Origin of the sequence: uncultured Sphingomonas sp., from assembly GCF_913776855.1 — a bacterium.
Classification (GTDB): Bacteria; Pseudomonadota; Alphaproteobacteria; order Sphingomonadales; family Sphingomonadaceae; genus Sphingomonas.
Genome location: NZ_CAJYQD010000032.1, coordinates 1 through 56,162, shown reverse-complemented (window position 1 = coordinate 56,162; position 56,162 = coordinate 1). Strand labels below are relative to the sequence as shown.

Below are 56,162 nucleotides of genomic sequence, written 5' to 3'. Positions count from 1 at the left end.
ATCTCGACCTGGAACGGGATCACCCGCGTCAGCGTCAGCGGATCCTGCGCATAGAAGAAGGCGGGGGCAAAGGTCGCGAAATAGGTGCCGATGCTGATCGCGCCGAACAGCGCCAGCGCCGGAAACAGCGGCAGCCCCGGCCAATAATCCCGCCCGTCGCTCTTGCCCCATACCAGCAACAGCCCCGCACCCGCGACATAGGGCACCGCCGCCCATTTCACCCCGACCGCCAGCCCGAACAACGCCGCCGACAGCGCCAGCCTGACCGTCGGTCGCCCCCGCATCGACCACAGCAAGGCAGCGATGGCGAGGGTGGTGAACGCGCCGAGATACACCTCCAGCATCGCGGTGCGTGCCTCGATCAGCAGCGTCTGGTTCAGCATGGTCAGCGCTGCGCCGAACACCGCCACCTGCACCCGCCGGAACAGCAGCTGCAGGCACGCGAACACGCCCAGCACCGTCGCGGTCCCGGCCAGCGTGCCGAAGATGCGCCAACCCCATGGATCGTCGCCGAACACCGCGATGCCCGCCGCGATGCACATCTTTGCCACCAGCGGATGTTCGGTATTGGCGGGATAGGCGAGCGCCAGCAGCGTCCGCGCGGCGGGCACGTAATGCACCTCGTCGAACGACAGCTTCCCCGGCCGCCCGAGGCCCCACATAAACAGCAACTGCGCGAAACACGCGATCAACAGGGCGGTGGTCCACGGGCGATCGCGCAGGCGGGAGAGCATGGGGCGGGGTGTAGCGGAAGCGCGGAGGCGTGCCTATCCTCCCCGGCACGGGGAGGATTTGCCGTATCGCCCATCACTTGCCACAATCCGTGCATATTGCATCGCGACATGGCACTGATCGATACGTTCCTCGCCCGTACCGTCCGTCGCGGTACGCTCTCCCTAACCCATGCCGATGGCCGCACCGTCACCTTCGGCACCGCCGACCCGGCCTTTCCCGACGTCGCGATCCGCTTCACCCATCCCGGCGTCGCTGGCCGCATCGTCCGCCATCCCGCACTGGGCGCGGCGGAGGCGTTCATGGACGGGCAGCTCGTCATCGATCGCGGCGACATTCGCGATCTGGTCGAGCTGCTGACCGGCAATACCCCCTGGGGCCGGGGCAACTCGCTGGCGCCGTCGCTGCCGATCCGGTTGTTCGATGCGGTCCGCCACCGGATCGACCGGGTCAACATGGCCCGCCGGTCGAAGCGTAACGTGGCGCATCACTACGATTTGTCCGACCGGCTCTACGCGCTCTTCCTCGACATCGACCGGCAATATAGCTGCGCCTATTTCACCGATCCCGCCAACAGCCTCGAACAGGCGCAGGCTGACAAGAAGGCGCATATCGCCGCGAAGCTGGCGCTGCGTCCGGGGATGCGGGTTCTTGACATCGGCTGCGGCTGGGGTGGGATGGCGCTGTACCTGCACCGCAAGACCGGCGCGGAGGTGCTGGGCGTCACCTTGTCCGAAGAGCAGATCAAGGTCGCCCGCCGCCGTGCCGAGGAAGCGGGCGTTGCCGACAAGGTGAAGTTCGAACTGATCGACTATCGCCACGTCACCGGCCGGTTCGACCGGATCGTGTCGGTCGGCATGTTCGAACATGTCGGCCCGCCGCAATATGGCGCCTTCTTCCGCAAGTGCCGCGAACTGCTGACCGATGATGGCGTGATGCTGATGCACACCATCGGCCGGATGGGCGTGCCCGGCGTCACCGACACCTTCACCACCAAATACATCTTTCCCGGCGGCTACAACCCGGCGCTGTCCGAAATCGTGCGCGGCTACGAAGGAACCAAGCTGATCGCGACCGATATCGAGGTACTGCGCGTCCATTACGCGCTGACCATCGACCACTGGTACGACCGCACCGTCGCGGCGAAGGATGCCATCGTCGAGCTGTACGACGAGAAATTCTACCGCATGTGGACCTTCTATCTGGCCGGCGCGGCGGCGGCGTTCCGCCATGGCGGCATGGTCAACTACCAGGTCCAGCTCACCCGCAACCGCCTCGCCCTGCCGCTGACGCGGGATTATATGCTGGAGGAGGAGCGGCGGTTGCGGGGATAGGGCTTGCGCATATTCGACTGGCTGTTCGGGCGTTCGCCGCCATCGGTCGACCCCGATGGGTTCGGGCAGAGCCTGCGCGACGACCTGCGCTTCCGGCGGTACTTCCGCCGGGCGCGCCGCCGCGACGTCCGGTGGCGTGTGCCGACCGCCGCAGAGATCGCCGCGATCGAAGGGCACCCGATTCTCGGCCGGTTCGGCGACCATGTATACGTGGTGGCGGAGGTCGATGACGAACGCTGGATCGTGCGCGACCGCGACTGGTCCGGCTGGCCCGATCCGCCGGAATATGTCTTCTTCGCGCTGGCCGGCGACACGATCCGCGCGGCGACCGATTTCGATGGCTGGCCGCCGCGCTGGACCCTGCCGGACGACCTGCCCGATTACTCGATCGTCACCCCGACGACCTTCCAGTCGCCGCCTTCCTGATCGAGCGTCACCGTCTCGACCTTGTCGCCGCCGGTCGCGAAGCGGGTGCGGAATTTCAGCATTTCGACGCCGGCCGGCGGCACGGGGATCGTCTCCTGCCCCAGCAGCGTCCGCGACACGACCATGCCCAGCGGCGGGCGCACGCGCTGCGACACCTCGCTCCACACCGCTTCGCTGTTCAGCTTGCGAAACGCCGCGCCGAACCGGCCATAGCTGTCGCTCCAGCGCCCGGCATCGACCAGTTCGAGAAAGGTGCGCGCTGCGTCGGACGCAGGCGTGGCGGGTGCGGTGGCCGACGGGGGCGGCGCCTGGGTCGAACCGGGCATCAGGGTCAGGGCCAGCAGGCCAAGGGCGAAGGTCATCAGCATCACTCCGATCAGAACCGGCCACCGGCGACGCGCCGGTGTCGCGCCGTCGTCCGGCGCCGATCCCACATCGTTTGCCGCGCTCCGTGCGTCCTCCCCGGTTCTTTCGTCCCCCAGATTCTCGGGGGTCTCGGCGTCGAGCAACAGCCGCGCCGCCTCGCGGCTGCTCGACACCGCCAGCTTGCGCCGCGCATCGCGCAGCCGTTCGTTGATGGTATGGACCGACAGCCCCAGCGTGACCGCGACCGACTTCGCATCATGCCCACGCACGATCAGGCGCAGCGTCTGCTTTTCCTTTTCGGTCAGGGCGTCGAGGGCTGCTTTGGTCGGCAGGTTCATGGGGTTCGGCCTATGTCCGGGCCAGGGGAGCGGCTACCCCTAAAAATTTGGGACGGGTACGACGGCCCGTCAAACCCGAAGCGAACGTCGCCCCAGCGCAGGCTGGGGCCTCAAGCGGCTCCTGCCTCGTGCCATGACCGGGAGATCCCAGCCTTCGCTGGGATGACGCGTGGAGCCGACGTGACGACGGGGAGGGGGCGATCCACGCCCCCCGGCCGCTCAATCCTCGCCGAAACGATCCTCGACCAGCTGACACAGCTGTCCCACCACCGCCTCGGCGCCGTCACCGACCGCGCTGATCGTGATGTGGTCACCCTTGGCCGCGCCCAGCATCATCAGGCCCATGATCGACGTGCCGGTGACCCGCGATCCGTCCTTTTCGACACTGACCTCGATCGGAGCGGCGGCGGCCATGGTCACGAACTTGGCGCTGGCGCGCGCGTGCAGCCCGCGGCGGTTGGTGATCTGGACGGTGCGGGTGACGCTCACGCCGCCGCCTCGCCCAGCACTTCGCTGGCGACCGAGATGTACTTGCGCCCCGCCTCGCGCGCGGCGGCGACGGCTTCGGCGACCTTCATCGCCTTGCGCGCACCGCCCAGCCGGATCAGCATCGGCAGGTTGATGCCCGCGATCACCTCGATCCGGCCCGTTTCCATCAGCGAGATGGCAAGATTGCTGGGCGTGCCGCCGAACAGGTCGGTCAGCACGATCACGCCCTGTCCGGCATCGACATCGGCGATCGCCTTGGCGATGTCGGCGCGGCGTTCCTCCATATCGTCCTCGGGACCGATACACACCGTGCCGATCCGCTCCTGCGGACCCACGACATGCTCCATCGCCACGACGAACTCCTCGGCAAGACGTCCGTGCGTCACCAAAACCAGGCCGATCATGTTCGTCGTCGTTCCTACATCCGTCATGGCGCCTGCTTTGCGCCTTCCAGCGAATCCTGCGGCGCGGTGCCTAGGTCGCGATGGTGTATCGTGGGCGAAAATCCCTGGGTACGCAACCATGCGCCCATCCGTTCGGCGACATGGACCGACCGGTGCCGCCCGCCGGTACAGCCAAAGGCGATGGTGACATAGGATTTCCCCTCCGCGCGATAGCGGGGGAGGAGGGTCAGCAGCATCGTTTCGAACGACGCGATCGCCGCGTCATAGGCGGGGTCGGCCTGCACATAGGCGGCGACATCGGGGTCCAGCCCCGTTCCCGGCCGCAGCACCGGGTCCCAGTGCGGATTGCGCAGGAACCGCATGTCCAGCACGATATCGGCGTTGCGCGGCACCCCGCGCGAGAAGCCGAACGACAGCACCGACAGCACCGGCGCGCTGCTGTCCGGTTCGGCAAAGGTCTCGCGCGTCCATTGCGCCAGGTCGTTGCGGCTGAAATTGGTGGTATCGAGCAGCCGGTTGGCGAAGGCGCGCAGCGGCTCCAGCACCTCGCGTTCGCTCTCGATCCCGTCGGCGGCGGTGCGGTCGCTGGCCAGCGGGTGGCGTCGCCGCGTTTCGTTGTAGCGCCGCTCCAGCTCGGCCTGGCTGCTGTCGAGGAACAGGACGCTGACCCCGAACTCCGGCCGGGCGCGGATCGCGGCGACGATCTGTTCGGCGTCGAACCCGCGTGTCCGCGTTCCGATTCCGACGGCAAGCGGCCGGTCGGCATCGGCGGGCGTCGCGGCGATCAGCTGGCCGAGCAGGCGCAGCGGCAGATTGTCGACAATGTCCCAGCCGCTGTCCTCCAGCGTCTTGAGGACCGTCGATTTCCCCGCACCGGACATGCCGGTGACCAGCAGGATGTTGGCGTGCTGCATTATCGTGCGATCCTGTCGAGCATCAGGTGGATACGCGCCGGGGCGGAGGCCTCCAGCAGGGAAAGGGTATAGGCGGGCAGGGATATGCCGGCGACGACATGGGTCATGGGCTCGGGCATCCGTTCGGGCATTCCGGCCGCGACCCACAGGGCGACGGGCACGTCGGCGACGAAGGGGCGCTCGACGATGCCGATGCCGCGCACTTCGATCCGCCCGGCGATGGTCGCGGGCGGCGCGGCGTACAGCGCGCCGTCCCGCACGGTCAGCGCCGTATAGTCGTCGCTGACCAGCATCGCGCCGGCATCGATCAGCCGCAGCGTCAGGTCCGACTTGCCCGCCCCCGACGGCCCGGCGATCAGCACGGCGCGCCCGTCGATCGCCACGCACGACGCATGGACGGGTTGCGGCGGCTCGTCGCTCATGCGCCCGCCACCGGCAGCTGCACCACGAAGCGTGCGCCCTCGCGCTGGTCCCGGCGTGATTCTGCGGCGATCATACCGCCATGCCCTTCGACGATGGTCCGCGCGATGGCAAGGCCAAGGCCCGAATGTCGTCCGAAAGCCTCGTCGCCTGGTCGCACCGAATGGAACCGGCGGAACACCGCCTCGCGCTGTTCGGGGGGCACGCCGGGGCCATCGTCGACCACCTCGATCTCCACCAGGTCGCCGTCATTGCCGCCGGCGATCCGCACCGTGCCGCCGGGGGGAGAGAAGGAAATGGCGTTGTCGATCAGATTGGCGAACACCCGTTCCAGCCGCGCACCCTCGCCGCTGACCACCAGCGGTTCGTCGGGGTCGAAGCGCAGCACCACGTCGCGTTCGATCCCGCGATCGGTGCGATAGGCGACCAGCGCGGCGATCAGCGCGACCAGATCGACGCTTTCGAACTTCGCCCGCGCCAGCTGCGCATCCAGCCGCGATGCGTCGGAAATGTCGGTAATCAGCCGGTCGAGCCGATGCACATCGTCCTGCACGATCGCCAGCAACTGCGCCTGCAGATCGGGGTCCTTCACCGCGCCCAGCCCGTCGACCGCGGAGCGTAGCGAGGCGAGCGGGTTCTTCAGCTCGTGCGTGACGTCGGCGGCGAACGCCTCGGTCGCGTCGATCCGGCTGCGCAGCGTACTGGTCATGTCCGACAGCGCGCGGGCGAGCATCCCGATCTCGTCCCGGCGGCTGGGCAGGCGCGGCACCACCACCTCGCGCGCACGGCCCAGCCGCACCCGGATCGCGGCACGCGCCAGCATCCGCATCGGCCGGACGATGGTGCGCGCCAGGAACAGCGACAACAGCACCGACAGCAGCACCGCGACGCCCAGCACCAGGCTCAGGCGAAACCGCTCCGACCGGACGGTGGAGGTGATGTCGCGCGCGTTGACCGTCGCCATCAGCACCCGGTCCTCCGGCAGCGGCGCGGCGGCGGTGACGACCGGCGTCCGGTCCGGCGCCCGCCACACGGTGGCGGCGGTCGCCCCGGTCGTCCGCACCGTCACCACATCGGGCCAGCGCAGTCCGCGCCCCGGCGCGCGTTCGCGGTACAGCGGGTCGCGTTCGTTGCCGACCACCGTGTCGATCCCGGCGTCCAGCGCGCGCGCGGCATCCTGTTGCCAGCCGTCCTTGTCCGGATCGACCAGCTGGAAATTGCGTACGCCCAGCACCCGGCTGTCGGCGACCAGCCGCCCGCGCCGGTCATAGATGCGCAGGCGCAGCCCCGACTTGCGCGCGAAATTGACCATTTCGTCGGTGCGGTCGTCGGGTGCCATCAGCGACAGCGCCTCGGCGATCAGCCGCACCTCGCGCTCCGCCTGCGCCACCCGCCCGTCAACGATCCGCGCGCGATAACTGTCGAGATAGAAGAACCCGCCGGCCAGCAAGGCGAGCGCAAAGATGTTCACGAACAGGATGCGCGGCGTCAGCGACACCCGCCCCGACCAGCGGAGCGACAGCGCGCCTTCGTCGACCGGCAGGTCCTCGGGGATGTCAGCGGGGGGCATCAGCGGTTCCGCATCCACCAATACCGTACCCCGGCGAAGGCCGGGGTCCAGTTACGGCACTTCGCGCTTCCATCACGGACGTTTCCCAACTGGACCCCGGCCTTCGCCGGGGTACGATGCCGTTTGACGTACGCGTCGAACCAAAGGCCGACTGCCGCTGCCCACCCTATTCGTCCGCGAAGCGATACCCCGCGCCATACAGCGTCTCGATCGCGTCGAATTCCTTGTCGACCTGTCGGAACTTGCGGCGCAACCGCTTGATGTGGCTGTCGATCGTGCGGTCGTCGACATAGATGTCGTCCTGATAGGCGGCGTCCATCAACTGGTTGCGCGTCTTGACGATGCCGGGGCGGCTGGCAAGCGTTTCGAGGATCAGGAACTCGGTCACGGTCAGCGTGACGTTCTCGCCGTTCCACGTCACCTTGTGCCGCGCCGGGTCCATCGCGAGGCGTCCGCGCTCCAGCACCGCCTGGGGCGTACCCTCGGGACTGCCCGGCTCACCGGCCAGCGCCGGTTCGGCCCGGCGCAGGATGGCGCGGATGCGCGCGATCAGCAGCCGCTGCGAAAACGGCTTGGCGATATAGTCGTCGGCACCCATGGCAAGGCCCAGCGCCTCGTCCAGCTCGTCGTCCTTGCTGGTCAGGAAGATCACCGGCAGCCGGCTTTTTTCCCGCAACCGGCGCAGCAGTTCGAGGCCGTCCATCCGCGGCATCTTGATGTCCAGCACGGCCAGGTCGGGAGGGTTCTCGGCAAAGGCCTTCAGCGCCACTTCGCCATCCGAATAGACCCGCGTGACAAAGCCTTCGGTCTGCAACGCGATCGATACCGACGTCAGGATGTTGCGGTCATCATCGACCAGCGCGATCGTCGCGGTCATGGGCGGAAATCCGTGTGCATCACGCCTGACGGTTACGGGAAAGGGCGCCGCCGCTCAATGCCCTGTGCCGTAGCGGAGCGACAATCCTTTCGTGCCGGCGTTTCGTGCCGGGACGAATGTCCGGACCGGCATCCTGCTCATGCGTCTTCCGGCGGCGATCGCATATATCATATAATTAACTTGCTAACCCATTGGTCGTAATCGCAAAACACCATGGCTATAATGTTGTTTAACGTGTTTGACGCTTTGCCGTCACGCGCCTACAGCATCCCGAAATCGCGAGACGGGGGTACCGTCCGCGAGTCGGTACCCGAGGGAGAATGCAGCATGGCGATCGTCACGCCCGAACACGACCTGTCCGCAATGGGCATCGATACCGGTGCGGAAGTCCACTGGAACCTGCGCACGCCGCAGCTGGTCGAGCTGGCGGTCGCGCGCGGGGAAGGGCGGCTGGCCAAGGACGGCCCGCTGGTCGTCACCACCGGCCGCCATACGGGCCGCAGCCCGCAGGACAAGTTCATGGTCCGCGACGCAATTACCGAGGATACCGTGTGGTGGGGCAAGACCAACCGCGCGATGGACCCGGCGCATTTCGCCACGCTGAAGGCCGATTTCCTCGCCGAACTGGTCAACGAACCGAATTTGTTCGTGCAGGATCTGTTCGGCGGGTCGCAGCCCGAACACCGGGTAAAGGTGCGCGTCATCAACACGCTGGCGTGGCACAACCTGTTCATCCGCACGATGCTGGTCCGCCCCGAGAACGCCGATCTGGCGGGCTTCGTCCCCGACTTCACCATCATCGACCTGCCGAACTTCCGCGCCGATCCCGCGCGCCACGGCTGCCGCAGTGAAACCGTGATCGCGGTCAGCATGACCGAAAAGCTGATCCTGATCGGCGGCACGCAGTATGCGGGCGAAATGAAGAAGTCGGTGTTCGGCCTGCTGAACTTCCTGCTGCCCGAAACCGGCACCATGCCGATGCACTGTTCGGCCAATATCGGTCCGAAGGGCGATACGGCGGTGTTCTTCGGCCTGTCGGGCACCGGCAAGACGACGCTCAGCGCCGATGCCAGCCGTACGCTGATCGGCGACGACGAACATGGCTGGTCGGACACGGCGGTCTTCAATTTCGAAGGCGGCTGCTATGCCAAGATGATCCGCCTGTCGGCCGAGGCGGAGCCGGAAATCTTTGCCACGACCAAGCGGTTCGGCACCGTCCTCGAAAATGTGGTGATGGACCCGGATACGCGGGAACTGGATCTCGACGATCCCAGCCTCGCCGAAAATTCGCGTGCGGCCTATCCGATCGACGTGATCCCCAATGCCTCGGCCGACAATATGGGGCCGGTGCCCAGCAACGTCGTGATGCTGACCGCCGACGCCTTCGGCATCCTGCCGCCGATCGCGCGGCTGACCCCGGACCAGGCGATGTACCATTTCCTGTCGGGCTATACGTCGAAGGTGGCGGGGACCGAAATCGGCGTGACCGAACCGGAACCGGTCTTCTCGACCTGCTTCGGCGCACCGTTCATGCCGCGCCATCCGTCGGTCTATGGCAACCTGCTGAAGGAACGGATTGCCAAGGGCAATGTCGCGTGCTGGCTGGTCAATACCGGCTGGACCGGCGGGCAATATGGCGAAGGGCGCCGGATGCCGATCAAGGCGACGCGCGCGCTCCTCAACGCCGCGCTCGACGGATCGTTGAACGATGCCGCATTCCGCACCGATCCCTGGTTCGGGTTCCAGGTGCCGGTATCGGTGCCGGGCGTCGATGCCGCGATCCTCGACCCGCGCAGCACCTGGGCGGACGGCGCGGCCTATGACCGCACCGCCGCCAAGCTGGTCGACCTGTTCACCGCCAATTTCGCGCAGTTCGCCGATGCGGTCGATGCCGGGGTGCGCGACGCCGCCCCGCGGGTCGCCGAACCGGCCTGAGGTAGGAGAGGGAGCGCCCCCGCCACGTAGCGGGGGCGCCTTTCCTCAGGGACACGCAACGCCGCGCCTTGCGTTGTCCGGTCCATGTCCAGCCACCTCCACGCACCGCAATCCGCCCGCTTGACGCTCCACGCCGGCCGCAAGCTGCGCCTGAAGGCAGGCGTGTCGGTCACGCCGGCCGGGTTGCTGTCGATGGGCGCTCTGGTATCGTCTGTGCTGTTGTCCAGCGCGGCGATCGTTGTTGCCGCACGATTCCCCCTGCGGGATCGGGAGAAGCGCGATGTTCTATGATTCGAACGCCTGGCCCCCACCGCCCGACGGCTACGAACCGCCCCGACCGCCCGCGCGCCTGACCCGGCCGCAGGAGCGGGTGATGCTGGGCAGCATCGGCGTGTTCCTGCTGGTGATGTTCGTCGGCCCGCTGGCGGGCTCGTCGGTGATCGCCGGGATCATCGCGGTGTTTTCTTGAGCTAAACCGTCCCAACCTTCCCCCCGACCGGCCCGTTTGCTTCGAGCGGAGGTTCGAGCCTGTCGAGAACCGAAGTCGAGAAGGGGTTGCCCCGAACGCGGCGTTCTCGACAGACGCTTCTCGACAGGCTCGAAGCTGCTCGAACCAAACGGGTCTGGTTGGAAACGGAAAGGGATCGAAACCCCCTTCACCCCCGCACGAACATCCACCGATCCCCCTCGGCGCCCGCGAACCGATACCCGTCGCTATCGAACCCCTGCATCGCCGCCACATCGGTCACCCGGTGTTCGCACATCCACCGCGCCATCATCCCCCGCGCGCGTTTCGCGTGAAAGCTGACGAAGCGCGGCCCTTCAGGCCCATCCTCGCGGAAATCGACCTCGATCACGCGGACATCGCCCGGCAGCTGTCCCGCCACCGCGTGCCAATATTCCTGGCTGGCCAGGTTCAGCACCACGTCCGACCCGCTTCCCCGCACATCCTCCGCCAGCAGCCCGGCAATGCGGTCGCCCCAGAACGCATACAGGTCCTTCGCCCGCCCCGGCGCCCAGCGCGTGCCCATCTCCAGCCGGTACGGCCGGATCGCGTCCAGCGGCCTGAGCAGCCCGTACAGGCCCGACAGGATGCGGACATGATCCTGCGCGAAATCGAACTGCGCCGCCTCCAGCGACTTCGCGTCGAACCCGGCATAGACGTCGCCGGCGAACGCCAGCAGCGCCGGCCGCGCCTCGGCGTCCGCAAAGTCACGATACCGCGCGGCATTCAGTGCGGCCAGCTTGGGCGAAATCCGCATCAGGCTGGCCAGCTTCGCCGCGCCCAGCCGCGCCGCGCCGCGCGCGATCTGGCCGGATTCGTCGGGGAATCGTGGCGCGCTCCACGACAGGTCGGGGAGCGTGCTCGTGTAGTCGAGCGTCTTGGCGGGGGACAGGATCGCGATCATCGCGTGCCGCCTATCGGCCCGATGGGGACACGTCAAAGGGGGGGGGGGCGGTGCCGACTTCGATCACCCACGGGACCTGAACCGTTCAACGCGCGTTCAGCGCAGGTCCGGCAACGCATCGTTACGTGCGTGTGCTTGTGCGGACGCATGGTTCGACCTAGATGGGCCGCGCCTGCCGGGCGCTTACGTCCAGCACCAGTTTTCGGGAGAATTCACGGCATGACGTTCGTTTCCAAGGCTGCCCTGGCTGCCCTGCTCGGCATGGGTGCGACCCTGGCCGTCGCCGCGCCGGCCGATGCCCAGCGCAAGAAGAAGGACGAAGCGCCCGCCGCGCCGCAGATCCAGGTCGGCGAAGCGTTCCGCACCGCCGCGCTTGCCGCCGACGCCGCGATCAAGGCGAAGAACTTCGCCGTGGCCGATCAGCAGATCGCCGCGATGCAGGCAGCCGCCACCGCCGGCAACCAGGACGAGGCCTATTTCCTCGCCCAGCTGAAGGTGCAGAACGCGCAGGCGAAGAACGATCGCCCGGCACTCGCCGCCGCGATCGACGAACTGCTCGCCAGCCCCAAGCTGAAGCCCGAAGAGCGCGGCGGCCTGTATTACAACCGTGGCGTCCTCGCGCTCGACACCAAGCAGACCGATGTCGCGGTGCAGAATTTCGAACGCGCCAGGCAGGCCGGCTATAACGAGCCGGACCTCGAACTGCGCCTCGCCAGCATCGCCATCCAGAAGGGGCAGGTCGATCAGGGCCTCGCCAGCCTCGAAAAGGTGATGGCCGCGCGCAAGGCCGCCGGGCAGCCGGTGCCGCCGGGCTGGTACGACCTCGCCATTTCGCAGCTCTATCGCTCGAACCGTCCGGTCGAGGCCGGGCAGTGGGCGCGCCGCAAGCTGGCCGAATATCCGACGCAGGCGAACTGGCGCACCGTGCTGGCGCTGTTCCGCGACCGTGCCGACAACAAGGGCGCGACGCTCGGCAACCAGGCCCGTGTCGACATCCTGCGCCTGATGCGCGACACCAAGTCGCTGGCCGACCAGAACGACTATCGCGACTATGTGCAGACCACGCAGGACATCGGCCTGCCCTATGAAACCGTCGCAGTGATCGACGAAGGGCGCGCATCGGGCAAGATTCCGGCGTCGGCGACCGTCTTCAACTCGCTGAAGACCACGGCGCAGACCCAGATCAAGTCGGACGGTTCGGCCGCCGCGCTCGAAACCCGTGCGAAGTCCGGCCCGAACGGCCGCGCGGCGCTGGCTGCGGGCAATGTCTATCTGGCGACCGGCAACAATGCGAAGGCGGTCGAGCTGTACAATCTCGCGCTGCAAAAGGGCGGGATCGACGCCGACGAAGCCAACACCCGCATCGGCATCGCCCATGCCCGTGCCGGACAGGCGGCGGAAGCCAAGGCGGCGCTGGCCAAGGTGACCACCACCGGCCCGCGTGCCGAAATCGCCAGCTTCTGGACCTTCTACGTCGACAATCCCCGCATCGTCGCGTCGACCCCGGCGGTCGGCAACAACTGATCGGGTGACCGAACACGCGAAACGGCCCGGACCAGTGATGGTCCGGGCCGTTTCCGTTTGGGGGAAGGTCTTCTGGCAACCACTCCGTTCGGTTCGAGCAGCTTCGAGCTTGTCGAGAAGTGTCCGTCGAGAACGCCTGCCTAGCGGACCCCCGTTCTCGATACGCGCTCTCGACAAGCTCGATCGCTACTCGAACCAAACGGAGTGGTTGTGCAGGGGGGGCGGCAAGGCATGTTCCTTCCCGTCCCATTTACCCCCCCCGTTTGCTTCGAGCGCAGGTTCGAGCTTGTCGAGAACCGTAGTCGAGAAGGGGGCGCCCCGAACGGCGCGTCCTCGACAGGCTCCAGGCTGCCCGAACCGAACGGAGTGGCGTACAGAAAGGAAGAAGCAATCACTCCCCGGCGGAAACCGGAATCCCCGGCAGCGCCTTCGACGTTCTGACCGTCGGCGACGTCTTCACGCTCGCGACATTGGGCGCGGTAATCAGCTGCGTCGTCAACATCGACTGAAACGTCTCCAGGTCGGCCGCGACGATCTTCAGGATGAAGTCGATCTCGCCGTTCAGCATGTGGCATTCGCGGACCTCGGGGATCGTCGCGATATGCGCCTCGAACGCGGCGAGGTCGCTGCCCGCCTGGCTCTTCAGGCTGACCAGCGCGAACACCGTGATCGTAAAGCCCAGCAGTCGCGGGTCGAGCGCGGCATGATAGCCGCGGATCGCGCCGGCCTCCTCCAGCGCGCGGACACGCCGCAGACAGGGGGGCGCGGTCAACCCGACGCGCTCGGCCAGTTCGACGTTCGTCATCCGCCCGTCCTCCTGCAACAGGGCAAGGATTTGCCGGTCGATACGATCGAAAGCCATGGTAGAGTTCCGTGATAGGGTTCGAATGATCGCCCTGCCTACAGCATTATAAAATTACGCGGAAGCGCAATTGTCCCACATTGCGACGTACCGAAAATGGGCAGTTCCGTATTAACGATCGCGGGGTTAAGGGTCATGGGCACCCGGCAGTTACGCAGGTGCGAGTAGCGGGAATCCGGTGCGCTTCGACGATACCCTCGAAACGGTTTTGGCCTCCGACCTGACGGGGGAGGGCGCGCGTGCTTCGGCCTGGCGGCAGCTGGTCGACCTGATCGGGCGCGGTCGCGTCGATCCCGATCCCCGCGGGATCGCGCTGCTCCACGATCTGCAGGACGGCGTACCGCGTACCGTCCGCGTCGCCAGCGCCCGCGACCTCGAATATGCCCGCCCGCCGGCCGTGCTGGTCGGATTGTTCGCGACCGACGTGATCGAGGCGGCGGTGCCGGTGCTGCGCGGTGCGACGCTCTCGGTCGACGAATGGCTGGCGCTGCTCCCGCGTCTCGGATCGACCGCGCGCGGTATCGTCCGCAACCGCCGCGACCTCGACCCCGCCGTCCAGCGCGCGCTCGACAGCTTCGGCAGCACCGACCTGGTGCTGGGCGATGACAGCGTGTCGTCCGCCGACGGTCAGGCTCGCCCGCCGCAGCCGGACGATGCCCGCCCCGCAGAGGCGCCGATCTCCGCTGGTGTGACGGATATGGCCGAGGCCGTTGAAGCCGATGCCGAAGCAACCGCGCCGGATGCCTCCGCACCCGCCCCAATTCGTCACCCCAGCGAAGGCTGGGGTCTCCCGCCGCAGCCGGACGACGCCCATCCCGCAGGCACCCCAGCCCCCGCTGGGGTGACGCCTGAGGGAGAGGCGGCAGAGGCCATCACGCCACCGCCGGTCGCCGATCAGGCCGACCTGTTCGCCCCGGCCACCGACCCCGCCGGCCCGTTCCGGATCGTCGACGTCATGGCACGGATCGAAGCGTTCGAGCGGACGCAGGATGTCGCACCGCCCCCGCCCGCCGCGACCGGGGGACAGGACAACTTCCGCTTCGAAACCGACGCCGCCGGGCTGATCCGCTGGGTCGATGGTGTCAGCCGCGCGCCGCTGGTCGGCCTCTCGCTCGATTTCGGCGCGGCGCCTGGCACCGCCCGCTTCGACGGCGTGGCGGCAGGCGCGCTTCGCCAGCGCAGCCCGTTCCGCGACGCGCGCCTCGTGATCGGCGGCGACAGCGATGCGTCCGGCGAATGGTGCGTGTCGGGCGTGCCGGCGTTCGACCATGCCAGCGGCCGCTTCACCGGCTATCGCGGCACCGCGCGGCGCCCGCGTCGCGACGAACGCGCCGAACCCGTTGCCACGCGCGATGCCGGTGTCGCCCAGCTGCGTCAGCTGGTCCACGAACTGCGCACCCCGGCGGGCGCGATCGCCGGCTTTGCCGAGATGATCGAGGCGCAGCTGCTCGGCCCCGTGCCGCCGGTCTATCGCGACCGCGCCGGGGCGATCCTGAACCATTCGCGTGATCTGGTCGCGGTGATCGACGATCTCGACCTCGCCGCGCGGATCGATGGCGACGCGCTCGACCTGCGCGCCGACAGCGTGGTGCTGCGCCCGGTGCTGGACGTGATCGCCGCCGACCTCGCGTCGCTCTGCGACCTGCGCGGCACGTTGCTGGAGATCGAACCGACCGACCTGTCGGTCACCGGCGACCGGCGCGCGGTCGAACGGCTGCTCGCCCGCCTGCTCGCGACGCTGGTATCGGCGGGCGAGCCGGAGGAATCGATCTATGTCCGCATGGGGCTGGAGGGGGATGGCCATGTCGCGATCGTCCTCGACCGGCCGGCGGCGCTCGACGCATGGCCCGGCGACAGCGTGTTCGACGTGGACGATGACGAGGGCGACCAGTCGCTGCTCGGCACCGGCTTCGCCCTGCGCCTCGCCCGCAACCTCGCCAGCGAACTGGGCGGCACGCTCGTCTTCGGCACCGCCACGCTGACGCTGCGCTTGCCGGCGGCGGACGCGGTGGAGGTCGGGCAGGTCCAGCAGCGGTGACCCCGCCGTTTCGGCCCGCCGATGGCCGGCCGGTCGTCTGGCGCGACGGTTTCGGGACACGCTTCACCTTGCTTGTCGATACCGAAGAGGAATTCGACTGGCGCGCCCCGTTCCGCCACGACGGCTGGAGCGTCGCCACCACCGCCGCCCTGCCCGACGCCCATGCCCGGATGGCCGGCATGGGCGTGCGCAGCTGCTATCTGGTCGACTATCCGGTCGCGACCGATCCCGCCGCGATCGACGCGTTGCGCGCGGTCATGGCACAGGGTGACGCGACCATCGGCGCGCAGCTCCATCCCTGGGTCAATCCGCCCTTCGACGAAGCGCTGTCGAACCATAGCAGCTTCGCCGGCAATCTGCCCAAGGCGCTGGAGGCGGCCAAGCTCGACCGCCTGACCGACGCGCTGACCACGCTCGCCGGCACCCGCCCGACCGTCTATCGCGCCGGCCGCTACGGCCTCGGCCCCAACACCTTGATGCTGCTGGCGGCGCGCGGCTACCGCCTCGATAGCTCGATGCGCGCCCGCTATGATTATGGCGCACAGGGCGGGCCGGACTATCGCGCCGTCGCCAACCACGCCTTCCGCACCGGTCCCGATGGCGCCATCGTCGAACTGCCGCTGACCACCGTCTTCACCGGGCGGCTGCGGCGCGGCGGCGCGGCGCTCTACCGCGCCGCTGGTCGCATCCCCCGCGGACGCGGCATCCTCGCGCGCACCGGCCTGCTTCACCGCGTGGCGCTGACGCCCGAGGACATGCCGCTGCCCGACGTGCTGGAGGCGATCCGGGTGGCGGTGGGGGAGGGGACCCGCGTCCTCAACTTCGCCTATCATTCGCCCAGCCTCGTCCCCGGCCACACCCCGTACGTCCGCGACGCCGCCGACCTCGCCGCCTTCTGGGCGTGGTGGGACGGGGTGCTGGGCCTGCTCGCGCGGCTCGGCGTGGGTGCCGCGTCGAGCGACGACATCCTCGCCGCCGCCACCTGATCCTTTCGCGGTTCGCAAGCGTTGGGGCGGGCAGAAGGGAAACCCTGCCATGCTCACGCCCCAAGACGAACACTGGATGCGACAGGCGATCGCCATCGCCCGGACCAAGGGCGACGACCCGTCCTGCTCGCCGCTCGGGTCGATCATCGTGCTCGGCGACCGCGTCCTCTCCGCCGAGCCCAACCAGACGCAGGAACTCCCCGACGCCACGGCGCACGCCGAGATGATGGCGATCCGCCGCGCCTGCGAAAGCGAAGGCGACATGGAGCTGCGCGGCGCGACGCTCTATTCCACGCTCCAGCCCTGCGGCATGTGCACCATGGCCTCGATCTGGTCGAAGGTCGCCCGCGTCGTCTATGGCGCCGGCCGCGACGATGTGCACCGCATGTATTTCGAGGACCGTCACATCGACACGCTGACCTTCATCGCCGACGCATACCGCGACGACATCGTGATCGAGGGCGGCTGCCTGCGCGAGGATTGCGCGAAGCTCTATTACGGCCCGGACGACGACGTGCCGGAAGAGGAACAGGGGAACATCTGACTCCCTCTCCCCTTCAGGGGAGAGGGAAGGGGCCCGTCCGGCGAAGCCGGATGGGAAGGGAGAGGGGCAAAGAAAAGGGGCCGGAAGCACCAAACCTCCGACCCCTTATTCTGTTTGTCGGCCGACGCGGGAGTAAATCCCGCGTCGTCGGTCGGAAGCTTCGCCCCCGCCGGCCGGCCTCGGGCCGGGCTATGCCGCCCGGCGTCGGCGCTTACGCGCCTGCAACCTCGGCCGTATCGACCTTGATCCCCGGACCCATCGACGAGCTGACCGCAACCTTGCGGACATACTTGCCCTTGGCGCCCGACGGCTTGGCCTTCACCACCGCATCGACCAGTGCGTCGAAGTTTTCGCGGAGATCAGCGGCCGAGAACGACGCCTTGCCGATGCCCGAATGGATGATGCCGGCCTTTTCGACGCGGTACTCGACCTGACCACCCTTGGCCGCCTCGACCGCAGCCGCGACGTTCATGGTGACCGTGCCCAGCTTCGGGTTCGGCATCAGGCCCTTCGGACCCAGGATCTTGCCGAGACGACCGACCAGACCCATCATGTCCGGGGTCGCGATGCAGCGATCGAAGTCGATCTTGCCGCCCTGGATCGCGTCCATCAGGTCCTCGGCACCGACGACATCGGCACCCGCCGCGGTGGCTTCCTCGGCCTTCGCGCCGCGGGCGAACACGCCGACGCGCACGGTCTTGCCGGTGCCCTTGGGCAGGGTCACGACGCCGCGGACCATCTGGTCGGCGTGACGCGGATCGACGCCCAGGTTCAGCGCGACTTCGATCGTCTCGTCGAACTTGGCGGTCGCATGGGTCTTGGCGAGCGCAATGGCTTCATCGACGCCGTACAGCTTCTGCGCATCGACGGCAGCGGCGAGGGTCTTCGCCTTCTTGGTCAGCTTGGCCACAGTCTTAACCCTCCACCACTTCGAGGCCCATCGCGCGGGCCGAACCTTCGATGATCTTCGTCGCCGCGTCGATGTCGTTGGCGTTCAGATCCTTCATCTTCATCGTGGCGATTTCGCTCAGCTGCGAACGCTTGATGCTGCCGGCCTTCACCTTGCCCGGTTCCTTCGAACCCGACTTCAGGTTGATCGCCTGCTTGATGAGGTAGGTCGCCGGCGGCGTCTTCGTCTCAAAGCTGAACGAACGGTCGGCATAGACGGTGATGATCGTCGGCAGCGGGGTGCCCTTCGCCGTGTCACCGGTCTGCGCGTTGAACGCCTTGCAGAATTCCATGATGTTCACGCCGCGCTGACCCAGCGCCGGGCCGATCGGCGGCGACGGCTTGGCTTCGCCCGCCGGCACCTGCAGCTTGATATAGCCGGTAATCTTCTTGGCCATGGTTCACTCTCTTTCAAGTTTAGCGGTTCGTGCGGCGCGGCCCAATGGGCCGGCCTCCCGCCATGGTTTCCAAAACTGTCGTTTGGGAAGCGGCGCGCTTAGCGCAAACCGGCCCCCCTTGCAATGTAGGATTCCGCCTGATCCGGTAGGCGCCATGCCCGATCGCAAACCCCGCCCGTACAGCCGGAAACAGGCGCTGCAGAACGCCGCCTTCCTCGCCGAACTCGAACGCAGCGGCAATGCCCGCGACGCCGCCCGCACAACCGGCCTCAACCGCTCGATGCTCACCAAGCGAAGGAACGCCGACCCCGACTTCGCCCAGCGCTGGGAAGCCGCCCTGACCCTCGCCGCCGCCCGCCTCGCCAAGCCCGAGCAGACGGAAGGCCCCGCGCGCGTCGTCCGCTCGAAAGGCCGCCTGCAACTGCGCGTCGGCAAGACCCGCACCATCGACCGCGACGCCGAACAACGCTTCCTCGCCGCCTTGAGCGCCACCGCCAATGTCCGCCTCTCGGCAGCAGCCGCCGGCTTCGCCCATTCCAGCTTCTACGCCCGCGCGCGCAACCATCCCGGCTTCGCCCGCGAAATGCGTGTGGCGCTGGCGGTCGGCTCCGAACGGCTGGAGGCGGCGCTGCTCGAAAGTTCGCTGCCCGAAGCCAACGTCCACGACCATTGGCGCCACAACGATCCCCCGCCGATCCCGGCGATGACGGCAGCGCAGGCGATGCAGATGATCGCGTGGAACGACCGCCGGGCAAAGGGGCTGGCCGAACCCGACCTCGCCCCGAAGCGCGGCGAGAGCAACGCGGCGTATCTCGAGCGCAAGGCGAAGGACTATCGCGCCGGGTTGCTGCTGGAGGAAGACGAGATGCGGATGGTGGAATATGCGCAGCTGGAGTGGCGGCGGGGTGGGCGGCGGACGCAGTGGGAGCCGGTGGGGTGGGAGGTGGCAATGGAGATTGCGTTGCGGAAGGGGTGATCAAGATAAATACAGTTATGTCGCAATTAAATCGGTAAGTTACTTATCTAATATCGAGGCGGTACACGCGGTAAGCTGAAGACTAGGCCGTCTGATACTTTATTGGAAGATTCTGTGTCATGAACAGGGAGGTCGTGAAAATTAAAATTATCGGATATTGGAGAGATAGACCCTAACCCGAATAAGCGCTCATATTCGCTGACGTTGCCGATAATATTGAAATTTCCGTTACTTATTGCGTGGAAAAGTAAGCCCCCGAATCCGGCTGTGCAAACTTGTGAATTATTTTTAGGTGGAATAGGAATTCCTGACGTACTTGATCCTATCGTCATGCCGTGGTGTTTGAATCTAAATCGCCAATCGTTCGAATTTGTTCGGCCAATGAATAAATTCCAAGTAGTAGGGGGTTTCCTATTCTCAAAAACATAAGTTCTTTCTTTTTGCCCTATCCCGCTCGTCGGGACATGCTCCCTGTCAGCTACAGAAAAAAATATAGCGCAAAAACTCGCTAATGCTTGCTGCGCGGAAGAGTCTAGAAGGACATTCAATCCTGCTATCATTGGTTCAATGAAGACAAATGATCTTTTTTCAATATCATTCATCCATCCAGCATTGCATTCTCTACACACAATTCGGAGCTGTTTTGTTCCAAGGTGGCCATTTTTTGTCTTAGGAAGCTCTGGGCTAATTATGGTGGTGTTGTCAGCGTAGGATATGTTAATGAGGTGGCCGGTGTGGTTAATTGCATCACGCGGAAGCAATCTCCTTAGGCGATTAGGGAAGATATGTTGCTTCGACAAGGAGCCGGATCGGCCGCAAAATACGCATAGTCCAGCTTGCTGCTTTGGCGGATTAAGATTCATATCTCATTCCACATGGTTCACTGCCTATTTATCATAGCAGGAGAGAAGGCACGGTGTTACTTTGCTTGATGCTCTTGGAATAAGTTAAAAAAATGGGTCGATGGTCGATTAGTTAATCTACACCGGCGTCTGCGACGGTTGGCGCTTTTTAGCATCAGCGATTATTGACGTCCAATCAGTCCAGTGGTCATAATCATATCGGAACTTAATAAAAAACGGCGCAGGGCCTTCGCCCTACGCCGCTAACGTCGGTCGGGTTTGCACCCGCCGGCCGGTCGGTCGCCGTCTCGAAATCAGCTGACGCTAATTTCGTGCGGCCAGCAAGCAAGGCGTGGCCTTACTTGCTTCTCTCGACCTGCTCGAAATCCAGTTCCACTGGCGTCGCGCGCCCGAAGATCGACACGCTGACCTTCACCTTCGACTTGTCGAAGTCCAGTTCCTCGACCACGCCGTTGAAGCTCGCGAACGGGCCGTCCAGCACCTTGACCGAATCGCCGATTTCGAAATCGACCTTGATCTTCTGCTTGGTGGGCGACGCGGCGGCCTCTTCCTTGCTGTTCAGCATCCGCGTGGCTTCCGCCTCGCTGATCGCCTGCGGCTTGCCCGACGATCCCAGGAAGCCGGTAACCTTCGGCGTGTTCTTGACGAGGTGGTACACCTGGTCGCTCAGGTCCAGCTTCGCCAGCACGTAACCGGGCATGAACTTGCGCTCGGACTGCACCTTCTTGCCGCGACGGACTTCGGTCACATTCTCGGTCGGGACCTCGATCGCCTCGACCGCATGGTCGAGGCCGAGGCGCGTCGCTTCGGACAGGATCGAATCGCGGACCTTGCCCTCGAACCCGGAATAGGCGTGAATGATGTACCAGCGCGACATGATTGTCCTTAAAGCTATGGGGGGTGCGACGGCAGTTACTGCGCGAGCTTCAGCAGGCCCTTGACGATCGCGTCGAACGCCGAATCCACGCCGAGGAAGAAGATCGCCAGCAGCGAGGTCATGATGACGACCATCACCGCGGTCATCACCGTTTCCTTGCGGGTCGGCCACGTCACCTTGGCGGTTTCGGCCCGGACCTGCCGCATGAATTCGACTGGGGTAACCTTCGCCACGTCTCGCACCTTCGCATTATCGGTTCGACCGACCGCCGGACACAAGGCCCCGTCCGGTCCCTGTCAGAACCGGCGCGACCCATCCACGCTGTCGGATTGGGCATGGTATCTAGCGACTGCGCGCTCGGGAAGCAAGCGCGCGGGGCAGGGGCGCGCGGCGCCCCGCTCGCCCCGCGCCCCGCGCCGTCCCGGCAAGGACTGCGATCCCCCCGCTACGGCACAGACGGGCGCCGCGCGCGGTCCCCGCCAGTGCGATCGGCGGTCCTCAGAACCGATAGCCGAACCCGGCCACCGCATGACGCCGGTCGAAGTTCAGCCCCTCGTAGATCCGGTCCTTCGTGCGGAAGTTCGTCGCGACCAGTTCGGCCTTGACGAACGCCCCGCCGCCGACCCCCATTTCACCGCCCAGCCCGAAGTTCATGCCGGCATAGGTTTCGGTGGTCTTGTCGGTGCCGAACGCGAATTCCAGAGGCATCGACGCATAGCCGACCTTGCCATAGAACTGCGCCTGCTCGCCGACCTTCACCCCCAGCCGGACGCCGCCGCCCAGCTCGCCCTTCGCCCGCTGGCACAATTCGGTGAACGCCCCGACATCGTCGCACCTGTTGGTCGTCGCCCCGGCATAACCGGCATAGACACCCAGCAGCACCCGGCTGCCGATCGCGACGTCATATCCGATCTCGCCGCCATAGCGGATGCCGTCGGCGCCATCATAATATTTGGTGTCGCCGTCGATGGTGTTGACCTCCAACCGGTCATACCCGCCCTGCACCTCGACCCGGAACCCGGTCATCGGGTCGCGGTACGTGACCTCCTCGCCATTGCCATAGGGATCGAACGGCTTGTCCTGTGCCCATATCGGCGTCGCGCCCAGCAGCGCCGCGACCGCAGCGACCATCGTCAATTTCATGTCGGTCCCCCTTTGGACGCGAATGCCGCGTCGGAGGGCCTGATGGCGGGTCGATCGTTTCGTGCCGGTTACGATTCCGGCAATCGCATCCGAAACGGTTACAACAGGCTGATCGCCGCGAACCCGCCGACCAGCGCCACGACCAGCAGGATGCCGATCATGGTCAGGCGCTTCTCGATGAACTCCTGCACCGGCGCGCCATATTTCTTCAGCAGGAACGCGATCAGGAAGAAGCGGAACGCGCGGGTGATCGCCGCGGTCAGCACGAACAGGCCGAAGTTGAACTTGGCAAGGCCCGACGCGATCGTGACCAGCTTGAACGGGATCGGCGTCAGCCCTTTCAGCAGGATGATCGCCGCGCCATATTCGGCAAAGCCCGCCTGGAACTTCGCCGCCTTGTCCTGCAACCCGTACAGGTTGATGACCCACGCGCCGACCGTGTCCCACAGGAAATAGCCGATGGCATAGCCGACCATCCCGCCCAGCACCGACGCGATCGTACAGATCGCCGCGATCTGATACGCGCGGCTGCGATGCTGCAGGATGACCGGGACCAGCACCACGTCGGGCGGGATCGGAAAGAACGAGCTTTCGCAGAACGACACGACCGCCAGGCTGCGCACCGCATGGCGATGATTGGCAAGGCGAAGCGTCCAGTCGTACAGCGCGCGGAACATCGTCGTCGAATCCAGTCCATCGGTTGCGGGGATCGGCGCGGCGGCGCGCTGGCACGAGTGGAGGGATTCGAACCCCCGGCCCTCGGTTTTGGAGACCGATGCTCTACCAGCTGAGCTACACTCGTGTGCGGACGCGGCCTCTATCCCGGTCGAACCGGAAGGGCAAGGCCAAATCCGGGATAGGGAAGCGCGGGGCTGTAGGAAAGTGAAAAATCAGGCGGCGATGGCGTAGGGCTTGATCTCGCCTTCGAGGTACAATTTGCGTGCCTTCGCCCGGCTCAACTTGCCCGACGAGGTGCGCGGCAGGGTCCGCGGCGGGACCAGTTCGATAACGCAGTTCATGCCGGTAACCGACCGCACCCGCTCACGAATTTCCTCGCGCAGCCGCTGGCGCTCGCCCTCGTCCGACGCCCGGCACTGCACCAGTACCGCGGGGGTTTCCTCACCGCCCGGCGTCGTGATGGCGAAGGCGGCGATGTCGCCGGCCTTGAATCCGGGCAGCTGTTCCACCGCCCATTCGATGTCCTGCGGCCAGTGATTCTTGCCGTTGACGATGATCATGTCCTTGGCCCGGCCGACAATATAGACATATCCGTCAGACAGATAGCCCATGTCCCCGGTGTCCAGCCATCCGTCGACCATGCACGCCGCAGTCGCTTCCTCGTCGCGGAAATAGCCGCTCATCAGCGACGGGCCCTTGCACCACAGCTTGCCGATCGCGCGCTCGGGCAGGGGCGTGCCGTCCTCCTCGCGGATCTCGACCGCCATGTCCTTCACCGGCTTCCCGCAATTGACGATCGCGCGGTACCGCTGCGGCCGGTCGGCGCGGCCGGTGCCGCCGGAAAGTTCCGTTTCCTCAACCAGTTCGACGATGATCCCTTCGCCCGGCGGCATGATCGCCACCGCCAGCGTCGCTTCGGCAAGGCCATAGGACGGCAGGAACGCCGACGCCTTGAACCCCGCATCCGCAAACGCATCGACGAACGACTGCATCACGTCGGGCCGGATCATGTCCGCGCCGTTGCCCGCCAGCCGCCAGCGCGACAGGTCGAACCGGTCGGCCGCCTTGGTCTGGCTCGACATCCGCCGCGCGCAGATGTCGTAGCCGAAGGTCGGCGAGTAGGAAATCGAATTGCCGCTGTTGCGGGTGATGAGATCGAGCCATGCCAGCGGACGGCGGGCGAAATCCTCGGTCTTCAGATAGTCGGTCGATACCTGGTTGGCGACGACCGACAGGAAGCAGCCGACCAGCCCCATGTCGTGATACCATGGCAGCCACGAGATGCAGCGATCGTCCTCGACCAGCTGCATCCCATGGCTGTGCGCCGACAGGTTGTTCAGCAGCGCGGCATGGGTGATCTCGGTCCCATGCGGGAAACGGGTTGAACCGCTCGAATATTGCAGGTAGCAGATGTCGTCGGTGGACGCCTTGGGCAATTCGACCGCCGGTGCATCGGCGGCAGAAAAGCTTTCCCAGTCAATGCCTTCGACGCCGGCGATCCGCGCGGCCTCGCCCGCCATCGCTTCCAGTTCGGCCGGGTAGAACAGGGTCTTCGGATCGCAGCTCGCCAGCTGCACCCGCAGCTGTTCGACATAGGCTTCGCGCCCGCCGAACGAGGTGGGCAGCGGCAGCGGCACCGGCCACGCGCCGGCATAGACCACGCCGAAGAACAGCGCGGCGAATTCCGGCCCCGTCTCGGCGATCAGCGCGATGCGGTCGTTCGGGCGCACCCCCTTCGCGATCAGGCGATAGGCCTGTTGCAGCGCATCCGCGCGCATCTCGCGGAACGGATAGGGCCGTTTCAGCGTGCCGCGCGCGTCGTGGAAGTTCAGCCCGCGCGTACCCTGCGCCGCATAGTCCATCGCATCGCCCAGCGTCGCGAAGTCGGCGAAGCGGCGCGGCAACGCGTCCACGGTCGGCGTCGCTTCCGGCGAAACTGCAACACTATCTTCAAGATTCGTCGTCATTCTTGTCCAACTCTCAGGCTCGTTCGCGCGATACGCGGCGTTCGAAGCATGTCGCCATAGCGGCAAAGGACCGCGCGGCACAGTTGATTTCAAAATCGCCGCCCAGTGTGGCACAAACATGGCGCATGTCCCGAGACCCTCGCCGTCCGCTACCGCCGCTCGACCAGCCTGCCTTGGAGCGTGCCGCCTTACGCTATGTTGAACGCTATGCGACGACGCGGGCGAAACTCGTTCTGTATCTTAACCGCAAGCTGCGCGAACGCGGCGGGGAGGGGCCGATCGACGTCGATGGCCTTGCCGACCGGATGGCGGCGTTGCGCTATGTGGACGATCGCGCCTTTGCGGAGGCTCGCGTCGCGTCGATGACCCGGCGCGGGCTGGGTCCGCAGCGGGTGCGCGACGCGTTGCGCCAGGCGGGTGTCGGGGCGGCGGATGCCGGCGAATTTCACGAGACGCTGGAGGAGGGGGCCGAAGCGGCCGCGCTCGCCTTTGCCCGGCGCAAGCGCATCGGGCCGTTCGCGACCGCCCCGGTCGAACGCGACAGGCGCGAGAAGCAGATCGCCGCCATGGTGCGCGCCGGCCATGCCCCGTCGCTCGCCCGGCGGATCGTCGGGCTGGAGCCGTCCGACGACGATACGGACTGGGATGGCTAGATCGTAAAGAAATCGTCGCGTTCGCGAAACATCGTGTTAGAGTATGCGCAGGGGGAGCGAGCGACGATGCGTCTGGAAGCGCGAACGATTGCCGATGATTGCGTGACGGGACAACCGGTACCGGCCCTGATCGCTGCTGTGCGCGAGGAACTGGTCCCGGCAGTGCGCGGGTCGATCAAATGGTTCGACGTGACACGCGGTTTCGGGTTTGCAGTGGCCGACGACCCGGCGATCGGCGACGTCCTGATCCATTTTTCCGTCCTCGAACCCCATGGCCGGCGGACCCTGCCCGAAGGGGCGATCGTCACCTGCAACGTGGTGCGGCGCACGCGCGGGATGCAGGCGGTCGAAATCCTCGACATCGACTTGTCGAGCGCGATCGAACCGGTGCGGCGCGTCGCCGACCGGCCCGATCGCACGGCGCTGACCGATCAGGCCGGGCCGTTCGAACCCGTGACAGTCAAATGGTTCAACCGCCTGAAAGGCTATGGTTTCCTGGTTCGCGACGGCAAGCCGGGCGACGTCTTCGTCCATATGGAAACGCTGCGCCAGGGCGGGATCGAGGAAGTCGACCCCGAACAGCGGCTTGTCGCCCGGATCGTCGAAGGGCAGAAGGGGCCGTTGGCCGTCATGGTCGAAACGGGCGAGTAGAACGCGTGGCGGTTACGGGATTTTCAGGGCTGGCGGCGGTCGCGCTGCTGGCGGCATTGGGCGGCTGCAAGGAAAAGGCGGGCGACGATCCCGTCGCGCTGGCGAAGACCGCCCTCACCATCACCACCGCCGACGGCGCCACGCATCGCTTCACCGTCGAGGTCGCGGCAACCGAACCGCAGCAGCAGCAGGGGCTGATGTACCGCCCGCCACTTAGCGCCAACGCCGGCATGTTGTTCGCGCCCTATCCCCCCGACGGCGGACCGCCCAGAGCGGCCAGTTTCTGGATGAAGAACACGCCCAGCCCGCTCGACATCCTGTTCATCCGACCCGACCGTACCATCGCGACCGTTGCCGAGAATACCGTGCCCTTTTCCGAAGCGCCGGTCCCGTCGGGCGAACCGGTGTCGGCGGTACTGGAACTGGGCGGCGGGCGCGCCGCCGAACTGGGCATCGCGGCGGGCGACAAGGTGGCGTGGAAATGATCCACCCCATTGTCGTGCGCCTGGGGCTACGCTAAGCGGTCGCGCATGGGAATCCTCGCGAACGTCTTCACCTGGTGGAACGGTGCCACCTTCGGCACCTGGCTCGGTCTGCGCGGCAAGACGCAGGTCGGCACCGACGACCTCGGCAACGCCTATTATGAGGGCGGTCGCGATACGGCGGGCAATCCGCGCCGCTGGGTGATCTATGCCGGATCGAACGATTCGAGCCGCGTGCCGCCCGAATGGTTCAGCTGGCTGCACCATCAGATCGAGGGTACGCCCGAGCAGTCGCTGCCGCCGGTGCGCCAGTGGCAGAAGCCGGCGATCCCGAACCAGACCGGCACCGCGCTCGCCTATCGCCCGCCCGGCGTGCTGGACAAGGGCGGCGCCCGCGTGCGCGCCACCGGCGATTACGAGGCGTGGAGCCCCGACGCGTGAATTTGCGCCGCTGGCTGGCCGGGCTGGCGATTGCGGCCCTGCTGGCGGTCGGCGGCTGGTTCGGCTGGCGCAGCTGGCACTCGCGTCAGGCGACACCGGCCGGCTCCCGCGCGGAAATCCCGGTGCCCGAATCGGTGCGTCCGCGCGCCAATGCCCCGGAAGTTGTCAGCGTCGATGCCGGCCTCGACAGCCGCTTGCTGGCCGGCGCCACGCCGATGGCCCAGCGCGTCGCGGTCGTCGGCCTGCTGAACAAGCGCAATGGCGAAACCCGTGACCTGACGCTGAAACCCGGACAGGCGGTCCGCGTCGGCGACGTGATCGTGCGCCTGCGCGCCTGCGAACGCACCGCGCCGTGGGAGCAGGAGCAATATACCGGCGCCTTCGTGCAGATGGACGTGCGTGGCACCGACAATAAATGGCGCCGGGCCTTTTCAGGCTGGCTGTTCAAGGAACGCCCGGCGCTGAATGTTGTGCTGCACCCGATCTATGACGTGTGGCCCAAGAGCTGCACGATGTCCTTCCCCGACACCGGTCCCGATACCGTCTCGGCCGGGGCAGGAGCGGCGGCGCCGACGGCCAGCGGCCCGCGCCGGTCGAGCGCGTCGAATGCGGCGGAGGCCAGCCCGGTGCCGGCCGAATCGATCCCCAGCGCACCGGACAACAGCGCCGAATAGGCTTTTCGCGGAATCTCCACCGCGCCCATCGTCGCCAGATGATCGGTCTGGAACTGACAGTCGAGCAGCCGGAACCCACCGACCTTCAATCGCGCGACCAGCCACGCCAGCGCGACCTTCGATGCGCTGGGCGCACGGCTGACCATCGATTCGCCGAAGAATGCGTGCCCCAAGGCGAGGCCATAGAGGCCGCCGGCCAGGCGATCGCCGTCCCACACCTCGACGGAATGGGCGAATCCCATGTCGTGCAGGCGCAGGAAGGCGCGCTCGATCGTGCCGTTGATCCACGTCTCCGGCCGGTCCGACGCGCTTTCGGCGCACAGTTCGATGATTTCCCCGAACGCGACGTCGGCGGTAACGCGGTAGCGATCCGACGCGACCAGCTTGCGTAGCGACCGCGACAAATGGAAGCCGTCGAGCGGCAACACGCCGCGCAGCTTGGGTTCTACCCAATAGATGCCTGGCGCATCGCGGTCGTCGGCCATCGGAAAGATGCCGCTGGCATAGGCGCGCAGGACCGTTTGCGGGTCCAGATCGAAATCGGGGGCCATCGGGCGCACCCTATCGTGACTCCGGCCGCTGGCAACCGGTCATTCCCCGGCCAGATAGCGGGCGACCGGCTCGATCATGTCCTCCGGAATGCGCCGCGCGATGACCGGCATCGTTGCCTGATCCTTACGCGCGTCGACCACTTCCTTTTCGCCGCGCCAATGGCGCAGCCGTTCGGCGATGTAGACCGATCGCTGGCCGTCGATCACGGGGAAGCGCTTGGCGCCGGCGGCATCGTGGCAGCTGCGACAAGCGGGCAATTGCTTGTCCGGCAGGCCGCGCTCGACGATCTGCCGCGCCGCTGCGTCCTTGTTGCCGCCACGGCCCGGCGCGATGCCGGGCATGGCGGCGAAGCGCTGCGCCAACGCCACGCGCTCTTCGGGCGTCAGCAGCGCGGCGGCATTGCCCATGACCGCGCTCTGGCGGTGGCCGGCGGCATAGGCCTGGAGCGCGGCGGCAAGATAGGCGGGATTCTGTCCGGCCAGGATCGGAATGTCGCGCTGGCCGCGGCCGAGGCCATCGGTGCCATGGCACCCGGCGCAGCTGTCGAACCGGCCGTTCGCCGATCCGAACCCCTGCGCATTGCTGCCGGCCAGAACCCGATATTGCTGCGGGGTCATGGTGGGTAGCAATCGGACGAACGCGACCATCCGCTTCACCTCGTCCGGGCGGTCCTTCGCGGCCCAGGCGGGCATGCCGCTGAACTTCACGCCATGTTCGAGAATCCAGAACAGCTGCCGGTCGGTCCACTCCTTCGCATTCTTCGACAGGTCGGGGGCAGGGGGCGTCGCTGCCTGCATCAGCGGCAGCGGCCGGACGCCGGGCGCGCCGTGGCACGATGCGCAGGACGACGCGTAATAGCCCGCCGCGCTGACGAGGCCGCTATCGTCCTTCGCCTCCTTCGGCGTCGAAAATGCGGCACGCGTCTGCACCGAATTGCGCATGACCCAGTGCAGGAACCAGTCGGTGATCGCCCAATGCCCCGACGATGCCGCGACGTTGAACAGCCCCGACCACGCATAGGCCATGCCCAGCGCAAAGATACCGAGCAACGTCACGATCACGCGCTTCCAGGTGAGGCGGATGGTCATGGCGTCGGCTCCGGGTGGCGTAACAGGGTGGCGAGCAGGGCAAGGCCGCCGAGGAAATAGCTGGCCGCGCCGATCACCAGCATGACGACCCCGCCCAGTTGCTGGTCGGCCAGCGCATCGTGCATCCCGTGCGCCATCGCCGGATAGAGCGGGCGCGGGGCCAGGCCGATCAGTGCGCCGAGCAGGGTCATGTGCATCGAGGTCAGCAGCAGTGCGCCGACCCCCGCCGCACGCCGGTCCGGCCCGGTGCCCAGCACGGCCGCCCAGAGCAGCCAGCCGGCCAGCAAAAACATCGCCTGTTCGACGATCATCGCCGCAAGGTGCGTGTCGGCCAGTATCCTGAGCGCGGGCAGGTGCCAGCCCCAGACCGTCGCCAGCTCGACCAGCGACATGGCGAGCGGGGTGACGGTGTGCGGCCAGCGGCGGGCCGGATCGAAGCGGGTGTCGCCAAGCCCGAAGGCGAGCAGCGGCGCGGCGATGGCGACGGCGATCATGTGCCCGGCCATATGCCCGACCATCCCCGCCTGCGCCGCCGCCAGCCACCCTGCGGGCAACAGCACGAGCCCCGCGATCAGGCTCGCGCGCTTCACCGGCAATCCGTCAGGAACAGCACCGGCGCTGCGGTGAAGATCACGCCGACGAAGCTGAGCGCCGCCAGCAACACCGTGGAGAAGGCGAGGAAGCGGATGCGATCGCTGTCGGTGCCTTCCTCATGCGGCGGCGTGTCCCCCGGTATGCGCGACTGGAGATGCGCGACGACTCCCGCCGCGAGGATCAGCGTCAGCGCGACCACGGTGCCGACCGTGTAGAGGGTTGGAAAGCGCGGAAATCCGCCGACCTTCGCGCAGTGGATCGCCGCCCACAGGTAGGAGAACAGGAAATGTACCGCCCATACGGTCGGCGGTACGATCAGCGACCACAGCGTGACCTTCAGCTTGGCCACCATGCCGTGCAGCCCGCGCTTCATGCGACCCCCGGAAACAGACCGATCGTCGCATAGGTGACGATGGCGGTCAGCGCCATGAAGTGCTGATACACGGTGATGTTGCGCAAATCGGCGTCATGGGTCGGCGTCATCCGCCCGGCGATGCTGCGCGCCAGCGTGTAGGCCTGCATGATCGCGCCGACACCGGCATGGGCAGTGGTCCAGATCACCAGCACCCATACGATCGCGGGATAGCTGTGCAGTTCAGGGTCCAGCCCGGTGGTCAGCGGTCCCTGCAACCCGGCCCAGATGCCGGCCAGGCTGGCAAGGATGCCGAGCGCCAGCAACCCGCGCGCCGCAGCCACGCCGCCGCGCCGGTTGCTCTCCCGCGCCGCCACGGTCGCGATCCAGCTGACCGCCGCGACGCCCAGCGCCACCATCGGCCAGAAAATGCCCGGCCCGTCCATGCCGGGGCCGGAGGGCGGAAATTCGGGATGCACCGTCCAGAAGAAATAATAGCCGAAGACGAGGCCGGAAAAGGCGGTGGCATCGGCCATCATCGTGATGAACATCGCCCACCATCCCGGCGCGGCCGATCCGGAGACATAGAGTGGCAGTTCGATACCGTGGCCGATCGGCTTGGACGGTTTCTCCGGGATTTCGGCGGTACCGGTCCACAGCCAGTAGAGGACGAACCCCAGTGTCACGATCGCACCGGCCAGCGACCACCAATAGAGGTGATAGGTGGTCAGGATGAACACGCTGCCCAGCGCAATTGCGGTCAGCATCGGTACCCAGCTGGGCGTGCCCAGGCGCACGACATAGAGCGGGCGCGCGTCAAGGACGGTGGTGACGATCGTCTCGCGCCGGCCCTCCTCCGCATCGGGCAGGAAGAAGCGACCTTCGTCGACCTTCGCGACGAAATCCTTCTGGTCCCAGATCGGATAGCGGCTTTCGATCAACGGCACCGATCGGATGCCCCAATCCTCATCCTCCGGATGCGCCAGCCATTCGAGCGTCCCGGCGTTCCACGGATTGCGCACCGCCTTCACCCGCCACGGCGACCGCGCCAGGTCGATACAGACGACCAGCGTGCCGAGCGCGAACAGGTACGCACCCATGGTCGAGGCGAGGTTAAGATAGTCGATGCCGAGTTCGCTGGGATAGGTGAACACCCGGCGCGGCATCCCGTACAACCCGCTGAAATGCATCGGGAAGAAGGTGAGGTTCGCGCCGACGAACAGCATCCAGAAGGCGGTACGACCCATCTTGTCGGACAGCTTCTTGCCGGTCATCAGCGGCCAGTAATAATAAAGGCCACCGAACAGCGGCAATAGCGTGCCGCCGATCAGCACGTAGTGCAGATGCGCCACGACGAAATAGGTATCGTGCGCCTGCCAGTCCAACGGCGCGATCGCGACCATCACGCCGGTCAGCCCGCCGATCACGAAGATCGCGAGCGACCCGCTGGCATAGAGGAGCGGCGTCGACCACTTCACCTTGCCGGCCCACAATGTCGCGATGAACGCGAAAATCTGGATACCGGTCGGGATCGCGACCGCTTCGGACGCGGCGGAGAAGAAGGCGAGGCTGATCTTCGGCAGGCCGGTCGCGAACATGTGGTGGACCCAAAGGCCGAACGACAGGAACGCGGTGCCGACCGCCGCCAGCACGATCCACGGATAGCCTAGCAGATGCCGCTGGGCAAAGGTCGGGATCATCATCGCGAACAGTGCGATCGACGGCAGGAAGACGATATAGACTTCCGGATGGCCGAAGATCCAGAACAGGTGCTGCCACAGCAGCGGATCGCCGCCACGCGCCGCATCGAAGAACGGCCAGTTCAGCAGCCGCTCCATTTCGAACAACACGTCACCCGCGATCAGCGGCGGGAAGGCGAACAGGATCATCACCGCGACGACCAGGATGTACCAGGCATAGAGCGGCATCAGGTTCAGCCGCATCCCCGGCGGCCGACATTTCAGCACGCCGACGATCAGCTCGACCGCCGCCGCGACCGACGATACCTCGATAAAGGACAGCCCCAGCATCCAGATGTCGGCGCCCAGCCCCGACAGGTCGGTGCGGGTGGTGAGCGGCGGGTACATGAACCACCCGCCATCGGGCGCGGCGTTGAAGAAGATCGACCCGCCGACGAACACGCCGCCCAGCAGGAACGACCAATAGCCAAAGGCGGAGAGGCGCGGGAAGGGCAGGTCGCGCGCGCCCAGCAGCTGCGGCAACAGGATGATCGACACCGCTTCGAACATCGGCACGGCGAACAGGAACATCATCATCGAACCGTGCAGCGTGAACAGCTGGTTGAAGCTGTTCGCCGAGACAAGATCGTTCTCGGGTACCGCCAGCTGGGTGCGCATGATGAGCGCCAGCACGCCCGCGAACAACATGAAACCGAACGCGGTCAGCGTGTACCACACGCCGACGCGGTTGTTGTTGCAATCGGTCCAGCGCAGGAAAATGCCCTGCGGCGGCTTCCACACCGCGCGCAGCCGCTCTTCCTGCGCGGCGCGGAGCGCGGGATCGTCTTGCGCGTGCAGGCTCATTTCAGGCTTTCCAGATAGGCGGCGATCGCCTGCGCGTCCTGTGACGACAATTGCGGATAGGCAGGCATCCGGGCGCCCGGCTTGACCGCCGGCGCGTCCTTGATGAAGCGGACCAGCGCCGCGCGGGTCATCGGCGTCGTCCCCGCGCCCAGCGAGGTGCGGCTGCCCATATGGGTCAGGTCGGGGCCGATCTGACCGGCGGCGGGCGTGCCGGCGATGGCGTGGCATCCGGTGCAGCCATTGGCGGCGAAGGCACGCGCGCCGGCGGCGGTGTCAGCGGCCGGGGCGGCGGGGCGGCGCTCGTTGGCCAGCCACGCGTCGAACGCGGCCGGCTCCATCGCCACCACGTCGAACGCCATCAGCGCGTGGCTGAGGCCGCAGAACTCGGTACAGACGCCGCGATACTTGCCGGCCTTCGTCGCGCGGACGACCAGCGTGTTGGTGCGGCCGGGGATCATGTCCATCTTGCCCGCCAGACCCGGAATCCAGAAGCTGTGGATCACGTCGCCGGCGGTCAGGTCGAATTGCACGACGCGGCCGACCGGAATGCGGATTTCGTTGGCGGTGACGACCGGCGGGCTGCCCGGCGGCTGGTACTGGACACGCCACCAGAACTGCTCGCCCTCCACCGCGATGCGCAGGTCGCCCTTCGCCACCGGCAGCGGGCGCATGGCAGGCAGGCTGTAGAGCAGCAGCCCCAGCAACACGACGACCGGCAGTACGCCGCCCAGCCATCCGACGAGCCGCATTCCGCCACGCAGGGTAAGCTTACCCTCCGGCGCCCGCACGGCGGCAATCATCAACGCCGCGACCCCGGCGGCGATCACGATCGCGCCGATCAGCATGATGACGGTCAGATGGCGGACCGTCGCGGCTTCGTCGCCAAACACGTCGAGCGCCGATTGATGCCGGTTACACGCCCCCAGCAGCAGTAACGCGACTGCACCCAAACTGGCCTTGACGCCGCGCATAGTCCCCCTTCGCCCCACGCCGAAGTATACGGCACGGTAACGAAACGAGATTTCAGCGTTGGCGTTCCATCGTCACCGTAATTGGTCCGCGTCGCGCCGGGATGTGCAGCCCGTCCTTTGCGATCCGGGCCGGTTTGCCGTCGATCGTCGCGCTACCGGCCTCGCCCGCCAGCGGCCATTGCAGCACGAATCCACCCGGCGGCATCGCGCCGCCGCCGATGGTCGCGACGATCCGATCTCCTTCCGCCCGCATGGCGAGATCGACGGTCCCGTACGGCGTACGCAGGCCGCGCACGTCCGACCCCTTGCCCGCCAGCCAATCGCCGTCCAGCCCGCCCGCCAGCACGATGGCTTGGGCGTCCTGATCGACATAGGCGAAAAGGTCGAGCGCGGCACGGATATAGTCCGATGCGACCCACGCGTGCGGCACGTCGCCCAGGAAACGAATTTCGCGCAGGTCGCGTCCGACGACTTCGGCCCAGCCATTCCACCCGCCCGGCCGCCGGTCGCCCATGTAGAAATCGAGCATTCGGTTCGCCCGGTCGCGCCAGCCCAGCCGCACCATCGCCGACACGTTGCGCAGTTCGTACGGGGTATAATCCGCCCAGTCGCTGCTGACCGGCCGCGCCATCACCCGCCGCCACTGTTTATCGAAGGTATTGGCGAGCAGCGTCGGGTCGAGCCGTGCCTGTTCGCCCGCGGGGTCCAGCCCCATGGTGGTCGAGGTCGCGTCGAAATCGCCCATGCTGGTCGCGCCGGGGATATAGTCGATCTTCCAGAATTTGACGGCAGCCGCGATCGCAGCGTGCAGGTCACGCTGGAACCGGTCGCGCTGCGCCTCGATCTCCGCGGCCTCGGGCTTGTTCAGCACGCGCGCGACGAAGGCGGCGTCCTTGTATCCGGTCAGCGCCCAGAAATCGTCCCACAGGCTGTACTGCGCCTTGGCCGAATAGCCTTCGTGGCTGATCGATGGCGGCATCAGCCCGTACAGCATCCGCCGCTCGGGCGTCTGGTTGGCAGCGGTCCGTTCGGACTGCGCAAGGCTCTCCATATAGCGCCGCGCCGCGTCCAGTTTCGGCCAGTCGCGCTCCAACGCGGCCTTGTCGCCGGTGTAGCGATACAGGTCGGTGACGAGGTGGATATACTGCCCGTGGCTGTCATTCTCCGGCACCGGGTCCGGTCCGCGCGCATCGACGCAGCACGGCACCTTGCCGTTGGCGAACAGGTTCGGCCCGTACCAGTCGGCAAAGGCGCGGCCGGGCGTCACGACGCCCATGCGCAGCATCGTCTCGGTCATCATCGCCCCGTCGCGAATCCAGCTGCGGTCGTAGGAGCGGGTGCCGGGCTTCAGCGCCGGTCCGTCGCGGCTCATCAGTACCTGCGCCAGCGCCGACCTGACCGTATCGGCCAGCGGCTGCTTCATCGCCGGAACGGTCATCGTCACCGCGCCCAGCGTCCGCTGCCAGCTGGCGCGGGTTGCCGCATGGGCGGCGTCGAACGCAGCCTGGGTGACCGGCGCATCGCCGCCCAGCGCCATCGCCGTCGTCCAGCTTTCGCCCGGCGCCAGCGTGACGTCATAGGCGAGGCCGCCGGATGCAAGTTGCGTCGGGTCATCGCCCCGCATCGCCTCGCCCGGTTCGGCCGGATCGGCGAGCGCGCCCTGATCGAATGGCTTGGCCCAGGCCTGTGCCGGCGTGGTCAGCGGGAACAGTCGCCGGGTGACCGCCGCATCGCCGGCAATCGCGCCCGGCGTGGCGACCGCCATCGCGCTGCCATCCCATGCCAGCGTCGAGATCGGGCTGACCCCGCCCCGCTGGCTGAGGAATTGGGCAGGCGGGTTCACCTGGAACGGACGGACCGCCAGTACCAATCGCAACGTGCGTGGGGCGTCGCTGGTGTTCTTCAGGGTCCAGCGCGCCATCAGCCGCTTGCTGTTCGCATCAGCGAACAAGCTGGTATCGAGCGTCCATCCGGTCGCGGTCCACAGCGCGTGCGGGATCGGCAGATAGCCGTCCTCAAGGCTGTGGCCGGTCGCGACGTCACTCCATGCGATCGTCCGGCCGTTGTCGACCACGAAGGGTTCGACCGAGAAGCCGCCCTTGGCGATCTCGATCGCGCCATCCTCGCCGATCAGCCCGCTGACCGCACCGCCGTCGCTGGCGACGAGAGTCCAGTAGCTTTGTTCGGTGAAGCCGCGTGGGAAGCGGCCACGCGGGGCATTGCGCGCGAGATCGGCAATGAAGGCGTTGGGCGTTTCGGCCCAGGCGCGATCCTTCACCTCGACTTCCGCCAGCCCCTTCGCCCCGCTGATCCGCAGATAGCGCGTCTCCGTATCGGGCAGCGCAATCGGGTCGCTGCCGCCATCGCCCTGTGTCACCTTGCGCAGCGTGCGCCAGCGGCGACGGTCGTCGCTCGCCTCGATCGCATAGGCGGGCGCGGCGCCGGTCCAGTGCAACACCACCCCGCCCAGTTCGCGCTGGCCGCCGAAATCGATCGTCACCGGCCCCTTGGCCGCCGTCGTCCGGTCGCCATCGATCGCGCGCATGTCGCTCGCCACCGGGGCGGGCAACGGACGGGGCGGGGGGAGGCTTTCGAAGGTCCAGTCGTCAACCTCGATCGTGCCCGCGCCGCCATCGCGCCCGCGCACGACGACGATCTCGACCGCCCGCGTGGATTTCAGTGTCTTGTCGGTCGTCGGTCCCCATGCGAACTGCACGTCGCGCGGCCGGATCTTGATCTCCTGCCACGCGGCCGAGGGGCGGAAATTGGGCTTCGTCACCCACCATACATTGGTGCCGTCGACGTCGGTGAACTTGATCTGCAGATCGTTGACCCCGCCGGTGCCGCGCAGCTTCAGCCGCATTTCCCAGTTGGCCGGGAAGGTGATCGGCAGCGTCCGGCGCACGAACGCATAGCCCGATACCTTGGCAAAGTCGTAGCGCAGTTGCAGCGCCTTGTCCGTCGCGCCCGACACGGTAGTCGCCGTCGCGCTGACCCCGTCCGACGACGCCGCGCGCCATGCTGCCACGTCGTCGAAGGTGTCGAGCGGCTGGGCCTGTGCCGCGGCCGCCAGCAGGACCAGCGGGATCACGCCAGCCAGCCCCCCGTGAACCCCGCCCGTTCCAGTCCGCGCCGGATATGCGGATTGCGCCGCATCACCTCCCAGACCAGCCCGGAGCGAAGATTCTCGATCATCAGCACGATCGGCCCCTGATCGATGCCGAGATAATCGCCATCGACCCAGCCGACGCCGGGCACCAGCCTGCCATGCTGCAACGGCCGGTCGCTGCGGGTCAGCGTCGGGTTGAAGCTGTCGAGAAAACCGTATTTGTCATAGATGCCGGCACCGTAGCGTGCGTGCATCTTGCCGATCATCGGCTCGACGATTTCGGGTGCGAAGGCGACCGATCCGAGGGCGGCGGTCGGCGCCAGCGTCCCGTCGTCGCGCTCGCCCGGACCGCGCGCGGAATAGCTGTAGAATTCGCGCTCGCGCCCGTCGATCGTAACCTTGAAATCGCCCGGCCCGTCGCACGCGGTCAGGCCCCAGCAGTCATCGCCATACGCGACCTTGCCGCCCGGATTTTCGTTGGCATAGGCCCGCTGGGCATAGGTCGCGCGGCGGCTGTTCTCGAAATAATCGAGGCCTTTCGACGCGATATAGGGGTCGCGGATGCCGCGGAAATCGATCCACACATGGCTGTACTGATGGCCGAACATCGGCGCGAACTGCAGGTGCGGTTCACCCCAGCGGTTGCCCCAGCTTTTGTCGAACTGCTGCGTCAGCGCCGCCCAGGCCGCCGGCGGCAGCGGATGGGTCGGGCTGGCCAGCGCCAGCACGTACAGGATCATGCCCTCGTTATACGTGTTCCAGTCGGAACGGATGAAGCCGCTTTCGGGATGCCAACCCATCGATACGAAGGGCGGGCGCGGCACGATCCAGTCCCATTCCACCGCGCGATACAGCTGTTCGGCCAGCGCGCGGATGCGCGCCTCGACCGGATCGGCGCGGTCGAACCAGCTCTGCGCGAACAGCACGCCACCCAGCAGCAGCGACGTGTCGATCGTCGACAATTCGGTCCGGCCATAGCGCGTGCCGGTCTTCGCATCGAGAAAGTGGTAGAAGAAGCCCTTGTAGCCGCTCACCCCGGTCGCGGCGGGACCGGAGGGAGCCTTGCTGAGGAATTCGAGGGTGGCGACCGTGCGGTCGCGATGCTGCTGGCGGGTGATCCAGCCATGCTTCTCGCCGACGCCGTATGCGGTCAGCGCAAAGCCGATCGCGGCGATCGAGGCGAAGCTGGGCGTCGGCCAGCGATCGGGCGCGAGGCCGGTCGCGGCGTCGGTCGTGTCCCAGAAGAAGCGGAACGTACGCTCCTGGATGTCGGACAGGAGGTCGGGGTTGCGGGCGGGTGCAGGGGCGATCCCGGTCCGTGGCGTGCAGGCCCCGACAAGCGCGGCGGTGCTGGCGGCAAGGAAGAAACGGCGATCGATCACGGGCAGGCCCCTTTATTGGATACAAAAAAGCCGGGACAGGCGGGGGAGCCTGTCCCGGCAGGGGGAGGGAAAGGTTAGAAGTTGAAGCCCGCCGACAACTTGATCGTGCGCGGCTGGTTGCCGCCGATGCTGAACGACGACCGTTCGCCATAGATATGCTGCGAACCGTCGGTGCGGCTGTTGTCGAGCGGATTGTTGTTGAAGTCGATATAGTTACGATCGTTCATCAGATTGATGATGTCGACGCGGAAGCGGATTCGAGCGGTGTCGTTGACGAACCGGATCGGGATGTACTTCGTCGCGGCGACGTCGAGCTGACGACGGCCCCACTGATCGCCGAGGCTGTCGCGGAAGGCACCGACGAACGTCCGCTGATACGGGTTCGACGTGTTGAATTGCGCGACCTGGAACAGCGGCGATTCGATCGAGAACTTGCTCGACAGCGTCAGCCCGATCGGCGTGTCAACGCTACCGGCCATGACGAAGCGGTGGCGCGGCACGCCGACCGACCGCAGCGTCGGGTAATCGTCGATCGACGGGAAGTCGAGACTGAACGTCTCGTTGAAGATCCGATTTTCCGACGCTTCGGTAAAGGTATAGGTCGCGTCGAGGCTCCACGGCGACGTCGGCGAATACGGCTTGGTCAGTTTCACATAGGCCGAGTCCGCATCGGTCTTCAGACCGTTGTCGCCGATGATGATCGACCCGAAGCCCGGCGGGGTGAACGGGAAGGGCGACTGCGGGAACGGTTCCGCGGTAGTCGGCCCAGGCAGGAAAAACGAGCCGTCCTGACGACGGTTGCCCAACAGATACACGAAGCCATCGCGGCTCGAGATGTGCTGATAGCCGACTTCGAGTTCGATCGGGTTGAAGCGCGACCGGAAGCCGAGCGACACCTGATCCGAATACGGCATCTTCAGATCGTTCTTGATGAAGCGCAGTTCACGCCCGCCCCCCGTGCTGCTCTGTGCCAGCTGTGCGCGACCTTCTGCAGTCAGGTAGATCGGGTTCCACGGGATGCAGGTTGACGACGGCGTGCACTGGTTGAGCGGGTTCGCGCCCTGGAACAGGAACGTCCGCTGCTGGAACGCGCCGACCGACAATTCCTGCTGGAGGAAGTCGAACTGGTTGCGATCATAGGACCGACCAAAGCCGCCAAAGACCGTGAAGCGACCGTCTTCGTCGATGCGATAGGTAAAGCCGACACGCGGCTGGATCGCGCCAGTGAACGCCTTCCGGTTGTTTCCGGTCGAGATATAGTCGTTGATGTTGTAATCGGCGTTCTGAAGGTTCGGATATTGTGCCGCCGAGATCGCCGTCAGGTTCGCCTGCGGCGTCACGAAATCGAGGAACGCCGGGGTGCGTTCATAATCCCACCGCACGCCGAGGTTCAGCGTCAGGCGATCGGTAACGTCCCAATCGTCCTGCACGTAGATGCCGAACTGGAAGTTCTTCGATTCGATCGTCGAGCTGCCGAAGCCGCTGGGAGCGCCGAAGACGAGGCGGTAGGGAATATCGGTCTGGAAGCCAGTCTGGCTGAACAGATTCACGTCATAGGTATAGGAACCGTTGATGTTGTTCTGTTCGAGCGTGTTGAGGTTGACCCACTTCGCCTTCACGCCAGTCTTGAACGTATGTCCTTCAAGGCCGGTGTACGTGAAGTCGTTCTGGATGGTCCAGCCCTTCTGGCCCTTTTCCTGAAAGTTGGTGCCACCGCCAATGCGCAGCAGGTCGATGCGCGTGAAGCCGTTGTTGCGAATTTCGGTACGCTGGAAGAACTGGTTGATTGACTGTTCGACCGGACGCGGCGACCACAGCACGTCTTCGTAGGACACGCGGAAATCGTTGATCCAGTTATCGGCGGTGTGCTGCCACCGGGCTAGGCCACGAATGTCCTTAACCGAATTGTTGGTGCGGGTCGAGAACGCGTTGATCCCGCTGTCCAAGCTATCGCCGCTTTCCTTGCGGTACCGGCCCGAAAATTCGAACAGGTCTTCCGCGGTCGGCGAGACGTCGATCTTGCCGAAGATCAGGTCTTCGTTGAACGTGTTGGTGAAGTTGCCGAAGCGCGAGCGCAGGTCGGCGGGTATCACGTTGATGTCGACGCCGTTGCCCGGCAGTACGTCGACCGGGCGTTCCTGCCGTTTGCCTTCGTACGTGACGAAGAAGTGCGCGACGTCCTTGACGATCGGACCGCCCAGCGCGACGCCGTACTGCATATCCTTGGTGTCGACCTTCGCGACACGGGTCGGGAACAGTTCAGTCGGACGGCGGTCGCGCAGGTCCTGGTTGGTGTAGTCGATGAACCCTTCGCCATGGAACTCGTTCGTGCCCGACTTGGTGCCGGCGACGATCGCGACCGAGCTGACCTGGTCGAACTCCGCCTTATAGTTCGACGACAGCACCTGATACTCGCCGATGGCGAGCTGCGGGAACGGGTTGCCCGGCGACGAATCCTGGCCGGTCACGCCGTTCTTCAGGACATAGTCCTTCTGGCTGACGCCATCGATGAAGACGTTGACCGAGTTCGACCGCTGCGCGCCGCCCTGCAGGCGGGCCTGGCCATTGGCGCCTTCCTCGACGAAGCGGACGCCCGGCGCCAGATCGGCGAAGGCGAGGAAGTTGCGATTGTTCTGCGGCAGCTGCTCGATCAGGCGTTGGGTGATGTTGATGCCGACCTGGCCGCCCGACAGGGTGCGGATACGGCTGCCGGTGACGATGATTTCCTCGTCGTTCGACGCGACGCTGCCCGGATCGGTTTCGGTGGTCTCGCCGGCCGGAGCCGCGGCGGCAGCGGTCGTCAGGTCGAGGTCAAGGCCCGCATTCTGGCCGACGCGCAGCGTGAATTCGTCCGAGTTGCGCGTGCCGTTGGTCAGCTGGATTTCCAGCCGATAGGTGCCGGCGCGCAGCGAGGCGAAGTTGTAGGTCCCGTCCGCCCCGATGGTGGCGGTGCGGCGAATACCGGTCGCGACCTCGACCGCGGTGACCTGCGTCGCCTTGTTGTCGGCCGGCGACGTGATCGTGCCGCGCAGCGACGCCTGTCCAACCTGCGCATAGGCCGCGACCGGTGCGAGCATCGTTCCCGTCGCCAGCGTCGTCGCAGCGGCCAGCGCTGCGCGGATGATGGTCTTCCTCATGCGTATATTCCCCTTGTTTCCCGGTTTTCCGGGTCTTCCCTTGGTGAAGTGGTATTGCGCACGACCAGCAGGGGCGCGCGCAGTTCGACGCTATGGTCGTCGCCGCCGTCGATCTGGTCGATCAGGCGGGCAACCGCGCGTTCGCCCAGGCCGGCAATGTCGATGCGCAGCGTGGTGAGCGATGGCGAGATCAGGCGGGCGAGCGGGATGTCGTCGAACCCGGCAACGGCGATCCGGTCGGGCACGGCAATGCCGGCGCGACGAAATGCCATCAGTGCGCCGATCGCCATCATGTCGTTGGCGGCGAATACCGCATCGACGTCCGCCCCCTCCCGAACCCATCGTTCCGCTACGGAAACGCCCGACTCTTCGAGAAAGGTTCCGCGTTCGACGACCGATTCGAGGCCCGCGGCGGCCATCGCGGCGCAGTAGCCGCCAAGCCGTTCTTCGGCATCGATATTTCCGGCAGGCCCGGCGAGATGAAAAATGCGCCGCCGTCCGGTCGCGACCAGATGGTCGACCATCGTCCGGGCGCCGGCGGCGTTGTCGATGCGCAATTCGGGGCGCGGCTGGTGATGCGGCGCGCAGTTGACCAGCACGGCCGGCACGCCGGGCGGCAGGTGGCCGAACAGCTGGTCGGGGTCGATATGCGGCGCCATTACCACCAGCCCGTCGACCCGCCCGCGCATCGTGTGCAGCGCCTCTACCCCGCGTGCCGGGTCGGCGTGCATGTTCGACAGCAGCAGCTGCAGGCCGCGCTCCGATGCTTCGCGGTCCATGCCGCGCAACAGTTCAGAAAAGAATTCGCCATGCAGTTCGGGCAGCACGACGCCGATCGCGTTCGACCGGGCAAGGCTGAGCGAGCGCGCACCGGCATGGGGGACATAGCCCAGCGTCCGCGCCGCTGCCTCCACCTTTTCCCGCAGCGCGGGACGGACGTTCTCATGCCGGTTGAGGACGCGCGAGACCGAGGCGACGGACACGTCCGCCGCGCGTGCTACGTCGCGGATGGTGGCATTCGCCATGCGCTTGTCTGTCCACTCCCTTCGTTCGCCGCGCCCATCGCGACGAATCCGACGGCTGCCTGCCGTTCGCTCTTGATGTAACCGGTTACAAAAATCTACAACGCGCTTCAACCACAGATTCGACAACCCAGGTTTGAAACACAGGCGCGACTGAATCGTTGCGCAAACGACACAGAGGGGATCGCATGGAAGACACTCGCATTTCGCGCCGCGCATGGTTGATGGGCGCGGGCGCCGTGGCGGCATGGAGCGCATCGCCGGCCAGGGCATTGCTGGCACAGGCGGGCGACCGCCTGCCGGCATCGGTCGAGGCGCTGATCGGACAGATGACCGTCGAGGAGAAGGCCGGGCAGCTGACGCTGATGGCCGCCGCATGGGCCGGGGGCGCCGCCAATGCGCTGAACCCGATCAGCGCGACTGCGACGTTCGATGAGCAGCTGACACAGGTGCGCGCGGGTAAGCTGACCGGCGTGTTCAATGGCAATGGCGCCGAAATGGCGCGGCGGATGCAGCTGGTCGCGATGCGCGAGCAGCGGCTGAAGGTGCCGCTGTTGTTCGCCGCCGACATCATCCACGGCTTCCGCACCGTGTTCCCGATGCCGCTGGCGGAGGCGGGCAGCTTCGATGCCGACCTTGCCGAACGGACAGCGCGTGCGGCGGCGGTCGAGGCGTCGGCGGCGGGCATCGACTGGACCTTCGCACCGATGGTCGACATCGCCCGCGACCAGCGCTGGGGCAGGGGAATCGAGGGGGCGGGCGAGGACCTGTTGCTCGGCAAGACCATGGCTGATGCGCGCGTGCGCGGGTTCCAGGGGCGTCGCGGCCTGACCGCCGACGATGCCGTCGCCGCCTGTGCCAAGCATTTCGCGGCCTATGGCGCGGCGGCAGCCGGCCTCGACTATAACACTGTCGACATTTCGGAACGGACGCTGCGCGAAACCTATTTCCCGCCGTTCCAGACCGCCTTTGCCGCCGGTGCGCCCACGACGATGGCGTCGTTCAACGAATTGTCGGGCGTGCCCGCGACCGCGAACCCGTGGCTGCTCGACACCATCCTGCGCAAGGAATGGGGGTTCGGCGGGCTGGTCGTGTCCGATTACACCGGCGACGAGGAACTGATCGCGCATGGCTTTGCAGCCGACGCGCGCGAGGCGACGAAGCTCGCCTTCCTGGCGGGCGTCGACATGTCGATGCAGTCGGGCTTCTATATCAAGCACCTCCCCGATCTGGTGGCAAAGGGCGAGGTGCCGATGGCCCGGCTGGATCAGGCGGTGCGCCGGGTGCTGGCGCTGAAGGCGCAGCTGGGTCTGTTCGATGATCCGTTCCGCCGCATCGATCCGCGTCGCGAAAAGCAGCGCGTGCGCACGCCGGCCCATCTGAAGCTGTCGCGCGAGGCGGGTGCCCGCTCGATCGTGATGCTGAAGAACGACGGTGACCTGCTGCCCTTGCCGAAATCGGGCAAGAAGATCGCGTTGATCGGTCCGTTCGTGCAGGGGCAGCGCGAACTGATCGGCACGTGGAACGTCTATGGCTCGGATGCCGAGGCGGTCGATCTGCTGACCGGCGTGCGCGCCGCCGTGGCCGATCCGTCGCTGGTCACCGCGGTCGACGGGTCGGGCATCACCGACGCGATTCCCGGCGGGATCGAGGCGGCGGTGATCGCCGCGTCGCAGGCGGACGTCGTGCTGCTGGCGATCGGTGAATCGCAACGCATGTCAGGCGAGGCGCAGTCGCGGGTCGACATCGGCATCCCGCAGGCGCAGCTCGACCTTGCGGAAGCGGTACTTGCGACCGGCAAGCCGGCGGTCATCCTGCTGCGCAACGGCCGTGCGATGGTGCTGGACAAGCCGGTGCTGGACGCGCGTGCGATCCTCGTCACCTGGTTCCTGGGGTCGCAGAGCGGCCCGGCGACCGCCGATATTTTGTTCGGCGATGTGTCGCCGTCCGCCCGCCTGCCGGTCAGCTTTCCCTATTCGACCGGGCAGCAGCCCTATTACTACGCGCACAAGACCACCGGCCGCCCCAACCCGCCGGGGCCGCTGGCCGAATATAAGGCGCGCTATCGCGAAGGGCCGAACGCGGCGCGCTTCCCGTTCGGGCACGGCCTGACGTACGGCCGCATCGCCTATAGCGATCTCGACCTGGGCGGCGGGCGGCTCAACACCGACGGCGCATTGAAGGTCCGGGCGCGGGTCACGAACAGCGGCACGCGCGCCGCGACCGAAGTGGTGCAGCTCTACATCCACGACGTCGCTGCCAGCATCACCCGCCCCGTGCGCGAGATGAAGGCATTTCAGCGGGTGGCGCTGGCGCCGGGTGAATCGAAGATCGTTGAGTTCACGCTGCGCGCCGACGACCTGCGGTTTATCGGGACACAGAACCGCCCGACCGTCGAACCGGGTGCGTTTCGCATCTGGGTCGCCCCCTCGGCGGAAGCGGAGGGCGTCAACGGCAGCTTCGTGCTGGCCTGAACCCACGCACCCGGCATTGGTCGTCGCGCGTTAACTCCTTCAACCTGAGGGAGAAGCGCGATGACCGACAACGGCAAACAACCCAATCAGGCGGTGGGTGGCACGTCCGACGCCGCCAAGCCCGATGGCGTCAACACCGCACCCGGCGGCGGGGAATCCGGCGGGGGCGCCTATCCCAACCCGCATGACGACAGTGACGCCGGCCGCTTCGACGGCGGGCAGAGCGAGAAGGACTATCATGGCGGTCCGGGCGGCGCGCACAACGACGCCACCGGGACCGACACGTCCGACGCGGACTGATCCTGCGGGTCAGGCGGCGGCGAGTGCGCCCTGCGCCATGACCAGCGTGCCGAGCGGGCCGGCCTCGTCGCCCAATCCCGCCGGCACGATCCGTTCGGCGATTGAACGGTCATCGACGAAGCCCAGATAACCCGCCAGTGCGGCGACCGTGCGTTCGCGCACCATCGGCAACACATGCGGCTGGCCCAGCCCGACCCCGCCCCCCACGATGATGCGGGCAGGGGAGAGGGTCAGGAACAGCATCGCGAACGCCTCGCCCAGCGCGTCGGCGACGTCGCGCCACGCCGGATCGTCGGCGGTGAGCAGATGCGCCGGCTTGCCCGTCCGCGCCGCGATGGCCGGGCCGCTGACCAGTCCTTCCAGGCAATCGCCATGGAACGGGCAGGCCCCCGCGAAGCTGTCGCCCGCGCGGCGCCGCACGCGGATATGGCCCGCCTCCGGATGCATCATGCCGGTCACCGGTTGTCCGTTGACGATGATCCCCATGCCGACCCCGGTGCCGACCGTGACATACAGGAAGTCCGAAAGACCGACGCCCGCGCCATGCCGACCCTCACCCAGCGCCGCGCCGGTAACATCGGTATGGAACGCCACGCGATCGAACCCAGCCGCCAGCGGCCCGACGATATCCGCCCCGGCCCAATGCGGCTTGGGTGTCGGCAGCATCCGTCCGTCCGCAACCGAAATCGGGCCGAAGCTTGCGATTCCGATCGCTTCCGGACGGTGTTCTTTCCGCCATTCGGTCAGCTTTTGCGCCAGTGCGCCCAGCGTTTCGTCAGGGGTCGTGGTGGGTATGCGGAACCGGTCGAGGATCGTGTCACCATGGCCGATCACCGCGATCGATTTGGTCCCGCCCAGCTCGACACCGGCAACCATCCTGTTTGCAACCATCGCTCGACCCTCTCCCGCATGAACCCTGATCCTGCCGCACCGACGACGGACGCGGCAAGCCGGGACTGCTGGCCGCCGCCGTTACCCGCTTTCGCAATCGTTTGCAATTGTTTGGCACGCTGCGCACATAATGCTGGCAGAGCAAGGGAATATGTTCGTACAAGCACGCCCATGGACGACAATGCCGCTACCCCGGTCCGCGTGCGGACGATCGCTGATCTTGCCCGACTGGCCGGGGTGTCGCCCGGTACCGTGTCGCGCGCACTGGCCGGAAAGTCGCTGGTCAATGCCGAAACCCGCGATCGTATTCAAGCGCTTGCCACCGAACATAGTTTCCGCCCGAACCAGATGGCCAGCCGCCTGCGGACGCAGCGGACCGGCGTGATCGGGGTCGTCGTACCGCTGGGCCACGAACGGCGACAGCATCTTTCCGATCCGTTCTTCATGACGATGCTCGGTTTCCTCGCCGATCGGCTGACAGAGGATGGCTATGACCTCATGCTGTCTCGCGTCATCCCCGACGCGACCGACTGGCTGGAGCGGATCGTCGATTCCGGGATGCTCGACGGCGTGCTGCTGATCGGCCAGTCGGACCAGTTCCACACCATCGAACGCGTCGCCCGCCGCTATCGCCCGCTGGTGGCGTGGGGCAGCAGCAACCTGCCCGGTCAGGTGCATTGCGCGGTCGGCACCGACAATATCGCCGGCGGGCGGCTGGCCGGTGAACGGCTGATCGAACGCGGCGCGCGGCGCATCGCGTTCCTCGGCGAACTGCGCGCGCCCGAAATCCGCCAGCGTTGCGAGGGCGTGGCACAGGCGCTGGCGCTAGCCGGGATCGACCATCCCCCGGTCCAGCTCGACACGCACCTCGCCTCCGACATCATGGAGCAGGAGATCGCCGCGCATCTCGACCGGGTGGGCGGGGAGATCGATGGCATCGCCGCTGCGTCCGACGTCATCGCGCTCACCGCGCTGCGCGTCCTTGCCGACCGGGGTATCCGCGTGCCCGCCGACATGCCGGTGGTCGGCTATGACGACCTGCCGCTCGCACTCAGCGCCGTACCGCGCATCACCACCGTTCGCCAGGATATCGCGAGCGGTGCGAACGCGATGGTGTCCGCGCTGTTCCGCCGGATCGCGGGCGAGGATGCGCCATCGGTGGTGATGACCCCGATCCTGGTCGAACGCGATTCGGCATGATCGCCGGGCGGGGTAGGGCAGGGGCATCAACGCCCTTGCGCAGCCCCCGCGCCCGACGCTATCGCACCGGGGCGAACGTGTGGGGCCTGTAGCTCAATGGTTAGAGCTGGCCGCTCATAACGGCTAGGTTGCGGGTTCGAGTCCTGCCGGGCCCACCAACGCTTGAACCGCGCGGCATTTGCGACTAAGGCCGCGCTTCGCGTCGGGGAGTGGCGCAGTCTGGTAGCGCGCCTGCTTTGGGAGCAGGATGTCGCAGGTTCGAATCCTGTCTCCCCGACCAACTCCCGCTAAGGCTTTGATTTCACGTCGCCAACCCAGCGATCGGGAACGGTTGTACCTATCGCTGTATCCATCGGGGGCCAAGGCGTGGGATTGCCGAACCTGAAACTGCGCGGCGGCAGCTATCATTGGCGCCGCAAGATCATGGTGGCGGGCCAGCCGCTGCCCCTCTCGGTTTCGTTACGCACGGGGAATTTTACCGCGCTCGCCCTTCGCCGCGCATGGCAACATCGCCACCGGTGGCGGTTGCCTCGCGGCACCGTACCTCGCCATCTGGATGATCGCGCGCGGCGGCTCGCCCGACCTTGCGCGCGAGGCGCTGCACTATGTCGCGCCGGTCGGTGAGAAGGACCGGTTCGTCGACCATGCCCTGTCCATGGTCAGCGCCGAGCCTTAACCCCGAAAGCTGGCCTGAAAACTGGTCGGCATCAGTGACACATGCGCGTCCAGCGGCGGCCGCAGCTCGAACGCGCGGGGATTGCGGGCGAAGTTCCAGAGCCGCACAAGGCACCAGTCTCCCCGATGCTCTTCCGACACGGCCAGTTCGTTGCGGCTGATGTGAAAGGGCGTGCGTTCCCAGCCGTTGGTGGTCTTCACCTCGATCAGGCGAGGACGGCCATCGCTCTCGAAGCTGGCGATGTCGTAGCCGGCGCCGTCGCCATCCTGGTCCGAAACCCAGCGGATGCGATCGGCCAGATCGTCGCGCCCGGCGGCAATAAGCGACGATCGTTCGTGAAGGACGATGCGCTCCTCGCCAGCGCGGCCGAGCGCACGGTTGCGGGCATCGCGCTCCGCCACGTCGAAGCGCCGGGCGATATGCTGCATCTGTTCCAACTCGTCCGGCGGCGGGACGTTGCCGAGCGTCGGCGGCGGGCCGATCCACAGGGTTGGGGTTTCCCGCACACGCGACGGCGACGACTCTCCAGTCAGCGACAGGCGCGTCTCGGGCGACAGCCACGTCGGGTGCGTAGCCAGCCAGCGCGCCACGGCGTCAACCAGCGACCCCTGGAAGTTGAAGGCGGGCTTGTAGCCGGGGATCCAATCCTCACCGAGCCCCTTCAGGACGGCACTAATATTCTGATGCTTGTATTCGATCGACCCGCGCGGGCGGCCGATCGCCGCCTGCAACCGACGGTTATGCTCGGCCTTGCTATAGGGGCGGCCTGCCTCATCATCGGCCAGCATCGCGAAATAGTCGGCGACGATCGCGTCATTTTGTTGATCGGTCCAGTCGCCGGATGCCATCGGCCGAAGCTAGGCCATGCAAGAGAAGCTGTCACGACGAAGTCCGCGCCTGTTCCTCCTGCCGCTTCCATTCCGCCGTCCGCAGCACGACATAATCGCGCAGAAGCTGCACCCGGCGGGGACGAAAGCTGTGCCCGCTCCGTTCCAGTGCTTCGATCCGCGCCACCTCGAACGTGCGATGGGCCTCGCGCAACAGGCACCAGCCCAACAGCATCAGCGTCTTGGGGCTATAGGACATGCCGAGCGGCAGAATCTCGCGTTCGGTACGTCGCCCCTGCGCGTCGCGATAGGCGATGTGGACGCTGACCTCGTCCCAGCAGGCTTCGCGCAGGAGATCGAGGTCGATCGTGACGGCAGGGCGCGACTCCGGTGGGCGCCAGGATCGGATCGTTGCGTGCGCCGCCTGCCGCGCTTGCCGGTCGGGCAAGGTCGCGACGATCCGCGCGAGCGCATTGCGCCCCGCCGTCGTCAGCGTGTCGTCACCGAGATCGCCGAGGCTCGCGACCCCGAGCATCAGCGCTTCGATCTCAAGGCGCGAGAAGCTCTGCGGCGGGAGCGCGGGATCTTCGGTCAGCGTGTAGCCATAGCCCGCCGTTCCATCGATCAGCACCCCACCGGCGCGCAACGTGGCGATGTCGCGGTAAAGCTGCCGCGTCGAGATCTCCGTTTCCGCGGCAAGGCGCGTCGCCGTGACCGGCTTGGGAAGCCGTCGCAGTGCGTCGAGCAACCGCATCAGTCGGTCCGATCGTGCCATCCCTGCTGCCCGAAATTGTCAGGAGCGCTGCCGTAGAGGGACAGCATCAATCACCGCAAGGAGAAAGCCGATGCGCACCCTCTATTTCTCGCCCAATTCCCGGTCCGACACGGTCGTCGCGCTCGTGCGGATGCTCTCGGCCGACATCGACATGCGCGAGGTGACCATCGCGCGACAGGACGGGTCGGGCAGCCCCGATCCCGCCAATCCGCACCCGGAGGGCAAGGTGCCCTACCTGACCGATGGCGACGACGCGGTGCGCGAGCGCGGCGCGATCATGCTCTACCTCACTGACGCCTATCCCGATGCCGGGCTGGGGCCGCTACCCGGCGAGGCGGGTCGCGGGGCGTACCTGTCGTGGCTATTCTATTATCAGGGCGTCATCGAACCGCTGTTGATCCTGAAGTGGGCGAACGTCAGCCATCCGGCGATCGCCGCCGGTCTGCGCGACTTCGATACGATGATCGAGCGACTGGCCGAGCCGCTTCGGCGTGGGCCGTGGCTGCTCGGCGAGCGCTTCTCCGCGGCGGACATGCTGTGCAGTTCGCCGTTCTTCTGGTTTGCCGACATGATGCCCGCCGACCCGGCGATCCGCGACTGGGTGGCACGGTGCGGCGAACGAATGGGCGCTGGCGGTAAGTAGCGGCACAGCGGCCTCGACACAGGATACAACGCGCCTTGTCGGGGCCGCGTTCAGGGCAAAGCGTAGCATCTGTTTCGTCGCGAGATCCGCCTCGCGCAGCCAGACAGGCACGACCTGTGATTCGCCCGCTCCAGTGGCACCGCTGCCGGTCGAGCCGGTGCGTGTTCAGCGCCTGCCTATCCCGATCAGGGCGGTCGAAGGGATAGGCAGGATTGTCCGGTCGCCAGCCATGGCTCGCACCTCGGCGACGACGGCGGCCCGTTCGGTGTCGGTCAGGCTGACCCAGTCGGGGGACATGCCGAACAAGGTATCCGGCTCGACCAGCGCATCGACATCGAGCGCGTAATCATAGGTGACGTGTTCGATCCGTGGGTCCCGGTATCCCGCAGCCAATAGTTCGCGCGCGAAATCGCTCGGATCGCTCAGCGCCTTGACCGCATTCGGCAAGGTCATGCCCTCACGCCCGGAAAACAGCTTGCGACGCACCTGGCCGAGCAGGAGGAAGGTCGCCGCGCCGCCATCCTGCCAGGTCGTGATTACGCCATATCCTCCGGGGCGCGTCACCCGCGCCATTTCGGAGAGTCCCTTGCGCCAGTCGGGAAACATGATGACGCCGAAGATCGAGAAGACGGCGTCGAAACTGCCGTCTTCCAGCGCGAGGGCTTGGCCATCCATGACGCGTGCGTCGACATTGGGCAGCTTTGCCGCCGCGATGCGCGCCACCATGCCGGGCGAGAAGTCGGTCGCAAGTACCTGTGCGCCGGTCCGTGCCGCTGCGAGCGCCAGGGCGCCGGTCCCGGCCGCCACGTCCAGCACGCGGCTCTCCGCTGTCAGGCCGACCTGCCCAAGCGCCGCCTCGGCATAGCGGGAAGTGAAGGGATGCGCCGTTTTCTCATAATGTCGGGCGGCGCCGTCCCAGTGATCCGGATTCTCGTAAACAGGCATATTCGCACTCCACGAATCATGTAACATTACAAGTATCGTGATATTGCACGCTTGCCAACCATGGTGGCGCGGGGAAGGATCGGATCGTGCGTAACGACAGCCGCCTTTCGCGAATGCTGCATGTGCTGCTCCACATGGCGCGGCATGACGGGCCGATGACGTCCGAGGCGATCGCCCATATGCTGGGCACCAACCCGGTGGTGGTTCGGCGTACGCTGGCCGGCCTGCGGGACGCGGGATATGTACGATCGGAAAAGGGCCATGGCGGCGGCTGGGTGATCGCGCAGCCCTTGCAGAACGTCTCGCTGCTGGACGTGCATCGCGCGGTTGGCGGACCCCGTCTGGTCGCGATCGGCCATGAGAACGCCAACGCCGACTGCGCGGTGGAGAAGGCGGTCAACACGGCGCTGGACGGTGTGCTGCGGGATGCCGAGGCATTGTTGTTCGCGCGGCTGGGCGCGGTGACCCTGGCTGAACTGGCGCGCGAGTTCGACGCGAATTGCGATGCGGCCGGGTAGCAGGACCTGTCGCATCCGGCCACCCCGCCCAAGGGGCGTTTGCCGGAAGGGGGGAGGGGACACTATGACGCAATGCCCGGCACCGTCCGTATCGGTTACGGCCTGTCGATGATCCGGCACGCGTCCTGAGGAGCGCAACACATGACCGACCACCAGAACGGCGTTGAGGTTCAGGGCCGTTTGATACCCTTTCCTGCATCGATAAGCCGGGAAGCCCGTGCCAGTCTCGAACGACTGGTGAACGACGATGGCATTCCGCACAACGCGCTCTACACGATGCCCCTGCCGGACGATCATGCGGGTTGGATGAAGGTCAAGGCGGCAGCGGACGGGCACTATGCGGCGGCCGTGAAAGGGCTGGCGGTTACGTTGCGCGCCACCGTCGAGACGGTTCGAACCGATGCGGCCACGATCCACGTCGCGACGCCGGAGACGCTGTCGGCGCCGGACTACGCTCTTCTGGATTTCCATGGCGGCGCGTTCGTGTTCGGTGGTGGCGAGGCGTGTCGCGCCCAGGCGCGGATGCAGGCGGATCGGCAGGGGGCGCTCTGCTATGGCGTCGATTACAGGATGCCGCCCGAACATCCCTATCCCGCGGCGCTGGACGATGCGATGGCGGCATATCGCCATGTGCTGGAACGGCACGCACCGTCGCGTATCGTCGTGAGCGGGCGATCGGCGGGCGGAAACCTGGCCGTCGCGATGCTTCTGCGCGCAAAGGCCGAAGGGTTGCCCATGCCCGCCGGAATGGTCCTCCTGTCCCCGGAGGTCGATCTGACCGAGTCCGGCGACAGTTTCCAGGTCAACCAGATGGTGGATGTGGTGCTGCCCGGCTCCCTGATGCGGAACAACCTGCTCTATGCCGGCGGGGCGGAGCTGTCGCATCCCTACCTCTCGCCATTGTTCGGAGAGTTGACGGGCCTTCCCCCGACTTTCCTCCAATCGGGTACGCGCGACCTGTTCCTGTCCAATGCGGTGCGGATGCACCGTGCGCTCCGCCGGGCGAACGTGGATGCCGAACTCCATGTCTTCGAGGCGATGCCGCACGGCGGTTTTCAGGGGAACACTCCGGAGGACCATGATCTGGCGACCGAAATATCCCGATTCGTGGCGCGTTGCTGGGTGCGGCCGGCCTAGCTCGAAGCGGATGACGGCGTTCCGGGGGCTGCGGGGTGAGCGCTGGTCTGGTTGCCAGGCGATCGTCCCGTCGCCCGACGTGCAGGTACTGGCCGAGCCACTCGGCCGGTCGTTCTCCGCGATGGAACCATGGTGCTGCGCATGTCCCCTTCAGCGTCAATTGGCGCAAAATCCTGCCGCGATGCAGCGCGCAACATTCGCTCACTGCCGTGTCGCAAAGGTGCCGCAATCGCGCCACCGTCCGGCTGGGTGCGTAACGATCCCGAACGATCACGAAAAAAAAAGGGGCGCCACCGTTGCCGGGGCGCCCCTTTTCGAATTCCGGTTTCCCGCGTCGCAGATGGACGCGGGAGCGGGAATTACATGCCGTTGTGCTCGGCTGCGTTCTCGATCGCGTCCGAAGCGTCTTCGGCGTTTTCCGAAGCGTTCATCAGGTCGGCCGCAACGGCTTCGTTCGAGGTGTTTTCAGCCTGGGCTTCCAGGTTGTCGGCCAGCATTTCCAGGTTGTCCGAAGCTGCGTCGGCAGCGTTGTCGGTCGGGGTGTTCTTGCAGGCGGCGACCGAGAGGAGGCCGGCAGCGGCGGCGACGAGCATGATCTTCTTCATTCGGGTTACTCCCAGAAAATTCCATTTCGCGAATATCCCGGCGTCACCGCCGTCGCGAGATTGCCGCAATAGCGCTTCCACGCGGCCCGTCAATCTCCAATTGTGGCAGGAATGCGGCTTTGCGACCAATGGTGGACCGTGGCAGGGGCGCGACGAACCGCAGGAATGCCTGAATTCCGGGCCGAAAACGGCGCATGACGCAGCGTAATGTTGCGTCTGCGAATTGTGATTTGCCGAGGCCTGTCGATCCCGTTGCGGATCGTCGATTGCCGCATCGGGACGCCGTCCGGGATGGGGCGGGGGAGGCCGAATCGGCCGGACGCGGCCGCCCTTCGGTCCATGGCGGCCGCGTTGCCAATTCGTTGGCCCATCGCTACATCGCGCCAGAACAATTCATACCACCCCCGATATTCGAAACGGAGCCTTCGGCAATGGCCGTGCAGTACAGCTATGTAATGAAGGGTCTGACCAAGACCTTCCCCGGCGCCAACAAGCCGGTACTCAACAATATTCACCTGCAGTTCCTGCCGGACGCGAAGATCGCGATCATCGGCCCGAACGGCGCGGGCAAGTCGACGCTGATGAAGGTCATGGCCGGCATCGACACCGAATTCACCGGCGAAGCCTGGGCCGCCGAGGGAATCAAGGTCGGCTATCTGCCGCAGGAGCCGAAGCTCGACCCGACCAAGACGGTGATGGAAAACGTCAAGGACGGCGTGCGCCCGGTCGCCGATCTGGTCGATCGCTTCAACGCGATCTCGGCCGAAATGGGCGATCCGCAGGACGATACGGATTTCGACAAGTTGCTCGAGGAAATGGGCGAGCTGCAGGCGAAGATCGATGCGGTCGATGGCTGGAGCCTCGACAACCAGCTTGAAATCGCGATGGAGGCCCTGCGCTGCCCGCCGGGCGACGCATCGGTCGAAAATCTGTCGGGCGGTGAGAAGCGCCGCGTGGCGCTATGCAAGCTGCTGCTCGAAAAGCCGCAGATCCTGCTGCTCGACGAACCGACCAACCACCTCGACGCCGAAAGCGTCGGCTGGCTTGAGAATTACCTCAAGGAGTATACCGGCAACGTCATCCTCGTGACGCACGACCGCTACTTCCTCGACAACGTCGTCAACTGGGTGCTCGAGCTCGATCGCGGGCGCTACTATACCTACGAATCGAACTATTCGGGCTATCTGGAAAAGAAGGCCAAGCGCCTCGAACAGGAAGAGCGCGAAGAGGCCGGCAAGGCCAAGGCGATCCAGGACGAGCTGGCATGGATGCGGCAGACGCCAAAGGCGCGCCAGACCAAGAGCAAGGCCCGCATCCGCGCGTTCGACGAACTGGTCAAGAACCAGGAGAACCGCGTCGTCGGCAAGGCGCAGATCCTGATCCAGATTCCCGACCGCCTGGGCGGCAAGGTGATCGAGGCGCAGGGCCTGACCAAGGCGTATGGCGACAAGCTGCTGTTCGAGAATCTCGACTTCAACCTGCCGCCGGGCGGCATCGTCGGCGTGATCGGGCCGAACGGCGCGGGCAAGTCGACGTTGTTCAAGCTCATCACCGGGCAGGAACAGCCCGATGGCGGATCGATCGAGGTCGGGCAGACGGTGAAGCTCGGCTATGTCGACCAGAGCCGCGACGACCTCGACCCCAACAAGAACGTCTGGGAGGAAGTGTCGGACGGCCTCGACGTGTTCCGCTTCGGCAAGCAGGAACTGGGCACGCGCGCCTATGTCGGCGCGTTCAACTTCAAGGGGCAGGACCAGCAGAAGAAGGTCGGCCAGCTGTCGGGTGGTGAACGCAACCGCGTCCACATCGCCAAGATGCTGAAGGAGGGCGGCAACGTCCTGCTGCTCGACGAACCGACCAACGACCTCGACGTGGAAACGCTGCGTGCGCTGGAAGAGGCACTGGAGACGTTCGCGGGCTGCGCCGTGGTCATCAGCCACGATCGCTTCTTCCTCGATCGCCTGTGCACGCACATCCTGGCGGTCGAGGGCGACAGCCATGTCGACTGGTTCGAAGGCAATTACGACTCGTACGAAGAGGACAAGCGCCGCCGCATGGGCGACGCCGCCGACCGTCCGACGCGCCTCGCCTATAAGAAGCTGACGCGCTGATGCCGGGCCGCCAGTCGCCGGGGGATACCCTTGGCGGCTGGCTGTTGGCGAATGGTCTCGAAGCACCGGACGGGCCGGGCGGCATCGCCGACGTGGCGCGGGTTCGCGTGCTGCTGGTGGCGGCAGCGCGTGAGGGCCGTGCGATGACCTATAGCGAAATCCTGGGCGCGCTGGGCCACCGCTTCACCCGGCCGAAGATGCGTGCGCTATGCGCCACGCTCGACCGGATCGATACGGATGGCGCGTTGGTTGGTGAACCGGGATTGGCGGTGCTGGTCGTTCGCCAGTCGGATGGCTTGCCGGGGCAGGGCTGGTGGATCGGCACGGCGGCGGACGCAGGCCATACGGGGCAATGGACAGGACCGGACGCCGAGACGTTCGTCCGCGCGCG

The 56,162-nt window shown here is 66.3% G+C and carries 54 protein-coding genes, 3 tRNA genes and 1 pseudogene (1 of these 58 running past the window's edge); 25 read left to right on the top strand and 33 right to left on the bottom strand.

Annotation, left to right across the window (positions count from 1 at the left end; all coding sequences use genetic code 11):
• A protein-coding gene (locus tag QZ755_RS08765) for a glycosyltransferase family 39 protein (protein WP_294321969.1) crosses the window boundary here: on the bottom strand, positions 1–734 show its 5' portion. Its footprint begins 499 nt before the window's first position; the window shows 734 of its 1,233 coding nt (coding positions 1–734); its start codon is at positions 732–734; its stop codon lies beyond the left edge, outside the window.
• Positions 735–842: 108 nt separating this feature from the next.
• Between QZ755_RS08765 and QZ755_RS08760 the strand changes: the two genes are divergently transcribed.
• Together QZ755_RS08760 and QZ755_RS08755 are read left to right on the top strand one after the other, a co-directional pair.
• On the top strand, positions 843–2,066 hold the full coding sequence (locus tag QZ755_RS08760) for a cyclopropane-fatty-acyl-phospholipid synthase family protein (protein WP_294321967.1): 1,224 nt from the start codon (positions 843–845) through the stop codon (positions 2,064–2,066).
• 3 nt (positions 2,067–2,069) lie between these two features.
• Complete coding sequence (locus QZ755_RS08755; RefSeq protein WP_294321965.1) at positions 2,070–2,492, top strand: hypothetical protein; 423 nt, start codon at positions 2,070–2,072, stop codon at positions 2,490–2,492.
• Here the strand turns inward: QZ755_RS08755 and QZ755_RS08750 are convergent.
• The 7 genes from QZ755_RS08750 to QZ755_RS08720 form a co-directional block, all read right to left on the bottom strand.
• Positions 2,447–3,196, bottom strand: coding sequence for a DUF4019 domain-containing protein (locus QZ755_RS08750; RefSeq protein WP_294321963.1), 750 nt, complete (start codon positions 3,194–3,196; stop codon positions 2,447–2,449). The two genes, QZ755_RS08755 and QZ755_RS08750, sit on opposite strands and share 46 nt — an antisense overlap.
• 219 nt (positions 3,197–3,415) lie before the next feature.
• Positions 3,416–3,685, bottom strand: a complete 270-nt coding sequence (locus QZ755_RS08745; RefSeq protein WP_294321962.1) for an HPr family phosphocarrier protein — start codon at positions 3,683–3,685, stop codon at positions 3,416–3,418.
• Positions 3,682–4,089 carry a PTS sugar transporter subunit IIA gene (locus QZ755_RS08740; protein ID WP_055761511.1) on the bottom strand — a complete coding sequence of 136 codons (408 nt, stop codon included), beginning with the start codon at positions 4,087–4,089 and terminating at the stop codon, positions 3,682–3,684. The genes QZ755_RS08745 and QZ755_RS08740 overlap by 4 nt, the downstream gene beginning before the upstream one ends.
• A 23-nt stretch (positions 4,090–4,112) precedes the next feature.
• Complete coding sequence (gene rapZ, locus QZ755_RS08735) at positions 4,113–5,003, bottom strand: RNase adapter RapZ (RefSeq protein WP_294321959.1); 891 nt, start codon at positions 5,001–5,003, stop codon at positions 4,113–4,115.
• Complete coding sequence (locus QZ755_RS08730; protein ID WP_294321957.1) at positions 5,003–5,425, bottom strand: HPr kinase/phosphatase C-terminal domain-containing protein; 423 nt, start codon at positions 5,423–5,425, stop codon at positions 5,003–5,005. Before QZ755_RS08730 ends, rapZ begins: the two co-directional genes overlap by 1 nt.
• Positions 5,422–6,993, bottom strand: a complete 1,572-nt coding sequence (locus QZ755_RS08725) for a stimulus-sensing domain-containing protein (RefSeq protein WP_294321955.1) — start codon at positions 6,991–6,993, stop codon at positions 5,422–5,424. Before QZ755_RS08725 ends, QZ755_RS08730 begins: the two co-directional genes overlap by 4 nt.
• A 166-nt stretch (positions 6,994–7,159) precedes the next feature.
• Positions 7,160–7,870 (bottom strand): response regulator transcription factor, encoded by a 711-nt coding sequence (locus tag QZ755_RS08720; RefSeq protein ID WP_294321954.1) that lies wholly within the window; start codon positions 7,868–7,870, stop codon positions 7,160–7,162.
• Positions 7,871–8,197: 327 nt separating this feature from the next.
• On the opposite strand from QZ755_RS08720, the gene QZ755_RS08715 reads away from it, so the two are divergent.
• The 3 genes from QZ755_RS08715 to QZ755_RS08705 all read left to right on the top strand — a co-directional run bounded on the left by QZ755_RS08715 (position 8,198) and on the right by QZ755_RS08705 (position 10,274).
• Positions 8,198–9,805, top strand: coding sequence for a phosphoenolpyruvate carboxykinase (locus QZ755_RS08715; RefSeq protein WP_294321951.1), 1,608 nt, complete (start codon positions 8,198–8,200; stop codon positions 9,803–9,805).
• A gap of 84 nt (positions 9,806–9,889) precedes the next feature.
• Complete coding sequence (locus QZ755_RS08710) at positions 9,890–10,096, top strand: hypothetical protein (RefSeq protein ID WP_294321949.1); 207 nt, start codon at positions 9,890–9,892, stop codon at positions 10,094–10,096.
• A complete protein-coding gene (locus QZ755_RS08705; RefSeq protein ID WP_055759809.1) occupies positions 10,086–10,274 on the top strand; it encodes a hypothetical protein in 189 nt (62 codons plus the stop codon). The genes QZ755_RS08710 and QZ755_RS08705 overlap by 11 nt, the downstream gene beginning before the upstream one ends.
• A gap of 187 nt (positions 10,275–10,461) precedes the next feature.
• Here QZ755_RS08705 and yaaA read toward each other — a convergent pair whose 3' ends face one another.
• Positions 10,462–11,214, bottom strand: coding sequence for a peroxide stress protein YaaA (gene yaaA / locus QZ755_RS08700; RefSeq protein WP_294321945.1), 753 nt, complete (start codon positions 11,212–11,214; stop codon positions 10,462–10,464).
• A gap of 219 nt (positions 11,215–11,433) precedes the next feature.
• On the opposite strand from yaaA, the gene QZ755_RS08695 reads away from it, so the two are divergent.
• On the top strand, positions 11,434–12,738 hold the full coding sequence (locus tag QZ755_RS08695; protein WP_294321943.1) for a hypothetical protein: 1,305 nt from the start codon (positions 11,434–11,436) through the stop codon (positions 12,736–12,738).
• 391 nt (positions 12,739–13,129) lie between these two features.
• Here the strand turns inward: QZ755_RS08695 and QZ755_RS08690 are convergent, their stop codons facing one another.
• Positions 13,130–13,600: an Lrp/AsnC family transcriptional regulator gene (locus tag QZ755_RS08690; protein WP_055759818.1), complete on the bottom strand. Its 471-nt coding sequence runs from the start codon at positions 13,598–13,600 to the stop codon at positions 13,130–13,132.
• Between the two features lie 178 nt (positions 13,601–13,778).
• On the opposite strand from QZ755_RS08690, the gene QZ755_RS08685 reads away from it, so the two are divergent.
• Genes QZ755_RS08685 through QZ755_RS08675 form a run of 3 tightly spaced genes read left to right on the top strand, consistent with a single transcriptional unit; the run spans position 13,779 to position 17,168 of the window.
• Positions 13,779–15,638: a histidine kinase dimerization/phospho-acceptor domain-containing protein gene (locus QZ755_RS08685; protein ID WP_294321940.1), complete on the top strand. Its 1,860-nt coding sequence runs from the start codon at positions 13,779–13,781 to the stop codon at positions 15,636–15,638.
• The gene (locus QZ755_RS08680; RefSeq protein WP_294321938.1) at positions 15,635–16,624 is read left to right on the top strand and encodes a polysaccharide deacetylase family protein; all 990 of its coding nucleotides are present in this window, start codon (positions 15,635–15,637) and stop codon (positions 16,622–16,624) included. Before QZ755_RS08685 ends, QZ755_RS08680 begins: the two co-directional genes overlap by 4 nt.
• A gap of 49 nt (positions 16,625–16,673) precedes the next feature.
• Positions 16,674–17,168 carry a nucleoside deaminase gene (locus tag QZ755_RS08675; protein WP_294321935.1) on the top strand — a complete coding sequence of 165 codons (495 nt, stop codon included), beginning with the start codon at positions 16,674–16,676 and terminating at the stop codon, positions 17,166–17,168.
• Between the two features lie 211 nt (positions 17,169–17,379).
• On the opposite strand, the gene rplA is transcribed toward QZ755_RS08675, so the two are convergent.
• Positions 17,380–18,078: a 50S ribosomal protein L1 gene (rplA, locus tag QZ755_RS08670; protein ID WP_288411390.1), complete on the bottom strand. Its 699-nt coding sequence runs from the start codon at positions 18,076–18,078 to the stop codon at positions 17,380–17,382.
• 4 nt (positions 18,079–18,082) lie between these two features.
• Positions 18,083–18,514, bottom strand: coding sequence for a 50S ribosomal protein L11 (gene rplK / locus QZ755_RS08665; protein ID WP_066693188.1), 432 nt, complete (start codon positions 18,512–18,514; stop codon positions 18,083–18,085).
• Between the two features lie 154 nt (positions 18,515–18,668).
• On the opposite strand from rplK, the gene QZ755_RS08660 reads away from it, so the two are divergent.
• Positions 18,669–19,490: a hypothetical protein gene (locus tag QZ755_RS08660; protein ID WP_294321930.1), complete on the top strand. Its 822-nt coding sequence runs from the start codon at positions 18,669–18,671 to the stop codon at positions 19,488–19,490.
• 1,200 nt (positions 19,491–20,690) lie between these two features.
• Here the strand turns inward: QZ755_RS08660 and nusG are convergent.
• The 6 genes from nusG to QZ755_RS08630 all read right to left on the bottom strand — a co-directional run bounded on the left by nusG (position 20,691) and on the right by QZ755_RS08630 (position 25,018).
• Positions 20,691–21,230: a transcription termination/antitermination protein NusG gene (nusG, locus tag QZ755_RS08655; protein WP_055759843.1), complete on the bottom strand. Its 540-nt coding sequence runs from the start codon at positions 21,228–21,230 to the stop codon at positions 20,691–20,693.
• A gap of 35 nt (positions 21,231–21,265) precedes the next feature.
• Positions 21,266–21,463: a preprotein translocase subunit SecE gene (gene secE, locus QZ755_RS08650; RefSeq protein WP_294321926.1), complete on the bottom strand. Its 198-nt coding sequence runs from the start codon at positions 21,461–21,463 to the stop codon at positions 21,266–21,268.
• 265 nt (positions 21,464–21,728) lie between these two features.
• Positions 21,729–22,373, bottom strand: a complete 645-nt coding sequence (locus QZ755_RS08645) for an outer membrane beta-barrel protein (RefSeq protein WP_294321924.1) — start codon at positions 22,371–22,373, stop codon at positions 21,729–21,731.
• Positions 22,374–22,471: 98 nt separating this feature from the next.
• A complete protein-coding gene (locus tag QZ755_RS08640; RefSeq protein WP_294321922.1) occupies positions 22,472–23,050 on the bottom strand; it encodes a YqaA family protein in 579 nt (192 codons plus the stop codon).
• 49 nt (positions 23,051–23,099) lie between these two features.
• Positions 23,100–23,175 (bottom strand) — tRNA-Trp (locus QZ755_RS08635).
• An 88-nt stretch (positions 23,176–23,263) separates the two neighbouring features.
• Positions 23,264–25,018, bottom strand: a complete 1,755-nt coding sequence (locus tag QZ755_RS08630; protein ID WP_294321920.1) for a fatty acyl-AMP ligase — start codon at positions 25,016–25,018, stop codon at positions 23,264–23,266.
• 125 nt (positions 25,019–25,143) lie between these two features.
• Here QZ755_RS08630 and QZ755_RS08625 point away from each other — a divergent pair, with 125 nt between their 5' ends.
• From QZ755_RS08625 to QZ755_RS08605, 5 genes and pseudogenes are all read left to right on the top strand, one after another.
• Positions 25,144–25,671 carry a RecX family transcriptional regulator gene (locus tag QZ755_RS08625; protein WP_294321919.1) on the top strand — a complete coding sequence of 176 codons (528 nt, stop codon included), beginning with the start codon at positions 25,144–25,146 and terminating at the stop codon, positions 25,669–25,671.
• A gap of 102 nt (positions 25,672–25,773) precedes the next feature.
• The gene (locus QZ755_RS08620) at positions 25,774–26,322 is read left to right on the top strand and encodes a cold shock domain-containing protein (protein WP_294321917.1); all 549 of its coding nucleotides are present in this window, start codon (positions 25,774–25,776) and stop codon (positions 26,320–26,322) included.
• 56 nt (positions 26,323–26,378) lie between these two features.
• Entirely contained in the window at positions 26,379–26,807 is a 429-nt protein-coding gene (locus tag QZ755_RS08615) for a DUF192 domain-containing protein (RefSeq protein WP_294322117.1), read from the top strand.
• Positions 26,808–26,852: 45 nt separating this feature from the next.
• Positions 26,853–27,245 (top strand): NADH:ubiquinone oxidoreductase subunit NDUFA12, encoded by a 393-nt coding sequence (locus QZ755_RS08610; RefSeq protein ID WP_294321914.1) that lies wholly within the window; start codon positions 26,853–26,855, stop codon positions 27,243–27,245.
• 215 nt (positions 27,246–27,460) lie between these two features.
• Positions 27,461–27,694, top strand: a pseudogene (locus QZ755_RS08605) (DUF2155 domain-containing protein); the annotation flags it as partial.
• 35 nt (positions 27,695–27,729) lie between these two features.
• On the opposite strand, the gene aat reads toward QZ755_RS08605, so the two are convergent.
• The 10 genes from aat to QZ755_RS08555 form a co-directional block, all read right to left on the bottom strand.
• Complete coding sequence (gene aat / locus QZ755_RS08600; protein WP_294321912.1) at positions 27,730–28,470, bottom strand: leucyl/phenylalanyl-tRNA--protein transferase; 741 nt, start codon at positions 28,468–28,470, stop codon at positions 27,730–27,732.
• Positions 28,471–28,509: 39 nt separating this feature from the next.
• The gene (locus QZ755_RS08595; protein ID WP_294321910.1) at positions 28,510–29,559 is read right to left on the bottom strand and encodes a c-type cytochrome; all 1,050 of its coding nucleotides are present in this window, start codon (positions 29,557–29,559) and stop codon (positions 28,510–28,512) included.
• On the bottom strand, positions 29,556–30,149 hold the full coding sequence (locus QZ755_RS08590) for a cytochrome c oxidase assembly protein (RefSeq protein ID WP_294321908.1): 594 nt from the start codon (positions 30,147–30,149) through the stop codon (positions 29,556–29,558). The genes QZ755_RS08595 and QZ755_RS08590 overlap by 4 nt, the downstream gene beginning before the upstream one ends.
• On the bottom strand, positions 30,146–30,526 hold the full coding sequence (locus tag QZ755_RS08585; protein WP_294321906.1) for a hypothetical protein: 381 nt from the start codon (positions 30,524–30,526) through the stop codon (positions 30,146–30,148). The genes QZ755_RS08590 and QZ755_RS08585 overlap by 4 nt, the downstream gene beginning before the upstream one ends.
• Complete coding sequence (locus tag QZ755_RS08580) at positions 30,523–33,048, bottom strand: cbb3-type cytochrome c oxidase subunit I (RefSeq protein WP_294321903.1); 2,526 nt, start codon at positions 33,046–33,048, stop codon at positions 30,523–30,525. Before QZ755_RS08580 ends, QZ755_RS08585 begins: the two co-directional genes overlap by 4 nt.
• Complete coding sequence (gene coxB, locus QZ755_RS08575) at positions 33,045–34,019, bottom strand: cytochrome c oxidase subunit II (protein ID WP_294321901.1); 975 nt, start codon at positions 34,017–34,019, stop codon at positions 33,045–33,047. The genes QZ755_RS08580 and coxB overlap by 4 nt, the downstream gene beginning before the upstream one ends.
• A gap of 52 nt (positions 34,020–34,071) precedes the next feature.
• A complete protein-coding gene (locus tag QZ755_RS08570) occupies positions 34,072–37,110 on the bottom strand; it encodes a discoidin domain-containing protein (RefSeq protein ID WP_294321900.1) in 3,039 nt (1,012 codons plus the stop codon).
• Complete coding sequence (locus QZ755_RS08565; RefSeq protein ID WP_294321898.1) at positions 37,107–38,510, bottom strand: glucoamylase family protein; 1,404 nt, start codon at positions 38,508–38,510, stop codon at positions 37,107–37,109. Before QZ755_RS08565 ends, QZ755_RS08570 begins: the two co-directional genes overlap by 4 nt.
• 74 nt (positions 38,511–38,584) lie before the next feature.
• Positions 38,585–41,647 carry a TonB-dependent receptor gene (locus QZ755_RS08560; protein ID WP_294321896.1) on the bottom strand — a complete coding sequence of 1,021 codons (3,063 nt, stop codon included), beginning with the start codon at positions 41,645–41,647 and terminating at the stop codon, positions 38,585–38,587.
• Positions 41,644–42,672, bottom strand: coding sequence for a LacI family DNA-binding transcriptional regulator (locus QZ755_RS08555; protein ID WP_294321895.1), 1,029 nt, complete (start codon positions 42,670–42,672; stop codon positions 41,644–41,646). Before QZ755_RS08555 ends, QZ755_RS08560 begins: the two co-directional genes overlap by 4 nt.
• Positions 42,673–42,857: 185 nt before the next feature.
• On the opposite strand from QZ755_RS08555, the gene QZ755_RS08550 reads away from it, so the two are divergent.
• On the top strand, positions 42,858–45,143 hold the full coding sequence (locus QZ755_RS08550) for a glycoside hydrolase family 3 N-terminal domain-containing protein (protein WP_294321893.1): 2,286 nt from the start codon (positions 42,858–42,860) through the stop codon (positions 45,141–45,143).
• Positions 45,144–45,203: 60 nt separating this feature from the next.
• A complete protein-coding gene (locus QZ755_RS08545) occupies positions 45,204–45,443 on the top strand; it encodes a hypothetical protein (protein WP_294321892.1) in 240 nt (79 codons plus the stop codon).
• A 9-nt stretch (positions 45,444–45,452) separates the two neighbouring features.
• Here QZ755_RS08545 and QZ755_RS08540 read toward each other — a convergent pair whose 3' ends face one another.
• Positions 45,453–46,334, bottom strand: a complete 882-nt coding sequence (locus QZ755_RS08540; RefSeq protein ID WP_294321890.1) for an ROK family protein — start codon at positions 46,332–46,334, stop codon at positions 45,453–45,455.
• A 171-nt stretch (positions 46,335–46,505) separates the two neighbouring features.
• Between QZ755_RS08540 and QZ755_RS08535 the strand changes: the two genes are divergently transcribed.
• The 3 genes from QZ755_RS08535 (at position 46,506) to QZ755_RS08525 (ending at position 47,814) form a co-directional block, all read left to right on the top strand.
• Positions 46,506–47,534 (top strand): LacI family DNA-binding transcriptional regulator, encoded by a 1,029-nt coding sequence (locus QZ755_RS08535; RefSeq protein ID WP_294321888.1) that lies wholly within the window; start codon positions 46,506–46,508, stop codon positions 47,532–47,534.
• Positions 47,535–47,616: 82 nt separating this feature from the next.
• Positions 47,617–47,692 (top strand) — tRNA-Ile (locus QZ755_RS08530).
• Positions 47,693–47,737: 45 nt separating this feature from the next.
• Positions 47,738–47,814: transfer RNA gene (locus tag QZ755_RS08525), tRNA-Pro, on the top strand.
• A gap of 392 nt (positions 47,815–48,206) precedes the next feature.
• Here the strand turns inward: QZ755_RS08525 and QZ755_RS08515 are convergent.
• Positions 48,207–49,058: a DUF3883 domain-containing protein gene (locus QZ755_RS08515; protein ID WP_294321886.1), complete on the bottom strand. Its 852-nt coding sequence runs from the start codon at positions 49,056–49,058 to the stop codon at positions 48,207–48,209.
• A gap of 31 nt (positions 49,059–49,089) precedes the next feature.
• Positions 49,090–49,791: a WYL domain-containing protein gene (locus QZ755_RS08510; protein WP_294321885.1), complete on the bottom strand. Its 702-nt coding sequence runs from the start codon at positions 49,789–49,791 to the stop codon at positions 49,090–49,092.
• A 91-nt stretch (positions 49,792–49,882) separates the two neighbouring features.
• Here QZ755_RS08510 and QZ755_RS08505 point away from each other — a divergent pair, with 91 nt between their 5' ends.
• Positions 49,883–50,455: a glutathione S-transferase family protein gene (locus QZ755_RS08505; protein ID WP_294321883.1), complete on the top strand. Its 573-nt coding sequence runs from the start codon at positions 49,883–49,885 to the stop codon at positions 50,453–50,455.
• Positions 50,456–50,620: 165 nt separating this feature from the next.
• Here the strand turns inward: QZ755_RS08505 and QZ755_RS08500 are convergent, their stop codons facing one another.
• Positions 50,621–51,400, bottom strand: a complete 780-nt coding sequence (locus tag QZ755_RS08500; RefSeq protein WP_294321881.1) for a class I SAM-dependent methyltransferase — start codon at positions 51,398–51,400, stop codon at positions 50,621–50,623.
• A gap of 86 nt (positions 51,401–51,486) precedes the next feature.
• Between QZ755_RS08500 and QZ755_RS08495 the strand changes: the two genes are divergently transcribed.
• Positions 51,487–51,918: an Rrf2 family transcriptional regulator gene (locus QZ755_RS08495; RefSeq protein ID WP_294321880.1), complete on the top strand. Its 432-nt coding sequence runs from the start codon at positions 51,487–51,489 to the stop codon at positions 51,916–51,918.
• Between the two features lie 141 nt (positions 51,919–52,059).
• Positions 52,060–53,055, top strand: coding sequence for an alpha/beta hydrolase (locus QZ755_RS08490; RefSeq protein ID WP_294321878.1), 996 nt, complete (start codon positions 52,060–52,062; stop codon positions 53,053–53,055).
• 359 nt (positions 53,056–53,414) lie between these two features.
• Here QZ755_RS08490 and QZ755_RS08485 read toward each other — a convergent pair whose 3' ends face one another.
• Positions 53,415–53,660: a hypothetical protein gene (locus QZ755_RS08485; protein WP_055759905.1), complete on the bottom strand. Its 246-nt coding sequence runs from the start codon at positions 53,658–53,660 to the stop codon at positions 53,415–53,417.
• A 431-nt stretch (positions 53,661–54,091) separates the two neighbouring features.
• Between QZ755_RS08485 and ettA the strand changes: the two genes are divergently transcribed.
• Together ettA and QZ755_RS08475 are read left to right on the top strand one after the other, a co-directional pair.
• Positions 54,092–55,771, top strand: coding sequence for an energy-dependent translational throttle protein EttA (gene ettA / locus QZ755_RS08480; protein WP_294321874.1), 1,680 nt, complete (start codon positions 54,092–54,094; stop codon positions 55,769–55,771).
• Positions 55,771–56,162 (top strand): ribose-phosphate pyrophosphokinase (locus tag QZ755_RS08475; RefSeq protein ID WP_294321873.1); only part of this gene is annotated, 392 nt, incomplete at its 3' end. The genes ettA and QZ755_RS08475, both read left to right, overlap by 1 nt.

Excerpts from the sequence above, each read along its gene's own strand:
- QZ755_RS08760 (WP_294321967.1), top strand. The coding sequence starts at position 843 with ATGGCACTGATCGATACGTTCCTCGCCCGTACCGTCCGTCGCGGTACG.
- QZ755_RS08750 (WP_294321963.1), bottom strand. The coding sequence starts at position 3,196 with ATGAACCTGCCGACCAAAGCAGCCCTCGACGCCCTGACCGAAAAGGAA.
- QZ755_RS08740 (WP_055761511.1), bottom strand. The coding sequence starts at position 4,089 with ATGATCGGCCTGGTTTTGGTGACGCACGGACGTCTTGCCGAGGAGTTC.
- rapZ (WP_294321959.1), bottom strand. The coding sequence starts at position 5,003 with ATGCAGCACGCCAACATCCTGCTGGTCACCGGCATGTCCGGTGCGGGG.
- QZ755_RS08730 (WP_294321957.1), bottom strand. The coding sequence starts at position 5,425 with ATGAGCGACGAGCCGCCGCAACCCGTCCATGCGTCGTGCGTGGCGATC.
- QZ755_RS08725 (WP_294321955.1), bottom strand. The coding sequence starts at position 6,993 with ATGCCCCCCGCTGACATCCCCGAGGACCTGCCGGTCGACGAAGGCGCG.
- QZ755_RS08720 (WP_294321954.1), bottom strand. The coding sequence starts at position 7,870 with ATGACCGCGACGATCGCGCTGGTCGATGATGACCGCAACATCCTGACG.
- QZ755_RS08715 (WP_294321951.1), top strand. The coding sequence starts at position 8,198 with ATGGCGATCGTCACGCCCGAACACGACCTGTCCGCAATGGGCATCGAT.
- QZ755_RS08710 (WP_294321949.1), top strand. The coding sequence starts at position 9,890 with ATGTCCAGCCACCTCCACGCACCGCAATCCGCCCGCTTGACGCTCCAC.
- QZ755_RS08705 (WP_055759809.1), top strand. The coding sequence starts at position 10,086 with ATGTTCTATGATTCGAACGCCTGGCCCCCACCGCCCGACGGCTACGAA.
- yaaA (WP_294321945.1), bottom strand. The coding sequence starts at position 11,214 with ATGATCGCGATCCTGTCCCCCGCCAAGACGCTCGACTACACGAGCACG.
- QZ755_RS08695 (WP_294321943.1), top strand. The coding sequence starts at position 11,434 with ATGACGTTCGTTTCCAAGGCTGCCCTGGCTGCCCTGCTCGGCATGGGT.
- QZ755_RS08690 (WP_055759818.1), bottom strand. The coding sequence starts at position 13,600 with ATGGCTTTCGATCGTATCGACCGGCAAATCCTTGCCCTGTTGCAGGAG.
- QZ755_RS08675 (WP_294321935.1), top strand. The coding sequence starts at position 16,674 with ATGCTCACGCCCCAAGACGAACACTGGATGCGACAGGCGATCGCCATC.
- rplK (WP_066693188.1), bottom strand. The coding sequence starts at position 18,514 with ATGGCCAAGAAGATTACCGGCTATATCAAGCTGCAGGTGCCGGCGGGC.
- QZ755_RS08660 (WP_294321930.1), top strand. The coding sequence starts at position 18,669 with ATGCCCGATCGCAAACCCCGCCCGTACAGCCGGAAACAGGCGCTGCAG.
- nusG (WP_055759843.1), bottom strand. The coding sequence starts at position 21,230 with ATGTCGCGCTGGTACATCATTCACGCCTATTCCGGGTTCGAGGGCAAG.
- QZ755_RS08645 (WP_294321924.1), bottom strand. The coding sequence starts at position 22,373 with ATGAAATTGACGATGGTCGCTGCGGTCGCGGCGCTGCTGGGCGCGACG.
- QZ755_RS08640 (WP_294321922.1), bottom strand. The coding sequence starts at position 23,050 with ATGTTCCGCGCGCTGTACGACTGGACGCTTCGCCTTGCCAATCATCGC.
- QZ755_RS08630 (WP_294321920.1), bottom strand. The coding sequence starts at position 25,018 with ATGACGACGAATCTTGAAGATAGTGTTGCAGTTTCGCCGGAAGCGACG.
- QZ755_RS08625 (WP_294321919.1), top strand. The coding sequence starts at position 25,144 with ATGTCCCGAGACCCTCGCCGTCCGCTACCGCCGCTCGACCAGCCTGCC.
- QZ755_RS08610 (WP_294321914.1), top strand. The coding sequence starts at position 26,853 with ATGGGAATCCTCGCGAACGTCTTCACCTGGTGGAACGGTGCCACCTTC.
- aat (WP_294321912.1), bottom strand. The coding sequence starts at position 28,470 with ATGGCCCCCGATTTCGATCTGGACCCGCAAACGGTCCTGCGCGCCTAT.
- QZ755_RS08595 (WP_294321910.1), bottom strand. The coding sequence starts at position 29,559 with ATGACCATCCGCCTCACCTGGAAGCGCGTGATCGTGACGTTGCTCGGT.
- QZ755_RS08585 (WP_294321906.1), bottom strand. The coding sequence starts at position 30,526 with ATGAAGCGCGGGCTGCACGGCATGGTGGCCAAGCTGAAGGTCACGCTG.
- QZ755_RS08580 (WP_294321903.1), bottom strand. The coding sequence starts at position 33,048 with ATGAGCCTGCACGCGCAAGACGATCCCGCGCTCCGCGCCGCGCAGGAA.
- coxB (WP_294321901.1), bottom strand. The coding sequence starts at position 34,019 with ATGCGCGGCGTCAAGGCCAGTTTGGGTGCAGTCGCGTTACTGCTGCTG.
- QZ755_RS08560 (WP_294321896.1), bottom strand. The coding sequence starts at position 41,647 with ATGAGGAAGACCATCATCCGCGCAGCGCTGGCCGCTGCGACGACGCTG.
- QZ755_RS08555 (WP_294321895.1), bottom strand. The coding sequence starts at position 42,672 with ATGGCGAATGCCACCATCCGCGACGTAGCACGCGCGGCGGACGTGTCC.
- QZ755_RS08550 (WP_294321893.1), top strand. The coding sequence starts at position 42,858 with ATGGAAGACACTCGCATTTCGCGCCGCGCATGGTTGATGGGCGCGGGC.
- QZ755_RS08545 (WP_294321892.1), top strand. The coding sequence starts at position 45,204 with ATGACCGACAACGGCAAACAACCCAATCAGGCGGTGGGTGGCACGTCC.
- QZ755_RS08540 (WP_294321890.1), bottom strand. The coding sequence starts at position 46,334 with ATGGTTGCAAACAGGATGGTTGCCGGTGTCGAGCTGGGCGGGACCAAA.
- QZ755_RS08535 (WP_294321888.1), top strand. The coding sequence starts at position 46,506 with ATGGACGACAATGCCGCTACCCCGGTCCGCGTGCGGACGATCGCTGAT.
- QZ755_RS08515 (WP_294321886.1), bottom strand. The coding sequence starts at position 49,058 with ATGGCATCCGGCGACTGGACCGATCAACAAAATGACGCGATCGTCGCC.
- QZ755_RS08510 (WP_294321885.1), bottom strand. The coding sequence starts at position 49,791 with ATGCGGTTGCTCGACGCACTGCGACGGCTTCCCAAGCCGGTCACGGCG.
- QZ755_RS08505 (WP_294321883.1), top strand. The coding sequence starts at position 49,883 with ATGCGCACCCTCTATTTCTCGCCCAATTCCCGGTCCGACACGGTCGTC.
- QZ755_RS08500 (WP_294321881.1), bottom strand. The coding sequence starts at position 51,400 with ATGCCTGTTTACGAGAATCCGGATCACTGGGACGGCGCCGCCCGACAT.
- QZ755_RS08490 (WP_294321878.1), top strand. The coding sequence starts at position 52,060 with ATGACCGACCACCAGAACGGCGTTGAGGTTCAGGGCCGTTTGATACCC.
- QZ755_RS08485 (WP_055759905.1), bottom strand. The coding sequence starts at position 53,660 with ATGAAGAAGATCATGCTCGTCGCCGCCGCTGCCGGCCTCCTCTCGGTC.
- ettA (WP_294321874.1), top strand. The coding sequence starts at position 54,092 with ATGGCCGTGCAGTACAGCTATGTAATGAAGGGTCTGACCAAGACCTTC.